Source organism: Nitrosospira sp. Nsp2, from assembly GCF_003050965.1.
In the GTDB taxonomy this organism is placed as follows: Bacteria; Pseudomonadota; Gammaproteobacteria; order Burkholderiales; family Nitrosomonadaceae; genus Nitrosospira.
Map to the genome: position 1 here is coordinate 804,492 of NZ_QAOU01000001.1, position 55,560 is coordinate 860,051.

Below are 55,560 nucleotides of genomic sequence, written 5' to 3' on the forward strand. Positions count from 1 at the left end.
GATCATCATCGACAATGCGTCAGTTGATGACACGCGCAACTATTTGCGCTATCTGGCTCGCAGCAAACCTGCGGTAAAGGTCGTTCTCAATGACGAAAACAGCGGATTCGCGGCTGCAAATAACCAGGGGTTGCGTATGGCCCAGGGAGATTACCTGGTATTGCTCAATAACGATACCGTAGTGCCGAAGGGATGGGTCGAGCCCATGCTGCGTCATCTCGATTTGCCGCATGTCGGGCTGGTCGGCCCGGTTACGAATTCGGTCGGCAACGAAGCGAAAATTGAGGTTGAGTATTCAAGCCTGGATCAGATGGAGGATTTTTCGGATCGCTATACGGCGCAACATCGCGGTCATGTCTTCGATATATCCATGTTGGCCATGTTTTGCATAGCGATGCGTCGCGAAGTATTTGAAAAAATCGGTTTTCTCGATGAAAAATTTGGTGTCGGGATGTTCGAGGACGACGACTATAGCCGCCGCGCCCACAATCTGGGGTACAGAACCGTGTGCGCCGAAGATGCGTTCGTTCATCACTATGGCCAAGCGTCATTCAAGAAGCTTATTGCCAGCGGCAAATATCAGGAATTGTGGGACAGAAACCAGGCCTATTTCGAAAGCAAATGGGGCGCATGGAAGCCGCACCTGCAACGCGGGAGCCATTGATGCTCAAGAAATTATTCAACCGTTTGGGCGGGCACGCCACTTCGGCTTACGAAGACCCGAAGGAAATTACCGCGAACCATTGGTCGGAGAATATGGCGGGCTCGGATGCGTTCTCGCCGCAAGTGTACTGGCTGGCGGTACCGGAGATCCAGAAACGCTTTTGCCAACGGGCCTGCCGCGGAAGTGATTACCCTACATGGGTGGAATACTGTGTCGGCACCTTTCTAAATAGCGATGGCGCGGTATTCAATATGTTGAGTATTGGTTGCGGTAGCGGCGCGCTTGAAAGGGATCTGTTCCGGCTCAACGCCTTTCATCACTGCGATGGGATTGATATTGCACCAGCGGCGATCGAAACCGCGATAAGGGAAGCCGTCGCGATAGGTGCACGATCCATTGATTACCGCGTTGAAGACGTCGAAAAAACAGACCTGCCCGCAGGGCGATACGATGCCGTGTGGTTCAATGGATCACTGCACCACATTCGCGAACTGGAAGTGGTGTGCGAACGGGTACGCCGTTCGCTAAAGCCGACCGGCTGGCTGTTTTTCAATGAATATGTCGGCGCTAATCACTTCGGGTTCGGGCCGCCGCAGGTCGCCGCGATCACGCACGCTTTTGCCCTGATCCCGGAGCGCTATCGCGTGTCGTTTGCCCGTGGTTCGTTTGGCCAGATTCAGCACGTGGTACCGTTGCCTGACCCAATCGAAGTCGTGCGCACCGATCCTTCGGAAGCAGTGCGTTCGCAAGACATATTGAATGTCGTGAACGATTACTTCGACATTAAGACGATCAATCCCTGCGGGGGCTCGCTATTGCAGTTTCTTCTGCATGGCATAGCAGGAAATTTCAGACAGGAAGACCCGCACTCCATGCGCCTACTCCAGATGCTGTTTGACATCGAGGATGGGCTGATCGAATCCGAGGCATTGAAGAGCGACTTTGTCGTGGTCGCTGCTAAACCACTATAAATGCTGAAGGCTGAGCCCGTACGATTTTACAGCGAAGGCTAACGTGCTTTCACTTTCACGTTGTTGCGTTGTCGCGCTGGCGATAATTGCGCGAACGGCGGAAATCATTAAGTTGCCAGCCCCTTATTCCTCGTAAAATTCACCGCATACAGCAATTCGCCGAAAACTCAAAAGCCGGCTGACATGTGGATCAAGGCCGGCAGTGCCGTGCTCGTGCTGGGCGCGAGGCGAGGGCTCGCCGAGCTTCAGCCAGTTTTTAGTTTAACCGCGAAATCCGCGATCCCGATCTTGAAAAGGAACCTGGCCGCGGTATCGAGGGTTTTGAATTGGCGAGTCTCGCGTCGGGAAGTTTCCAACGGATATCCGTCGGCTACGATCATGTAGCCGTTTGTCATGACAGCATAGCTCACCTGGATACGCTTGAGCGCGCCGGCATTCAGCAGAAGTTTAAGTTCTCGCTCGGTCATTTTTTTCTCATTTTTATTATCGTCCAACCAACGTTTCTTTCGCGGCATACGTATACAGAAAATAGTTTGGCGATGGTACGGCCAGGTGCGACCGCGGGGCATTACTGAAAGTCCGCATCCGCGTCGAATAGCTTGCCTTGCTTCACGACTACCAGCAAATCGCCAGGTTTGACTTGAAGAAAATCGCACAGCTTGGACAGTACTTGGCGGTCAAAACTGTTCACCTTGTCGTAGTAATAGCGATCAATGGTGGCACGTGCGATACCCGTCGCCCGACACACGTCGGAGACTTTGAGGCGCTTGGCTCCCAGGATCGTGGAAAGGCGGCAGCTGATCATTACGAAGCAATCATTAATCGATATCGATTAATATAAGCTATGTAAAGATTAATGTCGAGCGAGCAGAGCACGGACGGGGTGAGTCCAACCGGAGTACTGGCTCCCCATCGATTCTGTGTGTTCTGCGAGAGCGGTTTTTCATTCCGCATCCCCCAAAATCAGCCCCTATACGCTCTATGAAAAGTTTCCTGGAAGTATTGATCCCGTTATTTCAGCGCCTTCTGCTTCTTGATCCCATTCCGTGAAAATTAATAAATTATTAAAAGATAGATTTGAAAAATCCAGCTTATTAGCTATGTTGAATGAGACACACGTCGTGCCAGGAATAGTGACACCCGACTCAACCTCTTCCATGTTGATGATTTTGTTACAAGAAATAGAAGAGGCTCAGAAACGGAAACGGGGGGACAGAATAGCGGCGCCGAACAGAAATGGATTTAGAAGCGGCATAGCGTGGTCACGGTGTAATCGAAGATGCTCAACTTATCTGAGGAAAGCTGTCATGCGAAAAGTCCGATACTGTTTGTATTCACTCACTGCAGGCGTGGTGTTATCTACCTCCATCCATGCCTGGGCTGTTCCTTTCAATCAAACCAACCTGGTTAGCAGTGATCTGGTGGCGCACCCAGCGCCAATTGGGGATCCCGATATTAAAAACGCATGGGGTATGTCGTTTGGTCCATCTAACCCATTCTGGATCTCCGGAAACGGTTCTGGAAAATCGGTGATATATAGCGTGGACCCGGTGACCCAGGTTCCCACCCAACAGCCACTGAAGGTAACGATTCCCGGCAATGGCAGTGTGACAGGCCAGGTCTTCAACAGCAATGCGGCATCATTCAATGGTAATCAGTTTCTCTTCGTGAGCGAAGACGGCACGGTTTCCGGCTGGCGGCCAGCGCTGGGCAGCACGGCTGAAGCTATCGCCCCGGCGTCCTCGGCCAACGTTTACAAGGGTGTTGCCCTGGGCAGCGTCGGGGGTAATGATTATATGTACGCGGCGAACTTCAGGGCGGGCACGATCGATGTCCATAAGGGCGTTAACGGAGCTCCGTCCCTACCGGGCTCGTTTAGCGATCCCACTCTCCCTGCGGGATATGCGCCCTTCAACATTCAGAATCTCGACGGCTCGCTCTACGTTGCTTATGCTAAACAGGACGCGGACAAGTCGGATGAGGTCTCCGGGCCGGGAACTGGCTTTGTCGATAAATTCAGCCTGAGTGGCGACTTTATCGGTCGAGTGGCTTCCGGGGGGGCACTGGATGCGCCATGGGGCATGGCGATTGCGCCATCCTCGTTCGGTAACATGGCGGGTGACTTGCTGGTGGGTAATTTCGGCGACGGCCACATCAATGTTTATGACGCCACCACCCACGCATTTCTTGGGCAAGTAACTGGTGCTAACAATAGCCCGCTTGCGGTCGACGGATTATGGGCCATTTCGCCAGGAAATGATGGATCGGCAGGAAGCAGCCATCTGCTGTACTTCACTGCAGGGCCCGACTCAGAGGCTAACGGTCTGTTTGGCGTTCTAACCCCCGTTCCGGAGCCCTCGGAATATGCGATGATGCTGGCTGGTCTTGGGGTATTAGCGCTTCTGATCAGGCGCCGCACTCCCACTCCCAGCTGAAGACCGCGACATATTTCAATCGGCTTCTCATGAAAAACCCGAGCCTCCCCGCCGAGGCTCGGTCCTCATCACTCCAGGCGGTGCTACGGTTCGAATCAAAATGCTTGCCTCTCAAGAGGTGTGGAGGAGCCTCACGCCGGTTGTACGAAATGGCGGGATAAGGTCCGTGTCGATAATAAACGAGTCTGCAACCCGAATGGATCGTTCATTCCGGCGTTAATATTTTGCACAGCTCAACTTCACTCATCGGCGCAAAATCGCCAGCCAACGCGCCATGTTGAGGAGTGTCATCAGGGAAGCGGCAACGTAAGTCCACGCCGCGGCGCTGAGCAGGCGCCGGGCGTGCGGTAGGTCCCCATCTATCAGATAATGCCCTCGCTCCAAATTCGGCAAGGCGCGGGCAAAACTGGCATTCAACTCCATCGGCAAGGTGAGTGCGTGCACAAGCGCGGTGCTTCCCAGGGTCAGAAGGCCGCCGGCAACGAACAGCAATCCTGCCGCCGGAGACCGTGATAACGTCATAATCACAGGAGCCAGCATCAGGATACCCGCGCCCAGCTTCTCCACGGGCGCAACCCATTGGACCAGTCTGGTACGCAAGGCAAGGGGGGCGTAATTATCATGGTCCTGGATCGCATGCCCTACTTCATGCGCCGCGACTGCTACGGCGGTCAAGGAGCGACCGTTGAACTTATCCGGCGTGAGACGGACTTTTTTTGCCAGGGGATCATAATGGTCGCCTGATTCCGTTACCTCCACGCCGATATGTTGCAAATTGGCCTGGTCCAGCAGGTCGCGGGCGAGTTGGGCGCCGGTAAACGAATAGCGATTCGCCGGTTCGCTATACTTTTCCATGGTATGTTTGACCCAATAGGAAGGTCCGACAATCAGGAGAATGACGAAACAGATCAATATCAGATAAAGCATGGCAGGAAATATAGTAAAAAAACAACTGGATCTGGATAGGCCAAATGACGGCTTATCAACGTTGGATCGTCAGGGTTTCAAATAATTTCTTAATTTTAAATTGTGCCAGACTGAATGCGTCAACAATACCATTTAGCGTAGGAGAAAAAGAGGTCTGCACCCGGCCTGTGTAACACGCCCTCGATATTGGAAGTTCATGTTTGTGTTCCCTCAGCGCGACGGGGCGGGCAACGTTGATTTTGTCATCCAGGTACGTTTCTCGGTCAGGCCTATAGATTGCATTGCATTTCTGGTCCTTTGCTCACTTTTCGAATTTTTCGCGCTCTTCTGCTGTATTCATTTTCGTTCATCTTTAACGTCTTGGTTTTCAATTCGTCGAGCAGCTTCCTGCCACCGCCTGGCGCTTCAAGATTTCTTTAGGGCCGTGCCCCATTTCCGTAAGTAAAATCCGATGAGGTTCTTCAATCTTAAGGAGAGTCGAATGAAGACAAAATTACCCTGTCTTGGGTTAGTTGCCGCAACCATTTTATTGGGTGGCGTAAATCAGACTCAGGCCAGCACTTATGCTGTCACTGTACTCAAGAGCCCGCCGGGGGCATTTTATGATTCTCCCAGTTCCCTTAATAACTCAGGACAAGTCGTTGGAGACAGCCTTGTTGCGACTGCGACCGTACACGCAATGCTATGGGAGGCCGGCAAGGTAACCGATCTCGGGACATTCGGCGGAAATTATAGTTACGCCGAGGCCATTAACGATGCGGGAGTAATTGTTGGTTTTAGTGTAACTTCTGCCGGCGTTAACCGCGCCACGCTCTGGAATGGCAGTGCGGGTATTGACCTTGAACCCTCGAACAAACTGGGCGGCTACGCTTCCGATATCAATAACCTGGGGCAGGTTGTGATAAATAGACCTGCTGATGCCGGGTCTACACATGCTGTGCTTTGGACTGACAATACCGTTACAGATCTGCCTGTTTTTCCCGGTAGCAGAATTTATAGTAACGCCAGCGCGATCAATGACGCCGGAGAAATTGTCGGATCCATCACTGACCTTGATTCCCTTCTAACGCGTGCCGTCCTATGGCACGGGAATACCGTCACGGATTTGGGTACGTTGTATGAGAACTTCAATTCAGCCAATGACATCAGCAATACTGGAGAGATTGTCGGGGATAGCGTGGTAGCCAACGGAATACGGCATGCCACCCTTTGGTCCGGGTCCACCATTACCGATCTTGGTGCGCTGACTCCAATCTCGGGCTCCGACAGCGAAAGTGTTGCTAACGCTATCAATGATGCGGGGCAAATCGTTGGCTATAGCATACTGGACGATAATCCGCGCGCAACCGTGCAACATGCGACATTGTGGGACCATGGCGCACTAATAGATCTTAACGATGCCCTCGATCCTGCTTCCGGGAGAACGGGATGGGAAATTGTCAATGCTTCCGATATTAACAATAACGGAGCCATAGTAGCGGATGCATGGCAGCACGGGTTCCAACACGCCATATTGCTGACCCCTGTACCCGAACCGGAAGCTTTCATGCTGCTGCTGGCGGGTCTTGGATTGCTGGGATTCAAGATGCGTCGTCGCACGATGGATTTCCGGGCCAATACGGGTCCGTCAGGCATGAAGGCGGTTTACCTGGGCAGACAGGGTCAAGCTGCAAATTTCTAGCTGATGGTTCAATGAACTAAAGAAATGGGACTCACTTGACCACTGAAGTGAGACCAACCTCAACAGTTCGGTCCCTTCCCCAATTATCGTTTTACTGATTTCGACGAGTCGCTGATCATTTGGCTACAGCGGCACGCTTCCAACGCTCTCCTCTCTACCTGTCGAATCTTACAGGTATTTCATATTGTTGCTTCATCACGCCCCGATTCTGCCGTAGATTAATAGGTGAAACTCGTCATGGGCGGTCGCGCTCGCGCAGAAATCGTCTCGCTGCGCGATGATTCGCGATGGCACTTGCTGCATACCTGCAACATACTTTGCGGGCGCGACCCATAAACCTGGAGACGTCATCGGCAAGGCAATTCATCGTCCGTATAACCGCGGATATGGCTGCGCACCGGGCATGTGCGTGCAATGGGCCGCCGCTGCTTCGCTCTTTGTCTGGCTCACTGAAGGTATCGTCGCTGGCAATGGGATTGGTTGAAGTCGGGGCAATTACCACGCCATGGCTGGTCATGCATTGGTCGCGCATCATCACGCGATTGCTCGATATGCCTGAATTCAACTAAAGATTTTTGTTGGGAGCGAGGTAATGTTAAGAAAAATCGGCAAGCTCGTCCTTGATGAAATGCCCGACGGAATTGTCATCACCACAATTGATGGAGTTGTCATTTACTGGAACAAGGGTGCTGAATCGGTGTTCGGCTATACGGAGGCCGAGGTGCTGCAGCGTCCACTTGACGAGTTGATCGGGACGCCGAATCAGCAGACGTGGAAGATTGAAAACAATCTCAAGGATATTAGGCGGAAGGAGGTCTACGTCCAGGAAGCATTATGCCGGAGAAAAGACGGGGGGCTCATCCATGCGGACATATCGAGCAAAGTCCTGTCGATTGAACAGCAACCAAATGATCTTGTACTGTTCAGCTGCAAGGACATAACTCATCTTAAAGCGTTGCGCGACGCCAAGTTGATCGGTACCAAATTTGGCAACTTGCTGGATTCGACGCCTGACGGGATTGTCATCGTGAACTCGACAGGCCGCATTGTGCTGGTCAACACCCAGGCGGACAAGCTGTTCGGATATCGAACGGGCGAACTAATTGGCCAACCGGTGGAGGCGCTGCTACCGCACCGCTATCGCAGCCTTCACGTTGGTCATCGAGCCAATTACTTCGCCCAGTCCCACACCCGAACAATGGGCGCCGGACTGGACTTGTATGGCCTCCGAAAGGATGGCGTCGAGTTTCCACTCGAGATCAGCCTGAGTCCCATTCAGACAGACGAAGGGATGTTCAGCATGAGCGCGATCCGTGACACCAGCGAGCGGAAAAAAGCGGAACAGAAATTCCGCGATCTGCTGGAGTCGGCGCCGGATGCGATCGTGATCGTCAATGATCAGGGCGAAATCGTATTGGTCAATTCGCAGACCGAAAAGCTTTTTGGTTATCCACGCGAGCAACTTCTTGGCAACAAGATCGAGATGCTCATACCTGCACGTTTCAGAATGCATCATCCCCGTATGCGGAGCAGCTTTGCCGCTGCCCCGCGCCCGCGGCCTATGGGGGCCGGGCTGGAACTGTATGGTTTGCGAAAAGACGGGAGCGAGTTTCCTGTTGAAATCAGTCTCAGTCCGATTCAAACCGAAGAGGGCACGCTGATATCCGGTGCCATCCGGGATATCTCGGAGAGAAACCGTATCAAGGAAATACACACTCAACTCCGGCGCGATCTTTCTGAGCGCGAGATTGCGGAAAAGGCGCTTTTTGAAGAGAAGGAACGCCTGCGGGTCACGCTAAGCTGCATCGGGGATGCCGTCATTACGACTGATGTGGCGGGAAAGGTGACCTATCTCAACCCCGTTGCGGAAGCCATGACAGGCTGGATTTCCCAAGAAGCGTATGGCCTCCCGCTGCCCGAGGTATTTCAGATAGTCAATGCGCTTACAAATGAACCCGTTCCCAACCCGATCGAGAAAGTGCTTCGCGAAAAGGAAAACGTCAGCCTCACGCCCCATACGCTGCTGATACAGCGAGGCGGCAAAACTTTTCCGATTGAAGACTCGGCAGCGCCGATACGTGACCAGCATGGCGAAATCATGGGCGCGGTGCTCGTGTTCCACGATGTCACCCACGCGCAGAAAATGGCGCTGGAGATGACGTATCAGGCCACCCATGATGCGCTGACCGGCCTTATTAACCGGCATGAATTCGAGCGGCGCCTTGAGCACGCATTGCAGACGGGCAAGCAGGACGGGAAGGAGCATACATTGCTTTATCTCGATCTCGATCAGTTCAAGGTGGTCAATGACACCTGCGGCCATACCGCCGGCGACGAACTGTTGAAACAATTGACGGGCGTGCTCCAGGCCAAGCTGCGCAGTAGCGATACGCTGGCGCGTCTGGGCGGCGACGAGTTTGGCGTGCTGCTCGAAAGCTGCCCGACGGCACCCGCCCTTCGGATAGCCGATCTGTTGAGGCAGACAGTGCATGAATTTCGCTTCGTCTGGGACGGCAAGATCTTTCCACTGGGTGCCAGCATCGGGCTGGTGACGTTCAGCGACGGAGAGGAAACCCTTTCCGATGTTATGCGCATGGCTGACGCCGTCTGTTTCCTTGCCAAGGACAACGGGCGCAACCGGGTTCAAGTCTATACCTCCGAAGACAAGGGCCTGGCCAAACGCCGTGGCGAGATGGGATGGGTAGGGCGCATCCAGAAAGCGCTGGAGGAGGATCGGTTTGTGCTCTACACGCAAAAAATACTGCGGCTCTCCGATCATCCCGAGGGTGGCGATCACTATGAAGTGCTCCTGCGCATGAAAGGCGAGGACGGGATGCTGGTGCCGCCGATGGCTTTCATCCCTGCTGCGGAGCGCTATGGGCTGATGCCCCAGCTCGACCGATGGGTGATCGTTACCGCGTTTGCGCAATACGCGGACCGCCACCCGCCCGGCAGCCCGCTTGGCACATGCTCAATTAATCTTTCAGGTACGTCGATTTGCGACGAGAGTTTATATGAGTTCCTGGTCGAGCAATTTGATCTGCATAAGGTTCCACCCGCTGGAATCTGCTTCGAAATTACAGAAACCTCGGCAATCGCGAACCTGATCCAGGCGAACATGCTGATCGGAAAATTGAAGGATCTCGGCTGCCGCCTTTCCCTGGATGACTTCGGCAGCGGAATGTCCTCCTTTACCTACCTCAAGCATTTGCCGGTGGACTACCTAAAAATTGATGGCGGGTTCGTTAAGGACATGGTCACTGACCCGATTGACCGCGCTATGGTCGAGGCCATCAATAATATAGGGCACGTGATGAAAATCGAGACGATTGCGGAGTTTGTGGAGAACGACGCAATTCTTGAGGCGTTGCGAGGAATTGGCGTTGACTACGCGCAAGGGTATGGAATCGAAAGACCGCGCCCGGAGAGTCCGCAACGGCCTGATTCAGAATTGGCCTTCGCCACGAACAGATCTCAGCGCCGGAACTGTTCACAATAATTCATCGTGCTGAAACGTCATTATTGCAATCATCCGGGTCGGCCTGATCCACGGGATGAGCGGTTAGGGCGGCGGCAAGAGGACGACCGAATGGTTATTGCGCTTGCCGGCTTGAAGAAAAAAGATCCCAGGCTGCCATAAACAAAGCGGCGATCACGGGGCCGATGACAAACCCGGTTAGCCCGAAAAGAACCATTCCTCCAAGGGTGGAGATAAGAACCATGTAATCGGGAATTTGAGTGTCAGCGCCGACGAGTATGGGCCGCAGGATATTATCCACCAAGCCTATAACGAATATTCCAAAGACGATAAGAACTGTTCCTTCGAAGATCGCTCCGGTAAGAAGGAAGTAGATTGCGACGGGTCCCCAGACTAACCCCGCCCCAATTGCCGGCAACAGGGAAAGAAAAGCCATTACCGTCCCCCACAACACGGCCCCCGGAATTCCTAGAAACGCGAATATCACGCCTCCCAGGGCGCCCTGCAATGCAGCCACGGCAATGTTGCCCTTTACGGTGGCACGGACAACAGTAGTGAACTTGCTGAACAGGTGCCGCTTGTGTTCCGGGTGTAGCGGGATAGCAAGTCTTATTTTCTCAAATACGATGTTTCCATCTCGCAACAGGAAGAACAGCAGATAGAGCATGACGCCAAAGCTTACGATGAACTCGAATGTATTTTGTCCGATCTTTAGCCCTTCCACGGCGATGAGCTGAGTTTCCTGGGCGGCGCCGTTTGATAACGTATCTTTTGCTTCTGAAAATTTTGCCAATCCGGCGCCATCGAGGAGATTGACGATCCATGGGGGTAGCATGCTGATCGCCTGATGGAAATATGTGCCAAATTTCAGCTCCCCGGAGCTGATTTTCTGATAAAACGCGTGGCCCTCATGCAGGAGCGACGTTGTAATGAATGTCGCGGGGAGGATCACAATGACGAGGCAGAGCAGTAGCGTTGCAAACGCAGCGAGGTTCTCCCGTTTGGGTATCAGGACCAGCAGACGCCGGTAAAACGGCGTAAACATGATGGCCAGCACGCACGCCCAGAACACGGCACCGTAAAACGGTAGCAGTATGGTGCCGAATGCCACGGACACGGCAACTAACAGGAGCAGGAAAGCTTTATGCTGAAGCTCGGTCGAATTCATGAAATCCCGATTAAAATGAGAATATTTCCGGCTGCGCCACTTGCTTGTTTCGGTGCTGAGCTTTCAGAGCCAACCAATCGATCAAATCCAGCGGGCGAGCAGGCGCGCGCCGAATTCTTTCAAGCGCGTGACAATGGAGCGCTGCCGCCAGTGTTCCAGCGTGACAAGATGGGAAGCCTCCATGTCGTTGTCATACATGGCTTTCATCTGCTCGCCGAACTCTTGACTTACAACGATGGCGTTGATCTCCTGGTTATGCGCGAAGCTGAGCCAATCGAGATTACTCGAGCCTATGGTGGACCAGACACCGTCGATAAGCGCTGTCTTGGCATGCAACATGGCATCCTTGCGTTCATAAATTTTTACTCCGGCGCTTAATAATTCGTCGTAGTACGAATGCGAGGCATAAAAAACAAGATTGGAGTCGGTCTCGTCCGGGAGCAGCAGTCGCACGTCGACATTGCGCCGCGCCGCGTTTCGCAAGGCGGCCAGTAAACGCGCGTCAGGCACAAAGTATGCGTTTGTCACATACGCATAGGTTTTCGCGCTATCGATCGCCGATAGGAGCGTCACGTAAATCGGGTTATGCGGCTGATCAGGGGAGCTGCCGATAACCCTGACTATTTCGGTGCCTTTCTTATCGATCCGCGGGAAATAGGAGGCCCAATCGAGAGATTTTCCGTTCTGCTTGAGCCAGGTGGCCGCGAACAGTTTCTGAAACTCCCGGACGACAGGGCCCTCGATACGCATATGTGTATCGCGCCAGGGCTTGGCCCCTTTCTCAGGTGGCTTCGATCTGAACGAGCCGCTGGAATACACGCTGCTGATATTTACCCCCCCTACGAACGCGACCTGGCCGTCCACTACGAGTAGCTTGCGGTGATCGCGTCCCATCTCCCACTTCTTGCGTATCAGCAGAGGATTGAGGGGATTGAACTCCAGCACGTTCCCCCCGGCATCGATGAGAGACCTGAAGAATTCTTCAGGCGTACTTGCAGAACCGACGCTGTCATAAACGAGGTTCACTTGCACCCCTTTCTTTTGCTTCTCCAACAGGGCGTCGGCGAAGCGCTGCCCGACTTCGTCATTCTCGATGCTATAGGTTTCCATGTTGATGTTGCTTTTGGCGTCTCGTATTGCTGCATACATGGATTTGTAAGTAGCGGGTCCGTCAAGCAGCAACGTCACCTTGTTACCAGTCGTGAGAGGGCTTTCGGAGATTTCCTCTACCTGTGCAAGGTGTTTGGTAAAAATGTCTGTTTCTGCGCTCCCGTTTTTACGGGCCAGCACAAGCTCGCTTTGCCGGGCGGAAAGCGCGCCGCGCGTCCCTTCGACGCGCACGGCAGGGCTCGTGTCCTGAGTATTGCGGGGTACTGGCAGCGAACCACAACCGACCAGCAGAAACCCGCAAACAACTGTTACAAACCGTCCTCGCATGATCCGGTCTCCCTCTAGGCAGGAGTGCATCTGATGAGCGAGAAGTCGTTCAACCGCATAAAACGGCGTGGTATTACCATGTAGGCGAGTTTGCGTTGTTCCGCCTTGAACAGAAGCGCGTGGCGGTGTTCGATCGCAATGAAAAAGCCAGGAGCGGAAATCGCGCCAGCGGTTTTTTTCAGATATTTTTTCATCTTTCATCCGTGAGGTCTCTCATGCCCGGCCAGTACGTGAGCAGCGTATAGACCGTAGATGGGCGCAACGTCCCGCAGCATCACGGATTAAGCAAACATTATGCCAGATATAAGAGATATAATTGTCAATGAGTTACAGTCCCCAATCTGATAACCCGGGAATTGTTGTCAAGAATTGCGTCAGTGCTGCTGTAACCGACTGCATCCTCCCGGCGGGTGCGTCGCATGGCGGCGGGCGAAAGCGCGTAAAGCACCCGCGACAGGAATCAAGTTGGGCGGAAGGATCCCGCGTCCCCCAATCCCAACTCAGTTGGTTTCGAACAGTGGTTGCTGTCGAGAGGGGGGACGGTCGAACGGCGGTTGGAAGGGAACCCTTTTCCGGATGCAAGCAGAGGTGCGAAACAGGGTGAACTATAATCGCGGCTGCGCGGCCCCTCTTCGCATGGATGCGATGCTCACAACAGCAAGACCCGCCAGCAGCAGGGCATAGAATTCGGGCTCGGGAACGGAAGATACCGGGGCGTTATACGAACTGCCGAGCGAGGCGCCCTCGACATTCAGCACATCCAATGCCCAATGTGAATCCCTGCCGTTGAAACCAGTGTGAGCCGTGCCTTGGAAGCCATCAGTCAATGACCCCTTGGGAAAGTTGCTGTATTGGGTCAGGGTGGCGGTATAACTGCCAGGGAAAAGAAGGTGCGTAAGGAACGAGTCCCAGGTGTGGCCGCTGACAGGGTCTCTTGCACTTAGCGCACCGCCGTCATCGCTGAAACCGATACGGGCGCCCGTGGAAGCGTCGAAAAGCGTGACCATTGGGTCAAATCCGCCGCGGGCTATGACTGTCCCTTCGGAATTGCTTCCACCCGCGTAGGACCATGTGCGCAACGTAACCTCTCTAGCTGCGCCTGTGACGGCGAAATTAAATTCCTGTACCTCGTTAGCATGGCCGAAATTCCCGATAAAGGCAAAATCGGCAGCGTTTGCGCTTCCACCGATCAAGCTGATCGCAACCAGCGCCTTGTACGTTTTCATGCCCGCCCCCTGAAGAATACATCCACCAAGAAAGCCCCTCACCGCGCATAGTAGATACGCATGCTCATGATATTGCCCGTCACCGGTTGCCACAATAGTAAAGCTGGGCTAGTGCTGGAGTTTTCCCTGGTCATATGTGCTAATAAAACGACACCGGATTTTCTACCCCGTGTTGCTGCTACCACTGCTGCTGGGTTAGTCCGGGGCGTTGAAGTCAGGGTCATAATGCCGATTCTGGCGTGGCTTGCAGTTTATCGCATCGTTATTTCGCCGGCTTGCGCCTTTCCCTATAGATAAAGGATGGAGCGTACGCTTTTAATAATCAACGGGGGGACTGCGGGACGCCGCCCGGCGATCCCCGGGGGATGGTATGAGGAGATGGATTAGAAAATGGGGCAGGGAAATCGATGTAGACAGATCAATTCGTGCTTCACAGGCCCAGGAGAGGGTGTCGGAGCAATTGCGGAATGCGGGCATCCGCCTTTTGCATCCGCCAGCTCAACAAAAAAAGATAGTTGAGGTAGATCAGTCTGGAGAAGAAGCGGGCAGCGGCGCGATGCCCAGGCTGGGCCCCGTTTTCTTCGCCCAGAAAACTCGTGGCTCAGGCCAACCGACCAGGTTTTGCGTATAAATATATGGTTCCAGGGAGTCACCCGAGGCCTCGTAGATTCCGTCACTGATGCGCTGGATGGCTCCGTCTGCGGCTCGGATATAAGGGACTAACCGGTTCATGGTCAGATCTCACGGAAAAGCGATGAGTTAGTATTTTAACGATGAGTTGTGAAAATTCTAGTATTTTTTTGTGAACCAATCGCTCGATTTTGCCGTAACCGACGGGACGCGGCCTGACGGGCGATAAATTTGCCCGGCTTCCGGCGAGGGGCGAGCAGTCTTCTCTGTGAGTTGGCCACCCTGTTGTCATTCTGGAGAGTCGACAATGGAAAGACTTCATTTTGATGAGTGTTTTACCGCTCGTTAGGCGCGGAACCGCACAGACCTTGCGAGCGGCAAAACATAGTGTCTGGATCGCGTATCGAGCCGATTTGCGTGAAAAGGATTACCATCGTGAACCCCCTTCCCAGCTCAGTTCCCAGTTCAGTTTCTGGCTCGGTTTATAGCAGTGGCACCTACGCCAGGATCGGTCCTGCGCCTACCGGGAATAGTGAAGTCAATGCTTTGATATCCGGCACCAAGTGGGGTAGCTCCGGCCTCGGTGGAGGCGGGAAGGTCACGTTCAGTTTCCCGGTTTCCTTTGCTGTGGGCAGCAGCGGGCAGTTCAGTAGCGGAGCGTTTGCGTATGGCGGCGAGCCGGACGACAGCGGCCAGGCTCTTAACGACGCGCAAATCCACGCGGCGCGCGAAACGTTGCAAAAGTGGGCCCGGGTCGCGAACCTCACTGTAACCGAGGTAGCCGATACCCCCGATACCGCGTGGGAATCCGGGGATAACAGTGCGGCGGGCGATATCCGGTTCGCGATGTCGAATTCGCCATCTACAGCTTGGGCCTATTATCCTGGGCAGGATAACAAGCCTTACGGCGGAGATGTGTGGCTCAACAAGAACGACTTTAACAGCCCGGTCGTTGGAGACTACGCGTACTACGCTATCATGCATGAAGTCGGCCACGCCCTGGGGCTGGAGCATCCGCACGAGAATAAGGATAACGACATCATGAGCCTGTCCGTCGATGCGCTCAAGTACACCATCATGAGCTATCGGGATTACGTCGGAGACGAGATTGATGGTGTCGGTCCGAATTTTTTCCCTACCACCCCCATGCTCTACGATGTGCTCGCGTTGCAAATGATATACGGCGCCAACTCCAACTATCGGAACGGGAACGATACCTACAGCTGGGCGGCGGGCGCAAAGGTCTACGAGACGATCTGGGATGGCGGGGGCGTGGATACGCTGAGCGCGGCGAATCAGCCGCGGAATGTTGAGCTCCACCTGACTCCCGGAGTGTACAGCAAGATCGGGGAGGCCATATGGAATGAGCATGCATGGGTGCGGGACAATCTAGCGATTGCCTTCGGCGCCAACATTGAGAACGCAACCGGCAGCAGTTATGACGATACCATTTTCGGCAGCGTCGCGGGCAACATTCTTTCAGGGGGGGCGGGAAACGACACTATGCGCGGGTCCGAGTGGGCGGACCGTAACGTATTTGATAACGATAAGATGTACGGCGGCAGCGGCGGCGACTTCATGACGGGCCATAACGGCAATGATGTGATGAACGGCGGCGAAGGCAATGACTTTGTCATCGGGGACGATGGGAACGACATTCTGTCCGGCGACAGCGGCAATGATATCCTGAACGGCGGGGCAGGGAACGATCTCCTCATCGGGGGCTTGGGGAGCGATACGCTGAACGGTGGGGGAGGGTGGGATGAGGTCTCATACGCGACTGCGACCGCTCCGGTCGGCGCAGACCTTTCCCTGGCGGGTGGCCGCGCAACGGCAGGTGATGGCGTTGACAAGTTAAAGGGCATCGAACAGCTGACCGGTTCTGCCTTTGACGACAGGCTTACTGGCGACGCGCGTGCAAACGCGCTGAATGGCAGGTTGGGCAATGACACGCTGCACGGTGGGGCTGGCAATGACAAGCTTACCGGCGGTGGCGGCGATGACCGGTTTGGATGGACTGCAACCTCCTTCAATAGCGGCGATATTCGTGCCGGCGAGCTGGACACGGTATCGGACTTCAGCAGCGATGATGCACTTGATTTCAGCGGCGCTCTTGAGGCGCTGCTGATAGCGAACGGTGCCCGCCTGAGCACGGCGACATCCGACATCACCTTAACGGAAGTGATGAGCGCATCAACCAACGTTTGTTTGAAGAATGGCCGCGACCTGTACATCGATTTGGACAGCAGTCACAGCATCACGGCAAATGATTACCATGTCCAGTTAACCGGATTGACCGCCAGCCTGAAGTATGACGCGGCAGCGGATATGTTTAACGTCTGATGCGACCGGCAGGTTTGATGCCGCTGACCTAGATCGCGTAATTGCCCCCTTTGACCGATGCGGCAGGTACGCCGCTATTGCTGGCGTAATCGGCGCCATCGCAAGGCAATGGTTCTGGGCTCCTCGTTTGGTTGGACGCGAGCCGCGTAACAGCCGTCGCTAAATCAGGTATATTGCGGGGTTCCATAAAAGCATCCGGCCCGCATTCATGTCCTTCCTCGACCCTGCCGCGATTTTCACCCGTTCATGGTCGCTCTACGATTTGTTGACTGAGCATAACTATATGTTTCATCGCGAGATCTACGCCGGGGTCGATGAGCTTCTGGGGTTACGCGATGATTCACCCTACCGACTGCTGGATCTGGGCTGCGGCAATGCTCGCTATCTGGCGCCCTGCCTGATGCGCATACCGCCAACGTTGTACCGGGGCGTGGATTTGTCCGAGACGGCGCTGGCAGAGGCGCATGAGTACCTGGCGGAACTCCCCGGCGAGGTCGTTTTAACCCAGGGGGATCTTCTGGATGCGGTCGAATCGACCGCGGAAAGCTGGGATGTTCTTTTCACCGGATTTGCGCTTCATCATCTGATGACCGATCAGAAGGCGCGCTTTTTCCGCGCCGCCGGGCGATCCCTGTCGGAGAAGGGCTGGCTGATCCTGGTGGATGTCGTACGCGAGGAAAACCAGGACCGGGAAACCTATCTGGATGGTTATCTGCGATTCATGCACGAGAAATGGACGGAGGTGCCTCGGGACCAACTGGAGGAAGCCTGTACTCATGTGCGTGAACATGATTACCCCGAACCCCTTTCCACCCTGCAGGAAATGGCCCGGCAAGCGGGGTTGAGCCACATGCGACTGATCGGCCGCCACGCACAACATCACACGCTGCTATTCACTCGTTCTGCCACGTCCGCAATGAAAAAGGGTTGACGCCGGGCACTCGCCTCATGTTACACAAACTGGCTCTCTTATTCCCGTTCTGGATGATTCTCTCCGGAGCAATGGCGCTTTGCTGGCCCGAATGGTTCATAGCCCTGAACCAGGGTTCCATCATGGTGCTGGTGCTCGCGTTTGTCATGCTGTGCATGGGGTTGACACTGACTCTTGACGATTTTCGCAGAATTGCCCGCATGCCCCGTGCAGTGGGGATCGGTTTTGCGGCCCAGTACTCGATCATGCCGCTGCTGGGGTGGGGCGTGGCCCATGCCCTGAACCTGCCGCCCCATTTCGCCGTTGGCCTGATACTGGTGGGCTGTTGTCCAGGGGGTACCGCATCGAACCTGGTCACGTACATCGCTGGGGCGGATGTGGCGCTGTCGGTGGTAATGACAGTCTGTTCCACCATGGCTGCGATCATTTTAACGCCGTTGCTCACCCAGTTGCTTGTCGGGGCGATGGTTCCGGTGGATACCTGGATGCTTTTCAAGCAAACCCTGCAGGTGGTGATCATCCCCGTCGTGCTGGGCGTGCTGCTCAACCGGTGGGTTCCCCGAGCGGTTGCGGAGGTAATGCCTGTGGCGCCTCTGTTATCGGTCATCGGCGTCTGTTTCATTTGCGCCGTCGTCTTTGCCGCGAATGCAGAGGCGATACTTGCCTACGGAGGGGAACTGGTCCTCGCTACCGCACTGCTGCATGGGGGCGGCTTCCTGATGGGCTATAGCTTCGCCCAAATGCTGGGTTATCAGGGACAGAGCGCAAGGACGATCTCGATCGAGGTGGGGATGCAAAACTCGGGTCTCGCCATCGTGCTGGCGAAGCAGGCGTTTCCATTGTTGCCGCTGGCGCCCGTGGTTGGCGCGGTTTCGGCGGTCATGCACTCGTTGCTTGGGAGCTTGCTGGCGGTCATATGGCGCACTCGAGTGCCGCGACTGCCGCAGGTGAAGGTGCCGGCGCCGTGACGGATTGACAGCGTCTACGGTGGACGCCCGGCAGCGCGTCAAGACTCTTTCGCGCCTGGTTGTCATCAGTCGCGCTTGGGATGCCTGCTTGCAATGCACGGAGGCTGCGGTAACATGTTTGCCAACGAGAGACTTCGATGGAACTGCGCAGTCATAGCTCGCAGTCATATCTATTGGCAGCAGTGAACAAGTTCGTAAACAGTCGTCCATGACGGATTTTAGTCTTGTGCTCATCATTTCCGCCGCAGTGATTGGCCTGGTGTGGCTTCTCGCCTGGTTTTTCATCAGAGTACTGCAGGGGGAGATAGACATTAGCGTCAACACTGCCTTGCTGATATTGCTGGCGGCCATCCTCGTGGTGCCATTCGCGATGAACTTTTCCGCGCACATGATCGCCAACTCGATGCACAGCGCCGGGGATGCGGAAAACCCGGATGCCGAGCGGAAGAGCCGCTGACCCCGGCTGCGCTAGTTGCTGCAGAGGTCGCGGTAGCAGTCGAGGGGGTGTCATCTCGTTTTATCGCAATAGCTGGAAGAGGACATGCCGAAGGGAGTAAAAGCGAAGGGAGTGAAAGTCTGGCCGCTGCTTACCGGGACAATACGCTATGAAAAAAAGATTTCCACTCACGGCCGGGGTCATGGGGAGTTCATCGACGCGCCCATACTCGCCTATCTGATAGCAACACCCAATGGCAGGATTCTGTACGACGTGGGATGCGATTACCGCAAGGTCTCCAACCCTGGCTTGCAGGCGCAATATTTTTATCCGATGCGCCCGACAGTCGAGCCGCCGAAGATGGGTGACGAGCAGCGTATTCCGCGTTATCTGGCACGCCTGGGACTGTGCTCGTCCGATATAGACGTCGTGTTTGTCGGGCACCTGCATTTCGACCATGTTGGCGGTCTCTGCGAGCTTCCGGACTGCGAAGTGCACGTTCATGCGGATGAGTTGGCTGCCGCGCATACTGGAATGGACGGCAGTGTATTTAAGGATGAGCTGGCGGATGCGACCCGCTGGCACCTCACGACCGGTGAATATACCGTAACAACGGGAATTCGTGCTGTCGCCAGTCCCGGTCATACCGCCGGGCATATGTCGCTATTCATCGAGTTGCAAAAAGGGTCACCTATCATCCTCTGCGGCGATGCGGCGGATCTGAGCGAAAATCTCTCCGAGGAAATAGCCCCAGGATGCTGCTGGCAGGATAACCAGGCGTTGGCACTGACCAGTATACGTAAGCTCAAGTCCCTGGCCGCAAGGGAAAAGGCCGAGCTCTGGCCCAACCACGATATGGCGTTTTACCGGGGCTTACCGCAATTTCCGGCGTGGAGGGATTGAGATTCAGGCGTCCGCCCCTAAGCAGGCCGCGAAACAGGACTTCAGGCCCGGAGCCCAGGGTCCGTAGAAGCTTCAGTCGTTCAAATTCAGCCAATTTTTGCTGTTCGTCTGATCGCTCCCGATCTAACGGCCGGCCCTTCGGATACCGGGGCGGTGACGGGACTGAATGTGCCCGCTCTTTGAGCAATTTGCGGATGTTGATGTAAATTTGAAGGCTGGACGCCGGCAAACCGGGGCTAAACCCGCGAATTTCCTTGTTATCATCCGGGTTTTTCCCTTAGAATCATAGGCAACCTAAGGGAATAAATGGCACCGTTGCTGAACAGATGAATTAATGCGACAGGGTACAGTTCGCTCCACATAATCGGTCAGGTTGCGGAGAAAAAGAAATATTTAACAATTGTGACAATTTGTCAACTATAGTATGGTAAAAGTGTCTAAAAGATAGTTGCAGCAGATAAACGAGACCGATTCTATAATGAAAGCGTGCGTTTTCTAATCTGAGTGTGGAGAGGAGGGTAGCCTAATGCTTAATACCATGGGAGAGCGGCAAAAGCAGTTGCTTAAACTGCTACGAGGAAAAAGGCCCGGCATGAGTGTCGATGAGTTGGCGAAGAGCCTGGAAATCACGCGTAATGCCGTCAGGCAACATCTCGCCTCTCTTGAGGGAGCAGGGCTGGTAACGGCCGGGAAGACCCGTCCATCCGGCGGGGGACGGCCACAGCAACTTTACGTCCTGACCGAGCTTGGTAGAGAAAGTTTTCCGCGCCAGTATTCGTGGCTTGCGCAGTTGGTGGTGGCATCGGTGCAGCAGGAGGAAGGCTCCGAGAACATGGGCAAGCGTTTGAACGACATCGGCGTCGGCGTCGCTCAGCAGATGCGCAGCCAATATCCTAATCTAAAGACGCATGAGGAAAAGGTCGACAAGCTGGCTGAGGTTATGGACCAACTCGGCTACAACGCAAAAAAGACTACCATGCCCGACGGCGAGACGGTGATTGAAGCGGATAACTGCGTGTTTCACAGGATGGCGATAAAAGACCGCGAGATTTGCCATCTGGACAAGGGCATGATGGAGACTTTTACCGATAGCCAGGTCAAGCACGATGAATGCATGGCCGAAGGCGGAGATTTATGTCGATTCAGATTCTCCCCGAAAAAGGAGTAGGTTCTACTCCTTTTTTTTGTCCTCATTTTTTGCCATCATTTGCTGCGATAATTTTGCAGCGGCTATTTTCCTCAGCTTATTTTCCTCCGCTCAGTTCACCTGCTTAAGTGTTCGCCGGCTGTAATAATCGCGATTCCACCAGCACATCAGCCCCCGCTTCACCCACGATGACTCGTGCAGGAATATGTTCTCCAGCGCGCCAACGTGCAACGGCTTTGCGCTTCGATTCTCCACTCACCAGAAATAGAATCTGCCGCGAGCGGTTGAGCCGTGCGGCGCTGAGCGATACCCGCTGAGGCGGCCGTATCGGCGCATTGAATACCGCCAGCGTATCGGGCGAATCTTGTTCCACCCCCCAGTCATTGTGAGGGAAGAGACTCGCGGTGTGCCCATCCTTTCCAAGCCCGAGCAGCGTTAAATCGAAAACACCAACCGGCCGCAACGTGTTTGCATAGGCCTCAGCCGCTATATCCGCGCGCGGCCCATTCGGAATCTCGTGGATTTGCGCGCGAGGAATAGGCACGTGGGCGAGCCACGCTTCTCCGGCCATTCGCGCATTCAGTTCTTCTTCGGTTGGCGGCATGCAACGCTCGTCACCGAAATAGATATGCCAGAGCGACCAATCGGTCGGCGCTTCCCGTAACCGTTGATAAATTGGGCGCGGGGTTTCGCCCCCCGCGAGCACCAGGAGAAAACGGCCGCGTTCCTCGATGGAGCGAGCGGCGCTGTCGAGAATGGCGTCTACGGCGGCGTCCTGGAGCGCCTGGAGATCGTCAAACGCGTGCCAGCGGAATTGTTCGGATTGGGGTGAGTTCATGAGTTTTAATTAACCTTGTTGTGTTATTTCGAGTTAAGCGCCTGGTCCGGTCGGTCGCCCGTACATCCTGCGAAGGCAACCGGCAGCCGCCGGGGAATAATACCGCAAGGCTGGATAACAAGTAAAACTCCCGCAACTCCCAGCGCACATACACCCCGTGCTGGCAGCTCAGTTCACTCTCAGTTAGCAATATGCCAGCCATGTCGCAGCAAAGTCGGTCGGGTGGCAGCAGTTCGGAGAGTCAGGATGAAGCAGGCTAATTGATGGGTCGAGGATGCACGCGAAGCCTGGGGGATTTATGGCAGGCTTGAGCTCCAGAGACCGGATGAGAAACGTTGCAAGCAGGTATTAACGTCGACGCTTTCCGTTAGCTTATCAGGCGTCGCGAGCGAGAGGAGGGGGTCTTGGAATTTAGTGCCGGCGGGCGCAGCGAGGCCGTGATACATCGCCGTGTTGCCTTAGTTATCGCCGGGACGCATTAGCAGTGTTGAGTTTGGATTCCGTATCGGAGTTTTCCTTGAGTCGGGACGCAATTCTACGATGGGTATCTGCTTTTTTGGCATCTGCCTCCGCGGCCTGCTCGTACTTGCGTATCAATGCCGATGCGTGTGATTGAAGATCCTGCGCTTTTTTACCGTAAAGATAGCTCTTGTTTTCGTATTGCTCCAGTAACAGCTTGTGCTCCTCAGCCTTTGCCCGCAGCTCCGCAGCGGAATCCTCGTAATACTTGGCTACGGTCTCATGATTCTTGCTGGCCGCAGCTTCAAATTGTGTCGGTGAAACTATTGCATGGCTGTTTTGCGCGAGGTCAATACGTTTGGCGGCATGAGCACCCAAGTCCTCCGCACCTGCAACCGGGAGTGGACCTGCAATCACCAAGCCCAGCATGAATAATATCTTAAGAGTTCCAGGATTTTGTCGCGCTTTATTCATAAGGAGGTGCCCTTCGCCATATTCTGGTGCACGTGAAATGGGATGTGAGCGCAAAATGGCAGGGGGCTAGCCATCTGTTGACTGTTTGCTAACTAGGGTTTGCGGAGCTGATTATCTGCTACTAAGGCGGCTACAGGCAATGCTGTATCCCGCCTTAGACAGTATGAAACAAATCGGGTTCAAATGCCAGTTATCTGACGCTCAACCGCTGTCCTGAAGGGTTTTGTTCCTCAAGTTGCAAGGCCATCTGGTGATGCAACTCAGCTTCTTTCATGCTGGCTTGTGCTTCTTTTTCGTACTTGCGCGCCAAGGCCTCGGTATGGGCTTGCAGATCCTGAGCCTGCCTGCCATAGAGATAGCTATGGTTTTCGTACTCATTCAACAACTCTTTCTGTTCCCGCTGTTTTGCCTGCATCTCCTTGGCTACTTCCTGATAGTACTTTGCAACTACCTCATGCTCATGCGCTGTTGACGCATTTTGAAGGGCGGAGTTAACGTCAAAGGAGAACGCAGGTGAGCTCAGCGCGGCTAACAGGCCGAGCAAAGATATACTGGTAACAATTTTTCCGGCTTTCATGATCACACCTCTCTGACTTTGGTTTCTCTGACGGAATTGCTGCATGTCTGTTCTTTCTGTCTTTTCGAGCTACCATGGTGTGAAGAATACACAAATATCCACACTTTGTCAACTTACTTATGTATAAAGTATGGATAGGGGCCGTCCCCGATATCGCTGTAACACAGGCGTGAGGTTTATTTTCAGGCGAAAAAATAGGAGGATCAGCCGAGGCTGCCCCCTATCTTCCCGTGTCGTTGTTTGATCGTTTGACTGTATTGCTGAGCTGGCTTGCTTACCCGTTACTGCGGCAGACTGTTGTCACGAGGAGGCTCATTCGCAACATTAAAAGCCTTTGCGCCGGGTTCACCGGAGCTGTCGCCGAGCTGGGCAGCCATCTGCCGATGCACCGCCGCCTCTTTGCTGCTGGACTGTGCTGCTTTCTCGTATTTACGCAGTGCCGCGCTGGCTCGGGACTTCATATCTTCGGCATTCCTGCCATAGAGGTAGCCCTTGCTCTCATACTCTTCAAGCAACGATTGCTGTTCCGATGCCTTTACCTGCGCCTCTTTGGCCGCATCTTCATAATAATTTGCCACCGCCTCATGATCGCTTCTGGTTTTGGCGCTCTTAACGGCTGCGTCGATATCGAAATTTTCCGCTGCGCCTGCAAGCGGGCTCGCCGCAGCAAAAACGGCAAGCAGGGAAAAAGTAGCGACAATTCTGGGGAGGTTCATATCAAGCCTCGCGGACAGTGATCGAACAGGAACGGGAAACCTGCGCCCTGGCGTTTATGGAAAGGGTTTGGAATCGATTACCACAGAGCGTAAAGAATATCGGAAGGAGGGTATTTCGTCAAGTTACGCATGTCTAAAGTATCTTATTGACGGGAAACACGTCCCCAATAAGTCCTATTCTGACGATTCCAACAGTAACTACCGGTCGTTCAAAATTAGGGAAAGTCAGGGAATGCCCTGTTCTTTTCTGATCGAAGGGCCCTTTTGGTCGACGGGGTCTACGGATTTGCAAAAGCCATGGCGAAATTCCAACGTACTGAGCTTGCAATTGCCAACTGTTTAACTAAAGCAAGAATGTACGGAGAATTTAACAGCAGATGCACGCAAGACCGCCGGATATTGCCGATTATTAATAAGGAGAATGGATCATGAACGCTGGCGTGCAGGAAGCGAAAGACGGAATATCACCAAATGTCGAGCCGGGAAGAGCGACGGGTGGGTTGAAAAAAACAAGCGCTGCCCTGATTTTTCTCTGCATTTATGCCACTCATACCAATGCCGCAGGTACTTTCAGCATAGAGCCGCGCATAGATGACTTCAATACCATTGGTTTTCATGAGGGCCAAGTCTTTACTGTTCCTTCGGCAGACGCCACGGTGGATATCAGCCCGGGCGTGAGTGGGATCTTGTCGTATACCTGGACTAACACCACTGGAAAGCTCGAGTTTCTTGACGTAACAGCACATTTTCAGACCAATACAGCACGGCAGGTCTAGTAGGGATTGGTCCAGCGGATTTGATTAGTGTTCCCCTCCCATCGGATCCCGTGGGTGGACCGGAGATAAGCCATACTGAAACTGCCGCCTTTAACCAAACATTTGGCCCGCCCTTCTCATTTGGCGTCGGGACCCACTCCATAGGCGTGACCATTTTTATGCAGCCAACTGCAACACCTAATGAAGCTTTCGCTATTCAACCCTCCTTTTCATTTGCTGTTCAGGTGGTTCCAGAACCAGAAACCTACGCGATGTTTTTAGCAGGTCTCGGGCTTATAGGGTGGAGAATGCGGCGATCAAAAAAGTACCAAACTACACCGATATAATAATCTGCCGCCCGTTTTGCTGTTATGTCCAACTTATTCCTTCTTCATCTCATGGCCGCCGAACTGGTTCCGCAGGGCGGATAGAAGCTTGTTGGAGAACGATTCCTGATCGCGCGACTGCAACCGTTGCAACAGCGCCAGCGTGATGACCGGTGCGGCGACATTAAGGTCGATCGCCTCGGCAACGGTCCAGCGGCCCTCGCCCGAGTCCGACACATAGGGGGCGATGCCGTCGAGATCTGGATTTTTCGCCAGCGCGGCCGCGGTCAGGTCAAGCAGCCACGATTGCACCACGCTGCCGTCGCGCCAGATTTCGGCCACCTGGTGCAGGTCCAGATTGAATTCTGTTTTATGGCGCATGATCGCGAAGCCTTCGCCATAAGCCTGCATCATGCCGTACTCGATGCCGTTGTGAACCATCTTGGTGAAGTGGCCCGCGCCACTCGGGCCAACGTGGCCCCAGCCTTTGTCCGCGGCCGGAGCGAGGGTTTCGAAGATCGGGCGCAGCCGTGCAACGACCGGCTCATCGCCACCCACCATGATGCTATAGCCGTTCTGCAGGCCCCAGATGCCGCCGCTGGTACCGGTGTCCACATAATGGATGCGGCTAGACCTAAGCATCTGCGCACGGCGTTGCGTATCCTTGTAGTTCGAATTGCCGCCGTCGATAATGACATCGTCGGGTTCGAGCAGTGGCAGCAACGCGGCTATGTTCTCGTCCACCGGCGTGCCCGCGGGAATCATCAGCCAGATGATGCGTGGAGGTTTGAGCGAACTGACGAGCTCTTCAAACGATGTCGCTGGCAAGACATTTATTTCCTCCAGCTGTTTCACCGCCTCCGGGTGGCGGGCGAAACCGGCGACGCGGTGACCTCCGCGTATCAACCGTTGTGCCATCGGGCCGCCCATGCGCCCCAGGCCGATCATTCCAAGCTCCATCGTTTTCTCCCTGTGAATGTGATGGACAGATGCTGTCCGTTCAAGCTGCGATACTCTGGCGCTTGCCGTTCAGCGCAGCCAGCAACTTGTCATACGAGGCGGCAAAAGCGGCCACGCCGTCCTCCTGAAGTTGTCGGGTAACGGCGTCCAGGTCAATGCCCAGTTCGCGCAGCTTCGCCACATCCGCATCGGCCTGCTCGATCCCTTCCTGGAGCGTTGGGCGCACGCGGCCGTGATCGCGAAACGCTGCCATCGTTTTCGGCGGAAGCGTATTGACGGTGTCTGGGCCGATCAGTTGTTCAACGTACATCACGTCGGAATAAGCGGGATTTTTCGTGCCGGTGCTGCCCCAAAGCGGGCGTTGTACAGGCGCACCCTGAGCACGCAGTCCGGCGAAAGGCTCGCCATAGAATGTTTCCCGGAAGCGCTGATAAGCAAGCCTGGCGTTGGCGATGGCGATCTTTCCCCTCAGGCTCAGCGCCTCGGTAGTGCCTATTTTATCCAGCAACGGGTCTACCGCGCTATCCACGCGGCTGACAAAAAACGATGCAACCGAAACCGGCCACGGCGCAGCCGAATCCGGCTTCGTATCGGCGCGGTGGCCGAGCCCGCGAATGTAGGCTTGCGAGACATCGGCATAATTCTGCAGCGAAAACATCAGGGTCACATTGATATTGATACCCGCGGCGATGCACTGGGTAATCGCGGGAATGCCCGCCGGGGTTGCGGGAATCTTGATCATCAGATTGGGGCGCTGCACGGCATTCCATAGCCGGTGCACGTCCGCCACGGTTGCTTCCATATCGTTGGCGAGATGCGGCGAAACTTCAAGGCTGACATAGCCGTCGCCGCCCTGCGTCGCGTCGTAGACCGGCCGCAGCACATCCGCCGCCATGCGAATGTCCTCGAACGCAAGCGCTTCAAATAAATCCTTGTCGCTTAGTTGCCGATTCGACCGTAGCAGCTGGCGCATTGCGTGGTCATAGCTTTGGCCGTGGGCCATCGCCTGCTCGAAAATCGTGGGATTGCTGGTTACGCCGCGCAGCTTGTCTTCATTCACCATGCGTTGCAATTCGCCGCTATTGATGAGATCGCGGCTGATCGAGTCCAGCCAGATGGACTGGCCGAGTTGTAATAACGGTTCAAAAGGATTCATGTCTTTCCTCCTTGGCAACGCCGCTTCATTCACGGATGGGAGGGCAATATCGGTAGCGGGGCGCCGCGGTTCAAACTGCCGCCAGCTGCCCGCCAACTGCCCTTTCGGTATTTCGACAACTGTAACAATCGGTTTGATCCGCTAGCTGTGCAGTATCGTCTCCGAGGTCTTTCTGAAGTAAAGCATAATCATGGGACAATGCAAGCGCTCAAGCATTCACCGCCTGTTCGTTTTATTCGGTCCAACTAAAAATTGTCCTTCCATTCGCGGATAGCGGCGAATACGTCGACGCGGTCGGTCAATGCCCTCCCGGCATGTCGACTCGCGGCCTGAATGACTTCAGGCTGATTACAGCGCAGGAACGGGTTGGTGGCTTTTTCCAGCCCAATGGTCGAGGGCAGGGTAGGGGCATTAAGCTTCCGCAGGTTTTCGACGGTTTTTTCGCGTTTTATCAGGGTCTGGTTGCCAGGCTCCACCACGCGGGCAAAGCGAATGTTGTCGAGCGTGTATTCGTGGCCGCAATAGACCTGTGTTTCATTGGGCAGGTCGGAGAGTTTTTCCAAAGACTGAACCATTTGTTGCGGCGTGCCCTCAAATAATCGTCCACAGCCACAGGCAAACAGGGTGTCACCACAAAATAGCAGGTTTGCGCCATAATAGGCGATATGCCCGGCGGTATGGCCGGGAATATCCAGCACACTGAGGGTAATAGAAAATTCCGGAAGGTATACGTTGCCTTCTTCGTTTTCTTTTTCGTCGCATTCCCTGAGGCGATGGGTGAGTGTTGAAATCGGCTCTCTGGTGGGCCCGTAGACCGGCACGTTAAACTCTTGCAGCAGCGCGGCATTGCCTCCCACATGGTCATTATGGTGGTGCGTGTTGAGAATCGCGATGAGCTTTAGCTTCTCGCGGCTCAGGTAATCCAGCACGGGTGCGGCGTCGCCGGGATCAACCACGGCAGCGTCGGAATGGTCCCGGATCACCCAGATATAATTGTCCTTGAAAGCGCGGAGCGGGAGGATGTGGGGAACGGCCATAATCAAGGGTAACTAGCGAGTGAGCGGATCAAAATCGGATTGGACAGAGTCAAACCCGGCATATTGATTACGATGTCAAATGTAATGACAATTCGCGGCTGCCCGAAATTCAACGCGAGCGAATCGAGCGAATATAGCCGCGTATGGATGGATTTCCAAACTGCCGTCATCCCTGCACCATTACTATATGCCAACGAATAACAAACTGGAATGGTTTGGAACCTGTTTGGGCCAGTATTTGCTGGAGAGGGAACAAAATCATTTTGACAGGGCCGTAGCCGATGTTTTCGGTTACCACGCCGTGCAGATCGGTTTTCCACAGTACGATTTCCTGCGCGCCAACCGCATGCCGCTCCAGTTCGGCATATCGACGGAAGAGGGAGGCGCAGTGCGTGCGGCTCCGGATTTTCTACCGATCGAATCGAATAGCATCGATCTGGTGCTGTTGCCTCATATACTCGAGTTCAGTGCCAATCCGCACCAGATCCTGCGCGAGGTGCAACGGGTGTTGGTGCCGGAAGGGCATGCAATCGTTTGCGGCTTCAACCCCCGCAGTCTTTGGGGCGTACGGGGGCTTTTCGGTTCAATGAACGATGACTATCCCTGGCGAGGCAATTTCATCGCGCGGCCGAGGCTCAAGGATTGGCTGACATTGCTGGATTTTGAGATTACCGAAGACCGCTTATGCTGCTACGTGCCCCCATTCAGCCAGGAGAAGTGGCTGAAGCGATTCGGATTCATGGAAGGGGTCGGCGATCGGTGGTGGCAGTCTTCCGGCGGCGTATATTTTCTGACGGCGGTCAAGCGCGTGCACGGCATGCGCGTTATAAAGCCCGAGTGGAAGGAAGTTCGCGCACGAAGAAGGGCGATGGCGCCGGTCGCGCAAAAGCTCACGGGCAACGCGACGGGGAAAGAACCCCGCAGGGCTGCGCGCAGCAAGACTGAGGCGCGCGTCAAGGAGTGAAAGCGCCGCGCACGGCAGTAGTGGACATATTTACCGACGGGGCCTGCAAAGGGAACCCGGGAGTGGGCGGCTGGGGCGCGCTGCTGCGATATAACGGACGTACGCGCGAGTTATGCGGCGGCGAAAAACTGACGACCAACAACCGCATGGAGCTGCTCGCGGTCATTCGCGCGCTGGAAGCGCTAACAAAGCCCTGCGAGGTTCGGGTCCACACCGACTCCACGTATGTCCAGAAGGGCATCAGCGAATGGATCCATTCGTGGAAAAAGCGCGATTGGCGCACAGCGGACAAAAAACCGGTCAAAAACGACGACCTGTGGAAAGAACTGGATCGCCTGACACAACGGCACAAAATAGAATGGCTTTGGGTGCGCGGTCATTCCGGCCACGACGGCAACGAACAGGCCGACAGACTGGCTAATCAGGGCGTTCAGTCGGTGCTTGAGAACGCAGCTCTCACCGCCTCCCCAACCCCGGACCGATTTGTTGCGGAGAATTTGGCGGGTAAGACGACGAACAAGACGTCAAGGATCGAAGAGGCGGACCCGCCGAACGCGGGACAGCAGGAAAGAGGAAACCAATAAGATGCGCCAGATTTTTATCGACACGGAAACAACCGGCCTTGAACCCAAGCTCGGTCATCGTATTATCGAAATCGCCGCAGTGGAGATGAAGAGCCGCAGGCTGACGGGCCGCCGCTTTCATTATTATCTGAATCCCGAGCGGGAGATCGAGGAGGGTGCACTGCAGGTCCATGGATTAACCACGGAATTTCTTCAGGACAAGCACAAGTTTGGCGATATTGTGCACGAGCTGATCGAGTTTCTCGATGGTGCTGAGCTGATCATGCACAACGCGCCCTTCGACGTCGCCTTCCTTGACCATGAACTGGGCCTCGCGGCGTTGCCTCAGCTGTGCGAATGCTGCCATTCAGTGACGGACACGCTGAAAATCGCGAAAGAGCTGTATCCGGGGAAGAGGAACAACCTGGATGCGCTCTGTGAACGGTATGAGGTGGATAATTCACGGCGTGCCTTACACGGCGCGCTGCTGGATGCCGAGTTGCTGGCGGAGGTCTACCTCGGCATGACGCGCGGACAGGAAAGCCTGCTGATGGAACTGGAGGCTGAGCCCACGCTCGACCTTGCCGCGAATCTGCATGAGTTGCACTTGATCGTGCTGCCGCCGACACCGGACGAACTCGAGGCTCACACCCGGCAACTGGAGATGATTGAAAAAGAAAGCAAGGGAAAGTGCTTGTGGAGGCGACTGGAATCCGAAGCTGCCGACGCCGCCGAGGAAGTTGCCAAGGACGTTGCCGCGGGCTTGGTTAAAGTGGAGTTGAAGTTCGCGTAGTTGCTTGGCCTGCCAATTCCTCTAACCCTGAACCTGGGTTCCGCGTAGCGCGGGGAAGGCGACGAGGGGAACCCTAGCTTCCCCGAAAGTGCTGCGGGCTGACAGGACAAGCCGTGATAACCCATCCGTCGGGGATACGCATCACCTCAAGTAACGCAGTCGTACCTGTTTTTACGGCAACCGCTGGACAGTTCGATTAAAACAGCTCGAACTGCCCCCCGGCGTCTCGCGCCTTGCCCGATTTTTTCTTTCCCGCGCCCTCGCCCGTGTTCCGTTCAAGCGCTGGGGTGATTGAAGGTCGCTGGAAAAGGGAGGTATCCAGTCCTTTAAAACGGCCAGAACGTATACCCAAGCCGAGACGCGCCACGGTTTTCTCGAAGCGCTGCCGGATCAGGTCCGCCCAGATTCCTTGGCCGTGCATGCGCTTGCCGAAGCTTGAGTCATAGTCCTTGCCCCCGTGGATGTCGCGCACCCGGTTCATCACCCGCGCCGCCCTATCCGGAAAATGGGCTTCAAGCCATTGCCGGAATAGCGGACTGACTTCCCAAGGCAGGCGCAGCGTGACGTAGCCCGCATTAATGGCGCCGGCTTCCGCTGCCGCCACCAATATGCGTTCGAGGTCAGGCTCTGTCACGAAAGGGATGACTGGCGCGATGCTGACCCCAACCGGAATGCCCGCGTCGGTCAAGGTGCGGATCGTGCGCAGGCGGCGCATGGGCGCGGTCGCGCGGGGTTCCAGAGTGCGCGCCACCTCCGCGTCGAGGGTGGTCAACGTCACCGCTGCCATCGCGAGCCGTCGCGATGCCATTTCCGCCAGTAAGTCGATGTCGCGCTCGATAAGGGAAGATTTCGTGATCAGCGCCACCGGGTGCTGGCACTCGCGCAGCACCTCCAGCACCCGGCGGGTCAGCCGCAACTCGCGTTCGCACGGTTGATATGCATCGGTATTGACGCCGAGCGCGATGGGCTCCGGTACATGGGAGGCTTTCGACAATTCCTGCCTCAGCAAGTCCGGAGCATTTATCTTGGCGAAAATTTTGCTCTCGAAATCCAGCCCCGGGGAGAGCCCGAGATAACTGTGGGTGGGGCGCGCGAAACAGTAAATGCAGCCATGCTCGCAGCCGCGATAAGGATTGAGCGAAATGCTGAACGGAACATCAGGGGACTTGTTGCGGCTGAGGATGCTCTTGGCCTGCTCCTCGATGATTTGCGTCTTCCACGCCGCTGCCCCGTCCGGTCCGGGTACCGGGTCCATTTCTGCGGCGGGCTGGGCGCCGGCCTGAGCGCCGACTGCTGCGCTTCGCTCGCAATCGCCGAGGCTTTCGCCGGTCCAGCCATCGTCGATATCCTCGCGTATCAGAGTCTCGTAACGCCCTTGCAAGTTCGATACCGCGCCGCGTCCCTTTTTTGCTTTCAGTGGGGCTTGCATGAATGGCGGTTCAGCGTCGCGGTATGGCTCGTCTGAATCGCGTGGATCGGATATCGACATGATATGTATCTTACAGGTGCGAGATTGGGCTGAATCTTACGGCGGTTGCTGGCTGTTCGCCTAGGGCCGCTTGTAGCTGGTAGCTTGCAGGGTGTAGCTGGAATACGCCAATTCGAGTCTTACGCCGCAATTTTGGTTCAAAATGGAATGTGTGTCTCAATTTCAGCACGGTAGGTAAGAGCGTAACTTCGCAGGGTGTTTATCTGTTTCGCGCGGTATGTGATGATACGTCCTGGCCACGATGAAAAGTTAAGGTGAGGGACGAGTTATGAAACCGACGATATTCGCTATATTTCTGCTCAGCTGGTGCCTGGCGGGCGTCGCCACCGCGCAGACCGCGCCGAACATTGAACGCAAAGTGGATCCGCGCATCGCACAGCTGGAGATGGCGCTGAACCTGGTGAACCAGGAACAGCAGTCGGTATACCAGCAATTTCAGATGCTGCAGGAGATGCGTCGGAGTGAAGTACAGAATATAAACCCGCTCGTTATGCAGGACATGGGGGGTGTAAAGGACATGCCCCCAATAAGTTATGACGAAAGTGTACGGGTGCAGCGCGAACGGAAGGATCGCATCCAGCAACACGCACGCGAACTCGACCGCCTGTATGCGCGCTATTCTGAATTAGGTGAACAGAAGAACGCGATACTGGAACAGCTCAGGGAGATCGCAAAAGAGACAGTGCGGTGACAGGGTTGTTCGATCACAGGCCGCTCCAGTTGACTATTGACCGTTGCATACCTGCGTCATATCCGCTGTGGGCTGTGGAATGCGAAACAACTTCATCATCTTCCGCGGGCCAGCTTTACTGACGTGAGCTGAGGTGAGGTGCCCAGCTTGCAGCGGCTTCTCAGATGATGCCTGCAAATTTAAGGATGGCGAGGACAATAACAATCAAGCCGACCAGATAGATTACGTTGTTCATGGCATTCTCCGTTAGAAATTGAACCGGCTAAGTTTATAAAAACTGACTCTACGCACTCACTTTAGCTCTACATGCGGTTGAGTTCCGTACGCCAAGGCACACATGGAACAGGCTGGACAGTAAATCCTTGGAGGAAATGTTCATTGAGTTGCGGCTGCTTTGTTTTGCTCCTATTTGCGAACTCACGCAGCGGGTTTTGCTCTAGGGCTTGAGAAGCTGTCGGAGGGATATCGGAGCGATATGGTTGTGAAGAGACAAATCGTACGAAGCGTACAGTGGGAGAAGCATGGCGATGAGCAGAATTAACGCCGCCAACGTCAAACTGAAACGGGCTTATGATCCGCCGGAGGCCGCGGACGGCACGCGGATACTGGTGGACAGGCTCTGGCCACGTGGAGTCAAAAAGACCGAGGCAGCGATCGAGCAATGGGCAAAAGATCTTGCGCCCAGCGCAGCTTTACGAAAGTGGTTCGGCCATGACCCCGGCCGTTGGGAAGAGTTTTGTGAGCGCTATGCGGCAGAGGTGAGCCAGCACCCCGACCAATTGAAGCAACTGCGGGTGTTGGCGCGCGAGGATTCCATTACGCTGGTTTATTCCGCCCACGATGAGCTGCACAATAATGCCGTTGCGCTACGGCGTCTTATTCTGGGGTAGAACAAATGCTGTTCAAGCTTGCAGTGGATGCAAGCTCGGCGCGGTTTTAGGACGCCGCCCCGGGGACTAGGGCTGCGCCGGCTCGCGTTTCATGATACTCATCACTTTCAGGTAAGTGATCAGTTCTTCCGTAACCTGTTCCGCGTTGGCGATGCCTCGCGGAAGACCTGGCATCCGTGCGTTGTAGCGGATGCTTTGCGGGCTCAAGATCCAGCGCCGCAGATATTCCGGCTTGATGTACTCCACAACGCTGGTCGGATAGTTGAGTTCCGGCGCCTTGCCCCCGCCTTCGCCATTGATGGTGTGGCAGGAGACGCAGTATTGCCGAAAGTGCGTGTACCCGCGTTTCACCTCCTCCGAGGCATTGGCCGGGGGCAAAATATTCGGGAATGGCGCGTCCGGTCTGAGCGTGATGCGCATCACCTGGTAAGGGAAATCGGAATCGCCGGACGCCAGAAGGTCCTTCGAATTCAGGTTATCCCACACCAGGTAGAGCGGCCCGAGTTGTACCACTTCGTTGTTCTGCACCGGGTTCGTCGTGGTAAAGGGGGCATTGTCCGGGCTCGCAAAGGCGAAGTAGGCGGGATGGGCGAGGAATTTCTCCACCGGGATGCTTGGCTGGAACCCGTCGATGGAAGTGAACACAATCTCCCGCGCCTGCTCCCACTCCTTGCCGAAGACGTGATCCAGCACAGGCCGGGCTGGAAGTGCCTGATAGATCCGTTCCCTGTTTTCGTGCGGTTCAAAAATCTTTAGTGAAACCGCTGGCGCGATGCCGCGCATGGTCTCGAGGGAAAGGACCTTCACCACTTTATCTCCCCGTTTGAATTCGATCGTTGCCGGGTCGTTTGACGCCGCGCCAGCATGGAAGGCAAAGGCGAGCAGGCCGCCAAGCATGAACAGGAAATACAGAGAGACTTTCAAGGTTTTCACTCTTCGTTATGGAGAGAATGTAGGCGGACGGTATAGCCGCTAATAGCGGCTGACAATAAGCGAACAAAACGTCTGGCCGGCTTCGTGAAGCGCGACACTCGGGATTATATCCAAGAAACTAATCAGGGAAACATGGTTTGTAAGCACGCCGATATGCGAACGATGCCGAGGGTTGGGGTGAGTTTCCGCCCGCTGACTGTAATCTTCGGACATTGCCCATACATGCCACGAAACCGCGGCCCGTCCCTATTACACCATTACACACTCGCCTCTAATGTACTTTAACGCACGGATGAGATAAACGAAAAGGAAAATCATGTATTCCCCATCGGGACAATTATTGCTTGTTTTCGTCTTCCTGTTTGCACATCAGTTTACAGCGACACGCTTTCAAGCTGCGCTTCCGGCCCGATTTCCGTGTTGCCCGGATCGCGATCGGGAGGGCTCACTTTTACCAATATTCTTAGGAGAACAGGTATGAAACCAGAAGACGACGCCATTGCCTCACGACGCCAGTTTGTTGGCGGAGTGACTGCCGGCCTTGCCACGGCATTCATCCCCCCCGCCTTTGGGCAGCAAGGGCGCCAGGAAAGCGGCGCCGCCGGTTCGCGGCAAGGCGCCAGCCAGTTCCTTAAACAGGATCCGAGGACGCAGTATCCAGCTCCCCCCTTCCCCCAGCAGAAGCAGGAGCCGCCCGGCCTTGTGGGAAAGATGACACCGCGGCCTGATCATGGCGAAACAAGCTACAAGGGCTCGGGCCGGCTGGTGGGTAGAAAGGCACTCGTGACCGGCGGCGATTCCGGCATTGGCCGCGCCGCTGTCATCGCCTTTGCGCGTGAGGGCGCCGATGTCGCGATCAACTATCTCCCTGTTGAGGAGCCCGACGCTCGGGAGGTTGTGGAACTGATCCGGGCGGAAGGGCGTAAGGCGGTCGCGATCCCCGGCGACATCCGGGACGAAAATTTCTGCTCCAAGCTTGTTGCCGAAGCCGTACGGGATCTGGACGGACTGGATATCCTTGTCAACAATGCGGCCATGCAGGCCGCGCAGCCCTCCATCGTCAATCTCACGACCGAGCAGTTCGACTCGATATTCAAATGCAACGTTTATGCGATGTTCTGGATCACCAGGGCCGCCATGCCGCACTTGAAGCCAGGCGCAACCATTATCAACACCAGTTCAATCGAGGCTTACACTCCATCCGACGCGTTTATCGATTATGCGCAGACGAAGGCGTGCAGCGTTGCTTTCACAAAATCGCTGGCGAAGCAGGTGGCCAAGCAGGGCATACGGGTCAACGCCGTGGCGCCGGGACCATTCTGGACCCCGATGCAAACGACAGGATGGGCAGATCTTAGCAGGTTCGGCAACGATGTTCCGCTCGGCCGGCCCGGCCAACCAGCGGAACTGGGTCCCCTGTATGTCTTTCTTGCGTCGCAGGAGTCAAGCTACGCGACCGGACAAGTGTACGGTGCCTCGGGCGGGGAAGGACACCCCTAGCGCCATGAGGGACATTGTCACAGGCGGATGGGGTCTGCCCGGCGCACCTGTCGATGAGTATGAATATCTCAATCTCAGGCGGCCTATTGGAGCGAAGCAGCGGGTATCAACCAAGCGGGGCAGGTGGCGGGACGATCTCTCGCGGATGCGGACACTGAACATGCTTTTATCACCGGCCCTGACGGGATGGGCATGAGAGACGTTGGCGCTTTTAGGCGGAGCCTACAGCTTTGCTTATGGCATCAACAATGCCGTCAGATGGTGAGAGGTTCCTCCATTTCCGATGGCGCTATACACGCGTTCATTACCGGGCCCAAATGGGCGGACATCAGGTGGGAAGGGCGAAAAGTGTCAGATATGTTTGTCAGGTTCCGATGTACTTCAGGATGACATATCGGGAAATGAGTTTGCCTATGCGCTCCTTTTAGTGAAACAGCCGCAGCAGAATTGGAGCTAAACCATTTCCAGCCGTTGGTGTACTCATTTGGTCGATTTGCCTGTTTCCATAAACGAGGTCCTTGATGTTGATGCAGTAATTGTCACCCATATTCATCGGGATCACTGGGACGAGGCAGCGATAAATCCGGCGCCCAAGGCGCTTAATATTGCGCATTCTTCTCTTTCACCACAAACTCCTCAAATTGATCTAATGGAAGAGGTGGGCTGAACAGGTAGCCCTGATAAGCAGTGCATCCATGGGTAGCGAGAAAGTCCTTTTGTGCTACGGTTTCCACCCCCTCGGCGATTACCGCCAACCCCATGCTTTTTGCCAAGAGCAGAATGGCGCGGACGATTGTTGCGTCGTTATTATCAGTGAGCACGTCCCTTACAAATGACTGATCGATTTTTACCCAATCCATTGGCAGGCGTTTCAGATAGTAGAGCGAGGAATAACCGACACCAAAGTCATCCAGGGCGAAGCCCACACCCTTGGCCTTGAGTGCAGCCATCTTCTCAATGGTGTCGTCCATGTTGTGGACCAGTATGCTTTCCGTAAGCTCAAGCTTGAGTCTTTGCGGATCGGCGCCGGTTCGATCGAGCGTCGAAACTACCTGCTCGACAAAGTCTGGCTGACAGAACTGGCGAGGGCTTATATTCACCGCCAGATTAAGCCCAGCTGCCTCCGGTCGCTCCGACCAGATTGCAAGCTGGGTACACGCGGTTTCCAGCACCCAGGCACCCAAAGGAAGAATGAGGCGGGTTTCCTCCGTTTGAGGAATGAATTCGTGTGGAGGCAAAAGGCCGCGTCGAGGGTGCTGCCACCGTATCAGCGCTTCGGCACCCGTGATCCCGCAATCATCTACCTGCGGCTGGTAGTGAAGAACAAACTCGTTTCTCTCCCAGCTTTTGTGCAAATCCGACTCCAGAGCAGCGCGGGCATTCATTGCCGCTTGCATATCCGGATCGAAAAAACACATTGCATTGCGGCCTGATGCTTTTGCCTGATACATCGCCAGATCCGCTTGCTTGAGCAACTCGTCTGTTGTGTGTGACTGATCGTTAAATACTGCGACCCCTATGCTCGCGGTGGTGTGGTGTTTATGGGCACCTAGACTGAATGGTTGATTGAACGTACAGTGAATCCTTTCGCAGATGACTTTTACCTGAGCAACGGCTGCGTCATAATCTTCGCTAAAGTCTGTTACCAGTATTATTACAAACTCGTCGCCCCCCAAGCGGGCGACAGTGTCCCCTTCGCGCACACAGGAGATCAGGCGGGGAGCAAGCTGCCGAAGCAACAGGTCACCGGAATCATGGCCGAACGTATCATTGAGCAATTTAAAATTATCGAGGTCGATGAACAGTAACGCACCCGTGCGGTGGTTACGGGCCCTTGCTGCGAGTGCCTGCCGCAACCGGTCCAGCAAGAGTTGCCTGTTGGGCAACCCCGTCAACGAATCGTAGAATGCCAAGTATTGGATTTTGTTCTCAGCGCTCTTGCGTTGCGTAATATCTGTGTTGATTGCAAAGACCGACTGTGGCTGTCCCTCCTCATTTCTGACCAACGTCCAATGTGCTTCAACAAACAATATGCCTCCGTCCTTGCGCCGCTGCGCGATCTCGCCTCTCCATTCCCCAGAGTTCAACAATAGGCTGGTTGCTTCCTTGAAGGCCAGGATGTCCTCATACAACATCTCTATCGATTTGCCCGATACCTCTTCGGAAGTCCATCCATAGAGCCGCTCAGCACCCTCGTTCCAAAACTGAATGCGATGATCGATGCCATGCACAATAATCGCGTCGGTTGCCTTGTCGAGCAAGGAAGCCTGCTGGTGGATGCGAGCACCGGCTTCCTGGCGGGCATGTTCAGACTGCTTGCGCTCGCTAATGTCGTTGAAATAAACTGCCAGGCCTTCTTCTGACGGATAGGCGTGCACCTCGAACCAGCCCTCCAGAGGCGCGTAGAAGGTTTCAAATTTCACTGTGGTGTTTTCCGCGAGCGCCCGATGGTATTCACGATCAAAGATTGTTCCTATCGCCTCCTTAAATTCCTTCCAGAGCACTTTCCCCAGAAGATCGCCACGGGGGCGCCGTAACAGATTTTCCGCTTCCCTATTCACATAGGTGAAGCGCCATTCCCGATCCACTGTGTAAAAAGCCTCGGTAATACTTTCCAAAATCCTCTCTGTGCGAAGTTTCGCATTTGAAAGTTCGAGCGTTGTCGCCTGCTGTTCCCTTATGGCCAGCAGCAGTTTTTTATTTAAACGTTCTAGTGCTACAGCTTTTTCTTTTTTCACTGACAGAAGTTGGTTGTGAACGAGTTCCCGCGTGGCTGGCGTGCTGAAGGTCGCGTCAGGCATGAACAATATAATTGCATTGCACCCCTGATTTTAGTTCAGAGCAACTGTGGTGGTTGGAGCGCCAGCCAAAAACGGCACGGTATAACGTTTAGTGGCCTTCTTTGGTTTTCTTCGGACTATCTGTTGGTGGGCGGTACTGGGATCGAACCAGTGGCTTCCACCGTGTGAAGGTGGCACTCTACCGCTGAGTTAACCGCCCCGTTGCGTTAGTTATCGTAATTAATTGATAACCGCTGAGGAGGCGCAATTAGATCATAAATGGCGGATTACGGTCAACGCGTGGGCTGTTCGCAATATCACTTTCGCTGACCCTTGTTATTCGTTCGGCTTTTCGGCATCCCTGCCGACAAGTAGTGACTTCAGCCCCAGGTAACGCGGGGGCTCTTCCGGGATTGGCTCAGGGCTGATCCTCGTCAGTTCCGCTTCCAGTTGCGCGACGCGCCGTTCCAGCGTGTCTTTCTCCGCCTCCAGTCTGCTGATATGGCGTCGCAGGCGCGCACTTGTCCACATGCTCTTTACCATGCTGGGCCAGGAGAGCAGCACCGCGATAACCGCACCTATGCCTGTCGCAATTAGCAGCACCATGGCCAGCGAGCTGTCGAAGCTCCAAAGGCCTAACGTTACTGTTGCCGTTGAATTGTTCTGCAGAGCGAACGCCACGGCGGCAATGGCGAGGGCAATGCCGAGAATTAACAATAGCTGCATGGCTGTCTCCTGCTGTCAATTGTCCACGAAAGACGCGTAGTCGGGAAGATGGAATAGTATGCACCCGGTAACAATTGCTGGAAAGGAAACGGGATAATAAGGGCGGGGAACGGCAGGGTGGTGAGCAGGAGCAAGTACGTAGGGCCCACGCGCTTGGGCAGTTATTAAGAAACCCCCCCGGGTCTCCCGGGTTACGCGATGGTTTCAATCGTGTTCTCACTTCCAAATGATGCGAATGACCCGGCATGATACGGCCGGGTCGCGTAAAATAGCGCGTTCTGTAGATTCAAATCTTACCCAACCGTAAGCCTATTCTCTCCACACCCACTTCCATGATCCGTACCCGCTTCGCTCCCAGCCCAACCGGCTACCTCCACATAGGCGGCGCCCGAACCGCTCTGTTTTCGTGGGCTTATGCCCGAAGGCACGGCGGCAAATTCGTTTTGCGAATAGAAGATACGGATCTTGAACGCTCGACGGCGGAATCAACCCAGGCAATACTGGACGGGATGGCATGGCTGGGGCTGGATTACGACGAGGGGCCGTTTTATCAGATGCAGAGGCTGGCGCGCTACCATGAGGTGGCTGAGCAGCTCCTTCGCTCCGGCAAGGCGTATTACTGCTATTGCACAAAGGAAGAGCTGGATGCCATGCGCGAGCAGCAGCGCTCGGCCGGGCTGAAGCCCCGGTACGATGGGCGCTGGCGTGATTCGACACAGACGCCGCCGCCCGGTGTCAAGCCGGTGGTGCGCCTGAAAAATCCACAGGACGGCGTCGTTGTCTTCAATGATCTGGTCAAGGGCCAGATTGCCGTTGCCAACGGCGAACTGGACGATCTGGTGCTGCTGCGCGGCGATGGCGTGCCGACTTACAACTTCGGCGTGGTGATCGACGATCTGGACATGAATATTACTCACGTGATCCGGGGCGACGATCATGTCAACAACACTCCGCGCCAGATCAATATTCTTAAAGCACTAGGCGCGTCATTGCCGCAGTATGCGCATGTGCCGATGATTCTGGGCGCGGATGGTGAGCGGCTGTCCAAGCGGCATGGGGCTGTTTCCGTGATGCAATACCGCGAGGATGGCTACCTGCCCGAGGCGCTGGTCAATTATCTGGCGCGGCTGGGCTGGTCGCATGGAGACGAGGAAATTTTCAGCCGGGAACAGCTGGTCGAGTGGTTCGACCTTTCAGCCATCAACCGTTCGCCTGCGAAGTTCAATCCCGAGAAACTGCAATGGCTCAACCAGCAGTATCTTAAAGGTGCCGACGATGGGCGGTTGGCAGCGCTGGTGCGGCCTTTTCTCGAGGCGGATGGTTGCGACCCTGCCGCTGCGCCGGGGCTGCCGAATTTGGCGAGCGTGGCGAATCTGCTCAAAGAGCGTGTCACCACCGTGGCTGAGCTGGCCGACGCGGCGGTATATTTCTACCGTTCGCTGGACCCTTCACCCGAACTTAAGGCGCAGCATTTCACTGCCGAGGCGAAGCCGGGCATTTCCAACCTGCGGCAGAAGCTCGCGGTTGTCGAATGGGAAAGCCACGCCATACATGACGCCATCAAGAGCTGCGCCACGGCGCACGGCATGAAACTGCCCAAGGTCGCCATGCCACTGCGGGTGATGGTGACGGGCGAGACGCAGACGCCCTCGATCAATGCGGTGCTGGAGCTGCTCGGCAGGGAGGAAACGCTCAAGCGCATGGATGAGCAGCTGGAAAACTTTCCCAACGAACGCGAGTAGGGCGTTAATGCCGTCGTGCTGCTTTACATTGACTGCAACAGGACGGCTCAGTATAATTCGCGTTCATTTTGCCGGGGGTATAGCTCAGCTGGGAGAGCGCTTGCATGGCATGCAAGAGGTCAGCGGTTCGATCCCGCTTACCTCCACCAGCAATCTGGCAAGTAACAGACTGAAGACGGTCAAAAGTCCCTCAGTCCCCATCGTCTAGTGGCCTAGGACATCACCCTTTCACGGTGAGTACAGGGGTTCGAATCCCCTTGGGGACGCCACTAATTCCTCTGTTAGAAGCTTAATTTTGTAATGAATACAATAGGCTAACTCGGAAAGGTCGAGCGTGATCCGCTCGATAAGACCGCGCAGAAGATCCTTCAACGCATCACGCTCAAGCTCCGACAAATTGTCGGCAATCTCCGCAAGCATGTCCTTCACGTCCGATTCCCTAATCTGGCTCATAGCCTTAGACTGCCTTCGCGCTATTTCCAGAGCGGCAAGCTAATTGTTAAGCGTATCACGCTGATTTGCGAATTCTTCAATTTTATTGATAAGAGTTTCGGCGGCAGTAGTTTCCGATAGCACATCCGATAAGCGACTGATCTTTGCGTCAAGGCGTTTTAGTTCCGATCGTAGTGTTTCCCCTTCTGCATCATCATCAGTTAGCCTTGCTGATTTCCTTGCGCTCGCAGTCACAGACTTGATAAATGCCTCGGATTGCAGATTGGCACAGACATGAGCCAGCACTTCCGAGTCAGTTCGCTTGGCTTTGATGCTGCGTTTACCGTGAATAGACACGGTTATGCGTGACATTGGAATAGCCGGCTTAGAATTAACCCGCCGCCGAGCGGGTTTTTTTATGGATGTTTAGGGAGGATGGAGCCAGAAATAAGCTCAGCCTTAGTTAGGCTGTGGATTGCTGGTAACGTGGCGCGATGCCTATGCTGAGACCGATCTTTTTTTCCCAAAAAACTTTTGGCTCTGGCCAACCGACGAGTTCTTCTTCGTGCGCATATCGGTTTATGTCGTTATCGGGGCATGAAAACGGATCAGGTGCATCGGCTGCGCAGTGGGGGCATTTATAAACCATAGCAGGTAATCGCTCGATTTGTCCTTCAGCGGTTCGCGAATATAGAACGTAGCTAAGCATGACCCTTTCGGCGCGCAGTAGACGCACAGTTTGTGAAACCTTTGAAGCTTCTCATATTTACTTCAGAGGGAAAAGTGTTCGATTCCGGTACCCGCTGACGCGGATGCTTGACTATCAATCTACCGGCGCCAAACCCATTGTTGGACCTGTTTCTTCCGCCCATAAGACTTTGGCTTCGGGCCATCCGACAAGCGCTTCTTCATGGACGTAAGGATGGTCCAGGAAGCCGGGCAACTGATGTGCGATTTCATGATGTCGCCAGATTGTGCCGTCCTCGGTCCGGACGTATATAGCAAAGCGGGGCATTGGCATACCTTTCTTGCGTATTTATATCGAATAATTATAGAAAGCCTATAAATGTTTGCAGTTATTTTTGGCGGGTGCACTATTAGTTATTGGTTTCGGTGGCCGCTAGATAGTTAAAGACTGGAAGGACGGCGCGGAGATCGCGCTGGTCCGGTCCCAGAAAAAGGACGTCGACGCGCGTAATTCGATCCTGAGTGCGGCAAATGATCGCTGGGCTACGGACATCGAGGGGGTGCGTAAGGGTGTCGAGTCAATTTCAATCGCCGTAGCCGAACGCGAGAAAGCGGCGCTAGCCGCAATGCTCACTGCCAAGCGTGCCAACCGGCGAATCGGACACGCGGACTCGGCTCGCTCGCTCAGCTTTCTTGCTATCTCGCTTTGCGAGAATTGCCTCTGCCTCCGCTTCCGTGATTATTGCTGGATGCGTATCCCTCTGGATATCCAATCCTCCCTTGGCCGTCTGCGACCCTGAGACCGGTCTTCCTTTCCGCGGTGCACGTTCCAACCGTGTGCCCAGCGACAACTTCTCCGCAATAGCGCCAGCGAGGAGCAAAGACGGTGTAGGGGCAGGACGCCAATCTGGAGCAGGTTAGGACAGGGTCGCCGTTCCATTACAAGCTACTAGGGATTCAAGAGCACACGGCCCCGTACCTGTAAGGTGGAAGAAGCCGCTAATCGTAGCAGGTGGGGGTTTGGGATGCGGCGTAATGCTGCCCATTCCTCCCTGGAAATTTTCGGCACAAGTTGAGGAAATGCAAGTTCGGATGCCGGGACAAACGTAACACCTCTTCTCTCTGGTGTACCTTAGTCCAATAGGCTGAGCTATCAAAATGAGTAAGATATAGGGGTGATTAGTGCTGTTTGGGTTTTAGTAGTAATAGTATAAAAACCAAGAGGGACACATGAAGAAACAAAGCTTTTTAACTTCCGTTGCAGCGATGTCAGTTCGGAAACTCTACGTTGCGGTGCTGGTTTGTGCCACCTCTATCACGGCCCCCGCCGCAGAAGCTATCCCTATCCTGCACGAGGCTGGCGGCAATTTCTCCAATAAATGGGTTTCGCCGACCGTCGTTGCCAGCGGCACGACCGGCGTTACGGGCACGGGCGCACCCGAGTGGATGGGCGGCGATCGACTCGACATCTTCAAGTTCTCCGGCCTGGTGCCGGGCGCAACATCCATCGTTTTTGATTTCTCACTGACCGGACCCTATAGCCCTGGCGCCTATGAAAACGGCGGCGGCGCCATCTACTACAGCTATGCGCCGTTTTCCGGCTCCTACTATGTCGATCAGGGCGATGGAAAGGTTCGTGGCAGCCAGGATCTTCTCGCCGGCTATTTTGACGTTACCTACAACCCGTGGAACGCCGCCAACGCGTCGAATCGCGGCACTTCAAGCTTCACGCTGAACCTTGCTAAGGAATTCGCAGGCGATCTCTTCCTGGCGCTGGACTTCACCTACGGCCGAGTCAGCTACAATATCAATTCGCCTTCCTGGGCCACGTATGGCGACACCGACCCCAGTTCCTTGGCGGTCCCCGTGCCGCTCCCCGCGACGGGCTGGCTGTTGCTCGCCGGTCTCGTCGGCCTCGCCGCGAACCGCCGCAAGCTCATCTGACCGCGTCGATCTGATACTCTACCTCTTCAAAGAGGGGAGCCTATTGCGGAAATTTCGCGGAAATTAGCATTACCTTGCTACGCACATTGGCGTTCCACGCGGAATTGACTGCTCTTCTTTAGCCTCCACAGCGCCAAAACCAGCGGCGAAAGCCGCTGGTACCCTAGTTGACGTTGTTTCTACGGCTGCCCAGCCTAATATTTCCTAACCCAGCCTACCCATGTTCCAGGGTTTGCTGGGTTAGCGCTTCCATGAAGTCAACCATTTCCTTTCATGTAGTTGCAAAATTTCGGCTTTTTGGCACCGCCGCAAGTGTGATCAGCAGATTCATAACTATACTGGAAAATAGAAAACACGCTGATCACCCTTGTCGTGATCTTTGGCGGAGGATCTGATAAACGTTCACTGCTGGCATGTCCGACCTCGGCACACTCGGTGGGAACCGTAGCGAGGCTTACGGGATCAACGACGCAGGGCAGGTGGTAGGGCGATCCGCGACGACTGACAACGGGCAGGAGCATGCCTTCATCATCGGGCCCAGATGGCGTAGGCATGACCGATCTTAATTCACTGTTAAAACACAGCGGAGGAAAGAACATGGCAAATGCGCAGACTGAAATCTACGGTAACGACCCGACCGGCGTCGCGAAAGTAGACATGAAGTTCGAGATCGTCGTCATCCCTGTCTCGGATGTCGACCGCGCGAAGGAGTTCTACGGGAGGCTCGGGTGGCGGCTCGACGCCAATTTCGTCAGCGGTAAAGACTACCGCGCGATCCAATTTACGCCGCCTGGCTCCGGATGCTCGATCATTTTCGGCAAGAACGTCACCGCCGCGGCACCCGGCTCCGCTCAGGGTCTGTACCTGATCGTCTCCGATATCGCGGCCGCGCGCGCCGAGCTGCTCGGTCGCGGCGTGGAGATCAGTGACGTGTTCCACGACGCCGACGGCGCATACGCTGGCACGGACGAGCCGTACCTGTTTGGTCGGCTCCGGGTCAGGGGTCCGGATCCCGATCATCGCAGCTACCGCTCGTTCGCCTCGTTCTGCGATCCGGACGGCAACGGCTGGTTGTTCCAGGAGGTCACGACGCGGCTGCCTGGTCGCGTCGACCCCGCGACGACGACCTTCGCGTCGGCGAACGATCTGGCGAGCGCGCTGCGGCGTGCGGCGGCCGCGCACGGACAGCACGAAGCGCGGACGGGGCAAGCCGACAAGAACTGGCCGGACTGGTACGCGGAGTACATGGTGCGCGAGCAGTCCGGCAAAGAGCTGCCTCAGTGAACGACTACGACATGATCGTCGTCAGCGGCGGTGCTCCGGCGACCACTGCATTGATGCGCTGGCCTAAGTTGGCCTGCGATCTTCCTTAAAGGAGGTGACTCGTGTCGCGGCATTTCGATGCAATTATCATCGGGACCGGCCAGGCAGGCCCGTCTCTGGCGGCGCGGTTTAACGGCGCGGGAATGACTGTCGCCATTATTGAACGCAGCAAGTTTGGCGGCACATGTGTGAATACGGGATGTATCCCGACAAAGACCCTCGTCGCGAGCGCGTACGCGGCGCATGTTGCTCGCCGCGGCGCCGAGTATGGTTTTGACGGCGATGGCGATGTGCGAGTTGATATGAAACGCGTCAAAGCGCGAAAGGATGAAGTTTCCGGACGGTCGAGCAAGGCCGTCGAGGAATGGTTGCGAGGACTGAAGAATTGCACGGTCATCCAAGGCCATGCCCACTTTCAGTCGTCCCGCACGGTCGTCGTCAACGATGAGGTGCTGCAAGCCGACAAAGTTTTCATCAACGTCGGCGGGCGCGCCTTTGTTCCCGCGATGCCGGGAATTCATGAGGCACCGTTTCTCACGAACTCTTCAATGATGGATATCGACTTCTTGCCGGAGCATCTTGTCATCGTTGGCGGAAGTTACGTTGGGTTGGAATTCGCTCAGATGTATCGCCGTTTCGGGAGCCAAGTCACGATAGTAGAGAAGGGACCGCGCCTGCTTGGACGTGAAGACGAAGATGTTTCGGACGCCGTGCGTGAAATCCTGGAGATGGAGGAGATACGGATCCGGACGAATGCGAAATGTATATCACTGGCGAAGCGTGACAGTCGTATCGCCGTTGGTATGGAATGCGACGAAGGTCCGCCGGAAGTAGTAGGCACTCACGTTCTTCTAGCGGTGGGACGTACTCCCAACACGAACGACCTGGGTCTAGACCGGGCCGGCGTTGCGACCGACCAACGCGGTTACATCATCGTTGACGATCAACTGCAAACAAACGTGCCCGGCATCTGGGCCCTGGGCGACTGCAACGGCCGCGGCGCCTTTACACATACTTCCTATAACGACTATGAGATCGTCGCCGATAATCTCCTCGACTCAAACCATCGCCGCGTGTCAGACCGGATCCAGGCGTACGCTTTGTTTACAGATCCACCGTTAGGACGATGCGGCATGACGGACGCCGAAATAGGGAAGTCCAGGCGCCCTGTACTTGCTACGAAACTTCCGATGAGCGGAGTGAGTCGCGCCGTTGAGAAAGGTGAGACACAAGGTTTCATCAAAATCTCTGTTGATGCGGAAACAAAACATATTTTGGGTGCTGCGATTCTTGGCACCGGAGGCGATGAAGTAATTCACGTTTTGCTGGACGTCATGTATGCGAAGGCGCCGTATACGGTAGTGCAGCGCGCAATGCACATTCATCCGACAGTTGCGGAATATCTCCCCACCGCCTTGTCCAAACTGGAACCCGTTGCGTGAGCAACGTTGGAGGACAGTATGATCCCCTCTATAGCTTCGGACGTGTTCCTCGGCGGGTGATCGGCGAGACGCGCTCGGGTTCGCTTGCGTCCCACCAAGAGGACCCCACTTGCCATCGGCGACTTATGGTTGAGACGATTGCTGGAATATCTAAATGCGGTCAACGACGCAGATCACATTCTTGCCGAATTTGGCCCTGAAGGGACTGAATTCGGGGTCGGGTCTAAAGGTTTCTCGGATGCGAAGGATCGTGTTAACCCGATCAACCTCAAACTCCTGCCACCCAGACGTGGATAGCGTTCTAGAGTCATCTTTGATCTGCACTCCAGCCACGAGAATTCTTCCCGCTGATTCGTAGATAATGTAAGGTTCAAACGTCCGAAAGTGGCCCTCGTTTTTGTAGTGAAGTCGAACTCTTGTTTTGCTACGGATGGCCTCGCATAGCGTGGTTTCCAAGTCTGTTCTACGCGGAGCTGGGCCTGTCCGATTTTTTGATTTTATTGTTTCAAACATATCCATTTCCTACGGAATATTGTGAAGAAATATTAACCCAGCAATGCGAAAATAAATAACATTTGACGCAATAGAGAATTCGTGTTAGGTCATAGTTGAGTCCGCCTTTTGGCGGTTTTTTTATTTGAGGAAGCCCGTGGCAACGAGTTTGACGGGCAGTGGGATGAAGATGCGTCAGGCTATGTCGACTTTATTGGCGCGTTTGGACACTGTCGTCCAGCGCAAGGCGTTCGGAACTGTTGATCAAGGCAGGCAATTCCTCTTTAGCCAGTCGCTGCATTTTGAGCGTGCGCTTAAGAATTTTGTTAGTTCTTTTTTCCAGCCATTTATCGAATTCTTTTGCCTTGTATCCCAACGCATCAATACCTTTTGGTTTTTTCATCCGCATTTCCTATATAAAAATCCTATATAGACTGCAAAAAAACGGGTACCTAGGAGGCCGTCCACTCAGCGGAAACCTCGATGAGTAGTCAGCAGGCATGTCGCGGCTCTGATGTTCGCAAATTTCTTAATCGAATAATGTACGCAAACAAACTGAAGCACGACATTTTCCTTCTTGCGAGGTATGACCATTTCGCAATCTGTACTAGTCTTCTAGCAGGTCTCCCTTAAAAAGTTGTGAAATGCGCTGGCGTTTGCAATGGATCCCGTAATCAGAGAACTAAATTCATTTGCCGTTTACATTAGTTATTTATGCGGCGTAAGGACCGCCACCGGGGTGCTGTCATGGGCAGGTCATTTATGCCAATCAATCATGAACAGGTATTGAGATGTTGCACGCCGCGCAATTCGTCGCTGTTTTTTGCTGTACCGTTTTTGCCGGTGCCGCGCTCTACATCAGTCTTGTTGAGCACCCGGCACGGATGGACTGCGATACAAAGACTGCCGTTACGGTTTGGGCGCCCAGCTATAAACGGGCAACAATGATGCAAGCTCCACTGGCTATCTTGAGTTTCAGCGCCGGGGTGTCCGCTTGGTTGCTCGATGGCGGCATCATGTGGTTTATTGGGGCAGTTCTTATTGGCTTGGTCGTGCCATTCACATTTCTTGTAATCATGCCCATGAACCATCAGCTTCTAATTCCCGGACGTGACCTCGCGTCGGATGAAACCCGAGCGCTGCTCGAAAAGCGGGGAAAACTCCACGCTGTGCGTACCGGGCTGGGTTTGTTGGCGTCTGGAATCTACATTATTGAGCTACTTAAAGCCTAACTCGCGCATGAACTCGAACGAAGCATTACTTGCGCGGTTAACCGGACCGGGCTTTTCCAGTGCTGCCGGCAACTCTGTTCATCCTCGTTCGCGGGACAAAATCCCGTATTTCTAGACCTTCGCAGAACTTAACGAGCGGCACGCTGCGCCTACTCCTCCCAACAAAGCAGATCAGAGTGGGCCAGCGGCTTTGATGGATACTTTTACAGTAGCGAAGTTATCCCATCCCCCGTATCGCAAGCGCTATTACAGCCGTTGCGATGCAGCCGAGTATCCGAACGGGTGGCTGACAACAAGTTGCCCCTTTACATCTGGTCTTGCAGCTAAGAGCAACATGACTGCCATAATGGGAATTGTGGCGTGATCGGATGCGGCAACGTACTGAATGTCGGGGAATGTGTCAGAACCATTATCCGTGGCGCTGCGCGGTGGCACGATCGGGCCTGCGCGAGTTGTGGGGAGCGGCCGTTCTGGATCGTCTAAGTATTTATGGAAAACCACATGGGATTAATACATCCGGAGACGATAAAGGGTGAGGAAAAGTGGAACGCAAAGCTGAACGATGCTCAAGTCAGGAAGATATACGCAGATCGCAGAACCAATCGATTGCCGATGAATCAGGGGGTTGGTCATACCATCATTGGTTTAGTGAAACAACATGGATCTGGCGTCATGTCGACTCATATCCAGAGGAATCCACATATTATGTGTGCGCCAAAAATCCCAAAGGCTGACCCGTTAATCGGAGAAGCAGCTAAACAGGATGCCGATATTGCAGCCTCAATGCGGGATATTGCAAAGGACCAACTCGCTTGGGAAAAAGAAAGGGCGATCAAGCAAGACCCGCTCGTCGAGAACATCGTCAGCTTTATCGCGGAATAACGGAGGTCGAATGATTGTAAAAATCGTGCCGTCAATTGACCAGATCGTTTTCGATGTTCGGGCTGCGCTCGGCTGCTTTGAAACCTTGGGGCATGACCCCGAATTGGCATGCGAGATAGCCAGTATGCATCTGAACCAGCTCCTTGCATATTTAGAGGCGGTCAACGGTGCAAATAACCTTCATGCCGAATTTGGGCTGGAAGGAACTGAATGCTCCATGATACTCAAAGGCTTCCTGGATGAGGATAACCGAGTTAAGCAGCCCAACCTGGAAATTGCGGAGGTTCTTCCCTTCCGTCCGGTTTGAATCATCTTTGGTCTGCATTCCGTGAACCAGTATCTCCCCGCTTTGCACACAGTACACAGTGTAAGGTTCAAACGTTCGAAAGCGGGTTTCGTTTCTGTAGTGGAGGCGAACTCTCTTTTTGCTGCGGATGGCCTGGCATAAGGCGATTTCCAGGTCTGTTCTACGTAATGCTGGGCCTGCGTCCTTTTCTGGTCTTGGCGGCTCAAACATGTTCATTCCAGTTGAACGTTGGGAATGAATGTTAACGCAATAATGGAGAAAAAAATAACGGTTGACGCGGTAGCGATCTGATCTAGGCTGACATAAAGCCCGCCTTTTGGCGGCTTTTTCATTTTAAAGGAAGCGCATGGCATTCACTGAGTTTGATGGGCAACTGGACGACGATGAGCCCATGTGTATTATGCATTGCGGTATGGCATCGATGAGAAACCGGCAACAGGTGATCCGGTCGTCATCGCCCGGGACGCAAACGGGACCTTGATTCAGGACGGCTACCGATGAAAAATCCATGGTTTTGCAGAGCGCAGCCACGGCCGCGGGCCGCGATGAATCCGTTGAACTCAGGCCGGTCCAGGATGCGATGGTGGAGTGTGAGGCGGCGGGACCAGAGCCGATAATATCTTCTCCAGGAATTCCATCATCTCAGCAATCTTTTTTTATTGGGAATGAGAATCATAATCGTCTCATAGGAGAAGGGTCAGCAATTGATACCGCACCGCCTTTAACAAATCGGATTACTGAAAATGGAAACACTTTACGACGCGAGCGTATATCCAGACCCAGTTCTGAAAACGATATGGGGCGCAGGAAATCTTGGGGTGGCGATCGCCAATTGGTGGATGCTGGGATGGCCGGAGAGAGTCTCGAAACTGCTGACCCAGCGGATATACGAGGACGAGTTTCAGCGCCAACTCTCCCAGATGGAGGAGATATTGGCCAGAACAGCGGATATGGGTTATTTCTCCCCAGTGGAGGTGGTCATAATGTCAGGCTACAGTCTGGAGCCACCAAATTTGTAGAGGGCATCCCTGTCACCAAAGCAGAAATCCCGCTATCCCGGAATCACTTCGAGCTCGAAGGCGTCCGCCCCCTCGTTGAATCCCTCATCAAGCGGCGTGCTGCTGCCAAGCAGGGCGGTAAAGACCTCTCCAATGCCAAAGACCACGCCAGGGAACGGATGGATGGCAAGCGCGAGCGTTCCGTGGACCGAGAACAAGTGGTTGCGCCTGCAAGCCAAGGCGATGGAGAAGGCAGATTCTGGGGCTGCAAATATCCTCGGCAGATTGTCGATGCTACCAGGGCGGGGAAAGATTCAAAAGGGACGGGGAGGGCACTTGCGGATAGGTGCAACCCGCATCCGCTGTGACTCGACAACAACCCGCATACGCTGCCAATCCTGAAAAGAGGTCCAGTCAGGACGGACCCAACGCTCGCGGCCGACGCGATTCCGATTTATCAGACGATAAACGGAAACGCCGCCAGATGATGACCCGGTAGCATTCTCCAAACAGGCCACCTTTCCCGGGTGGCTTTTCTGTTTCTGAGTACCACAGATTGGTTCGGGGATGAGCTGAAGCCTATTCTCAAGCAAGTGGCTACGTTGCGCCGGGTCGACTGATGGCCGGGTTTAACCAGCGCGTGAAGGAATTGAAACAGGAGAGTGTCCGGTAGTCCACGCGACCGAAAGAAGCATCCCGCCTCATACGAGCGTAAGGAATACCTGGATCGCCGCTTCTAGGGCGATCGCAATAAACGTGAGGAATGATGATGAAGACGGTGGCGAGTCGCGAGGACCATACCGCAATTATGGCGGGTGGGGGGTCTATCAATCGTGCATTTAACGAGCGCCTAGACAGCAATAGCAGACCCATTTTGCTTTTGAAAGCTATGGGTCCTCCTTCCCGGCGTTACCCATTCGGACTATTGCTATTGATTGACTCCCCTGCTTATCGTGGTCGTCTGTTTGGCTGTTCCATAAGCGACATTATGTAGCGGGCAATATGGGCGTGCCCTCGGTTAGTCGTTTTGGTATTTCCGTTATGGCGATTGCCATACTTCTTATATCTGGGCAGACAAGTGCAGCTAGTTATAAGTTTACCGACTTGCGTCCAGGGACGGCCTCCTTCATCTCGGATGATTTTCAGCTTTAAAACGACGGACCGGAACGAAGCCGACAGACTCGCTCGTATTGATCCGTTAAGCTCGAACAAGAGTTTCAGCGCACCGGAATTATGGCGGGACTGAAAACCGATTACATGTTATAAACCTTAACTATTCCTCCTGTATTTATAATAAGACAGTTTCGGCTTCCACACTTACGCTGGAAGGATTCTGAACAAACGAGGTGATTGTGAAAATCCTGCAAGCAGCTGCAAAGAGAATGGGTATTGTAGTGGGCATACTCTCAATCCAAGCTTTTTGGTTATTAGGAACGAACGCATTCGCACAGTCAGCACCGAATGTACCTGTGCCCAATGAGAAAACAAACCCAGTTAACGTTCACGGTGCAGTGAATATTGGCGTGACTCCGTACCAGGTCGAGCAAACTATTGCCGATTCCGCAACCTGTGCGCCTCAATGCACTTTACGTTATCCGGAAGTACCACAGGGACAGCGGTTGGTTATTACGCATGTTTCTGCCCAGTTAAGTCCCGCAATATCCGTGATCATTCTGGAGGGAGGTAACGGGACACTATTTGTGACGAAGCCTTACAGAGCTGCCAGTAACTTGAATGCTCAAACCACCTTTTACTACGAAGCCGGGCAAACTCCTTCTGCACGGATGTATGTCCCCGACACTAGCGATGATGGTATCGGTCATACCAGTTTGATCGTAACTCTCATTGGACACTTAATTCCGTTACAGTGAGGTGCACCTCGCTTCGGCTGATGCGGCCAACGGCGCCTCGGCGCCACACTGGCCCATGTATGCCCGATGATTGGACCGCAAGAAGCTGTAGATTCCTCATGCTGAGGGCGTTATTTTCCTGCATGTGATAGCTCGAACCGGGGCCGTCTGCGGTACGGTCCACGCTAAAGCCGTTATCAAGCATCACCTCCAGGAACGATAAGTCCGTTACGGTCTTCGCATATTTGCCTTGCGGCCAGATGTAACACTTGGCACCCCCCATCCCGAAGTTAGGCCGTTGTCCATAAGATAATCCCTGCACGCAGTAACGTCCGCTAACCGCTCATCATTTGTTGTCCCCGCGGTAACAGGTTGCCTGTTCAGAGGACGGGGCTTGCTTGGCTTTCTTATTCCTTTCGACCATTGCGAGTTCCTTTAGCCGTTGGGATCCGCCGCCGGCCTTAACGAAGACTTTCATAGTAGCGAAGTTATTCCCATCCCAACTACGGCAAGTGCCATTACACACGTTGCGATCCAGCCGAGTACCCGAAGACGGGTGCTGACAACAAACTGTCCCATCACGTCAGGCCTTGCGGCTAGAAGCATCATGACTGCCATAATTGGAACGGCTATTACGCCGTTGATGACAGCGCTCCAAAAAAGAGCTTTGATAGGATCTATAGAGGTAAAGTTGAGGGCGACGCCCAATAGCGTGGCAACGATCAAGATCAGGTAGAAACCCTGGGCGTCCAGAGGTGCGCGACCCAGGCCAATATTCCATCTGAAAGATTCCGCCACTGCATAGGCAGCCGATCCTGCCAGAACCGGAACGGCAAGCATTCCGGTGCCTATGATCCCTGCCGAGAACAGCAAGAATGCATATTCCCCGGCTATTGGGCGCAACGCTTCCGCAGCCTGCTCAGAGCTTTGAATGTCGGTAATGCCGTGCAGGTGCAGGGTCACTGTGGCGGTCAGCATGATAAAAAAAGCAATCAGGTTGGAAAAACCCATGCCGATATACGTATCAATCTTGATACGCCGCAGGTGAGCGCTTGCTTGATGCGGGGCTTCTTTTAGCGGCTCGTCACCGTCTACAGCACGTTGTTCCTCGACTTCCTGAGAAGCTTGCCAAAAAAAAAGATACGGACTGATGGTGGTGCCGAAGACGGCAACCACTGCTACTACATACTCGGTTTTAAATGATATGAATGGCATGACGGTCTGCCTGAGCACCTCACCCCATGGCACTTGTACGATAAACACTGTCGCAACATAGGCGAAAAGGGATAGCGTCAGCATCTTCAAAATCGGTGCATACCGCGGAAAGGGAATAAAGACCTGCAGTACCAGCGAGAGAACACCAAATACGACCGCATATAAATGCGGCGATCCACCGATGAGCAATTTAAGCGCCGCGGCCATTGCCCCAATATCGGCTGCGATATTGATCGTGTTGGCAACCAGGAGCAACGAAATAATGCTTCGAAGCAGCCACGGGGGGTAATGTGTCCTAATATTGGCAGCAAGACCGTAACCGGTTACCCGTCCAATGCGGGCGCTGACCACCTGGATACCCACCATCAGGGGGAATGTAAAAAATGTGGTCCACAACATCGCATAGCCAAAGCCCGCCCCTACTTGCGAATATGTTGCAATGCCGCTCGGATCATCATCCGCGGCACCGGTAATGAGTCCGGGACCGAGTTTTTTCCAAAAGGGAGTTTTTAGCAAAGCGCTTTTTTCTTCTTCGTCCACGCCGCCCATTTTTCGATTATCTTCAGGGGCTTGAAGCGTGTATGTTGCGGGCGCAACGAAATATTTTCAGTACGATAACACACGTTTTGCCATGGATAGTTTCGCGCTGTAACCTCCCGTCGAATTGGAAATAGGGGGAGCGTGAGGGCACGAGCTATTCAACGCGTACGCGGCATGTAAAGCCCATGGGGCAGGGCTATTTGGGAGCTTCAATTTATCCCGCCTGCCATCTTTATTGCTTCTTCAAAGATGAGAGGCGCGTTGCCAGAAATTCTATTGCTCTAACGCTGTTTCGATTGCTTTGTAAGGCTTGTCATTCGAAAACAATCATGCTGAGTTCTTTGGGAGGTTGAGGACTCGGGAGCGTGCGGCCGGCAATCTGTGCATACTACGCCGCACTACGTGGAGCTATAGTCAGTGTGTAGGAGGAAACGGGAGCCACACCGACACAAGGCCCCGATTTAGCAGCCCAGAATACCTTGTGCTCCGGCCAGCCCACGAG

56 protein-coding genes, 3 tRNA genes and 1 pseudogene (1 of these 60 cut by a window edge) are annotated in these 55,560 nt (G+C 54.6%); 34 read left to right on the top strand and 26 right to left on the bottom strand.

The window, feature by feature from the left end:
* Positions 1 to 664, top strand: the end of a protein-coding gene (locus C8R31_RS03630) for a glycosyltransferase (RefSeq protein ID WP_181320386.1). Its footprint begins 1,535 nt before the window's first position; the window shows 664 of its 2,199 coding nt (coding positions 1,536–2,199); the start codon falls outside the window, past its left edge; it ends in the stop codon at positions 662 to 664.
* Complete coding sequence (locus tag C8R31_RS03635; RefSeq protein ID WP_107692666.1) at positions 664 to 1,635, top strand: bifunctional 2-polyprenyl-6-hydroxyphenol methylase/3-demethylubiquinol 3-O-methyltransferase UbiG; 972 nt, start codon at positions 664 to 666, stop codon at positions 1,633 to 1,635. The genes C8R31_RS03630 and C8R31_RS03635 overlap by 1 nt, the downstream gene beginning before the upstream one ends.
* A gap of 245 nt (positions 1,636 to 1,880) precedes the next feature.
* Here the strand turns inward: C8R31_RS03635 and C8R31_RS03640 are convergent, their stop codons facing one another.
* Together C8R31_RS03640 and C8R31_RS03645 are read right to left on the bottom strand one after the other, a co-directional pair.
* On the bottom strand, positions 1,881 to 2,102 hold the full coding sequence (locus C8R31_RS03640) for a plasmid replication protein RepB (protein WP_146164542.1): 222 nt from the start codon (positions 2,100 to 2,102) through the stop codon (positions 1,881 to 1,883).
* A gap of 101 nt (positions 2,103 to 2,203) precedes the next feature.
* Positions 2,204 to 2,440, bottom strand: coding sequence for a helix-turn-helix transcriptional regulator (locus C8R31_RS03645; RefSeq protein ID WP_107692668.1), 237 nt, complete (start codon positions 2,438 to 2,440; stop codon positions 2,204 to 2,206).
* Between the two features lie 502 nt (positions 2,441 to 2,942).
* On the opposite strand from C8R31_RS03645, the gene C8R31_RS03650 reads away from it, so the two are divergent.
* Entirely contained in the window at positions 2,943 to 4,070 is a 1,128-nt protein-coding gene (locus C8R31_RS03650) for a TIGR03118 family protein (RefSeq protein WP_107692669.1), read from the top strand.
* A 243-nt stretch (positions 4,071 to 4,313) separates the two neighbouring features.
* Here the strand turns inward: C8R31_RS03650 and C8R31_RS03655 are convergent, their stop codons facing one another.
* A complete protein-coding gene (locus tag C8R31_RS03655) occupies positions 4,314 to 4,997 on the bottom strand; it encodes a zinc metallopeptidase (RefSeq protein WP_107692670.1) in 684 nt (227 codons plus the stop codon).
* Positions 4,998 to 5,478: 481 nt separating this feature from the next.
* On the opposite strand from C8R31_RS03655, the gene C8R31_RS03660 reads away from it, so the two are divergent.
* From C8R31_RS03660 to C8R31_RS03670, 3 genes are all read left to right on the top strand, one after another.
* Complete coding sequence (locus C8R31_RS03660; protein ID WP_181320388.1) at positions 5,479 to 6,678, top strand: PEP-CTERM sorting domain-containing protein; 1,200 nt, start codon at positions 5,479 to 5,481, stop codon at positions 6,676 to 6,678.
* A 287-nt stretch (positions 6,679 to 6,965) separates the two neighbouring features.
* Positions 6,966 to 7,247: a hypothetical protein gene (locus tag C8R31_RS03665; RefSeq protein ID WP_107692672.1), complete on the top strand. Its 282-nt coding sequence runs from the start codon at positions 6,966 to 6,968 to the stop codon at positions 7,245 to 7,247.
* A gap of 23 nt (positions 7,248 to 7,270) precedes the next feature.
* A complete protein-coding gene (locus tag C8R31_RS03670) occupies positions 7,271 to 10,177 on the top strand; it encodes a PAS domain S-box protein (protein ID WP_107692673.1) in 2,907 nt (968 codons plus the stop codon).
* A gap of 94 nt (positions 10,178 to 10,271) precedes the next feature.
* Here the strand turns inward: C8R31_RS03670 and C8R31_RS03675 are convergent, their stop codons facing one another.
* The 5 genes from C8R31_RS03675 to C8R31_RS03695 all read right to left on the bottom strand — a co-directional run bounded on the left by C8R31_RS03675 (position 10,272) and on the right by C8R31_RS03695 (position 14,719).
* Positions 10,272 to 11,324, bottom strand: coding sequence for an AI-2E family transporter (locus C8R31_RS03675; protein ID WP_107692674.1), 1,053 nt, complete (start codon positions 11,322 to 11,324; stop codon positions 10,272 to 10,274).
* A gap of 81 nt (positions 11,325 to 11,405) precedes the next feature.
* Positions 11,406 to 12,761 (bottom strand): cardiolipin synthase, encoded by a 1,356-nt coding sequence (cls, locus tag C8R31_RS03680; RefSeq protein WP_181320390.1) that lies wholly within the window; start codon positions 12,759 to 12,761, stop codon positions 11,406 to 11,408.
* Positions 12,762 to 12,775: 14 nt separating this feature from the next.
* A complete protein-coding gene (locus C8R31_RS03685) occupies positions 12,776 to 12,955 on the bottom strand; it encodes a hypothetical protein (RefSeq protein ID WP_107692676.1) in 180 nt (59 codons plus the stop codon).
* Positions 12,956 to 13,366: 411 nt separating this feature from the next.
* Complete coding sequence (locus C8R31_RS03690; RefSeq protein WP_146164543.1) at positions 13,367 to 13,987, bottom strand: DVUA0089 family protein; 621 nt, start codon at positions 13,985 to 13,987, stop codon at positions 13,367 to 13,369.
* A gap of 525 nt (positions 13,988 to 14,512) precedes the next feature.
* A complete protein-coding gene (locus C8R31_RS03695; RefSeq protein ID WP_107692678.1) occupies positions 14,513 to 14,719 on the bottom strand; it encodes a hypothetical protein in 207 nt (68 codons plus the stop codon).
* A gap of 333 nt (positions 14,720 to 15,052) precedes the next feature.
* Between C8R31_RS03695 and C8R31_RS03700 the strand changes: the two genes are divergently transcribed.
* From C8R31_RS03700 to C8R31_RS03725, 6 genes are all read left to right on the top strand, one after another.
* Positions 15,053 to 16,960, top strand: coding sequence for a M10 family metallopeptidase (locus C8R31_RS03700; protein WP_146164544.1), 1,908 nt, complete (start codon positions 15,053 to 15,055; stop codon positions 16,958 to 16,960).
* Between the two features lie 208 nt (positions 16,961 to 17,168).
* Positions 17,169 to 17,891 carry a class I SAM-dependent methyltransferase gene (locus C8R31_RS03705; protein WP_107692680.1) on the top strand — a complete coding sequence of 241 codons (723 nt, stop codon included), beginning with the start codon at positions 17,169 to 17,171 and terminating at the stop codon, positions 17,889 to 17,891.
* 53 nt (positions 17,892 to 17,944) lie between these two features.
* Entirely contained in the window at positions 17,945 to 18,859 is a 915-nt protein-coding gene (locus C8R31_RS03710; protein WP_258192535.1) for a bile acid:sodium symporter family protein, read from the top strand.
* Between the two features lie 208 nt (positions 18,860 to 19,067).
* Complete coding sequence (locus tag C8R31_RS03715; protein WP_107692682.1) at positions 19,068 to 19,316, top strand: hypothetical protein; 249 nt, start codon at positions 19,068 to 19,070, stop codon at positions 19,314 to 19,316.
* A gap of 84 nt (positions 19,317 to 19,400) precedes the next feature.
* Positions 19,401 to 20,198 carry an N-acyl homoserine lactonase family protein gene (locus C8R31_RS03720; RefSeq protein WP_107692683.1) on the top strand — a complete coding sequence of 266 codons (798 nt, stop codon included), beginning with the start codon at positions 19,401 to 19,403 and terminating at the stop codon, positions 20,196 to 20,198.
* Positions 20,199 to 20,724: 526 nt separating this feature from the next.
* Positions 20,725 to 21,366, top strand: a complete 642-nt coding sequence (locus C8R31_RS03725; protein ID WP_107692684.1) for a metalloregulator ArsR/SmtB family transcription factor — start codon at positions 20,725 to 20,727, stop codon at positions 21,364 to 21,366.
* 103 nt (positions 21,367 to 21,469) lie between these two features.
* Here the strand turns inward: C8R31_RS03725 and pgl are convergent, their stop codons facing one another.
* The 4 genes from pgl to C8R31_RS03745 all read right to left on the bottom strand — a co-directional run bounded on the left by pgl (position 21,470) and on the right by C8R31_RS03745 (position 24,409).
* Positions 21,470 to 22,183, bottom strand: coding sequence for a 6-phosphogluconolactonase (gene pgl / locus C8R31_RS03730; protein ID WP_107692685.1), 714 nt, complete (start codon positions 22,181 to 22,183; stop codon positions 21,470 to 21,472).
* Positions 22,184 to 22,645: 462 nt separating this feature from the next.
* Entirely contained in the window at positions 22,646 to 23,116 is a 471-nt protein-coding gene (locus C8R31_RS03735; protein WP_107692686.1) for a hypothetical protein, read from the bottom strand.
* Positions 23,117 to 23,306: 190 nt separating this feature from the next.
* The gene (locus C8R31_RS03740; protein WP_107692830.1) at positions 23,307 to 23,693 is read right to left on the bottom strand and encodes a hypothetical protein; all 387 of its coding nucleotides are present in this window, start codon (positions 23,691 to 23,693) and stop codon (positions 23,307 to 23,309) included.
* 281 nt (positions 23,694 to 23,974) lie between these two features.
* Positions 23,975 to 24,409, bottom strand: coding sequence for a hypothetical protein (locus tag C8R31_RS03745; RefSeq protein ID WP_181320392.1), 435 nt, complete (start codon positions 24,407 to 24,409; stop codon positions 23,975 to 23,977).
* A 428-nt stretch (positions 24,410 to 24,837) separates the two neighbouring features.
* On the opposite strand from C8R31_RS03745, the gene C8R31_RS03750 reads away from it, so the two are divergent.
* The gene (locus tag C8R31_RS03750; protein WP_107692687.1) at positions 24,838 to 25,185 is read left to right on the top strand and encodes a hypothetical protein; all 348 of its coding nucleotides are present in this window, start codon (positions 24,838 to 24,840) and stop codon (positions 25,183 to 25,185) included.
* Between the two features lie 158 nt (positions 25,186 to 25,343).
* Complete coding sequence (locus tag C8R31_RS03755; RefSeq protein ID WP_107692831.1) at positions 25,344 to 25,511, top strand: PEP-CTERM sorting domain-containing protein; 168 nt, start codon at positions 25,344 to 25,346, stop codon at positions 25,509 to 25,511.
* Positions 25,512 to 25,544: 33 nt separating this feature from the next.
* Here the strand turns inward: C8R31_RS03755 and gnd are convergent, their stop codons facing one another.
* From gnd to gloB, 3 genes are all read right to left on the bottom strand, one after another.
* Positions 25,545 to 26,450, bottom strand: a complete 906-nt coding sequence (gene gnd / locus C8R31_RS03760; RefSeq protein WP_107692688.1) for a phosphogluconate dehydrogenase (NAD(+)-dependent, decarboxylating) — start codon at positions 26,448 to 26,450, stop codon at positions 25,545 to 25,547.
* A 40-nt stretch (positions 26,451 to 26,490) separates the two neighbouring features.
* Complete coding sequence (gene tal, locus C8R31_RS03765; protein ID WP_107692689.1) at positions 26,491 to 27,606, bottom strand: transaldolase; 1,116 nt, start codon at positions 27,604 to 27,606, stop codon at positions 26,491 to 26,493.
* A gap of 245 nt (positions 27,607 to 27,851) precedes the next feature.
* On the bottom strand, positions 27,852 to 28,643 hold the full coding sequence (gene gloB, locus C8R31_RS03770) for a hydroxyacylglutathione hydrolase (RefSeq protein WP_107692690.1): 792 nt from the start codon (positions 28,641 to 28,643) through the stop codon (positions 27,852 to 27,854).
* Positions 28,644 to 28,830: 187 nt separating this feature from the next.
* Here gloB and C8R31_RS03775 point away from each other — a divergent pair, with 187 nt between their 5' ends.
* The 3 genes and pseudogenes from C8R31_RS03775 to dnaQ all read left to right on the top strand — a co-directional run bounded on the left by C8R31_RS03775 (position 28,831) and on the right by dnaQ (position 30,963).
* On the top strand, positions 28,831 to 29,607 hold the full coding sequence (locus tag C8R31_RS03775) for a class I SAM-dependent methyltransferase (protein ID WP_107692691.1): 777 nt from the start codon (positions 28,831 to 28,833) through the stop codon (positions 29,605 to 29,607).
* A 20-nt stretch (positions 29,608 to 29,627) separates the two neighbouring features.
* Positions 29,628 to 30,062: pseudogene (rnhA, locus tag C8R31_RS03780) on the top strand (ribonuclease HI); the annotation flags it as partial.
* A 130-nt stretch (positions 30,063 to 30,192) separates the two neighbouring features.
* Positions 30,193 to 30,963 carry a DNA polymerase III subunit epsilon gene (gene dnaQ, locus C8R31_RS03785; protein ID WP_107692692.1) on the top strand — a complete coding sequence of 257 codons (771 nt, stop codon included), beginning with the start codon at positions 30,193 to 30,195 and terminating at the stop codon, positions 30,961 to 30,963.
* A 196-nt stretch (positions 30,964 to 31,159) separates the two neighbouring features.
* On the opposite strand, the gene C8R31_RS03790 is transcribed toward dnaQ, so the two are convergent.
* The gene (locus C8R31_RS03790) at positions 31,160 to 32,452 is read right to left on the bottom strand and encodes a PA0069 family radical SAM protein (protein WP_219907435.1); all 1,293 of its coding nucleotides are present in this window, start codon (positions 32,450 to 32,452) and stop codon (positions 31,160 to 31,162) included.
* 268 nt (positions 32,453 to 32,720) lie between these two features.
* Between C8R31_RS03790 and C8R31_RS03795 the strand changes: the two genes are divergently transcribed.
* Entirely contained in the window at positions 32,721 to 33,143 is a 423-nt protein-coding gene (locus C8R31_RS03795) for a hypothetical protein (protein ID WP_107692693.1), read from the top strand.
* 527 nt (positions 33,144 to 33,670) lie between these two features.
* Complete coding sequence (locus C8R31_RS03800; RefSeq protein ID WP_107692833.1) at positions 33,671 to 34,033, top strand: DUF488 domain-containing protein; 363 nt, start codon at positions 33,671 to 33,673, stop codon at positions 34,031 to 34,033.
* A 66-nt stretch (positions 34,034 to 34,099) separates the two neighbouring features.
* Here C8R31_RS03800 and C8R31_RS03805 read toward each other — a convergent pair whose 3' ends face one another.
* Positions 34,100 to 34,957: a c-type cytochrome gene (locus C8R31_RS03805; RefSeq protein WP_258192520.1), complete on the bottom strand. Its 858-nt coding sequence runs from the start codon at positions 34,955 to 34,957 to the stop codon at positions 34,100 to 34,102.
* A gap of 486 nt (positions 34,958 to 35,443) precedes the next feature.
* On the opposite strand from C8R31_RS03805, the gene C8R31_RS03810 reads away from it, so the two are divergent.
* The 3 genes from C8R31_RS03810 to C8R31_RS16720 are packed head-to-tail and all read left to right on the top strand — an operon-like array spanning position 35,444 to position 36,856.
* Entirely contained in the window at positions 35,444 to 36,466 is a 1,023-nt protein-coding gene (locus C8R31_RS03810) for an SDR family oxidoreductase (RefSeq protein WP_107692695.1), read from the top strand.
* Positions 36,467 to 36,470: 4 nt separating this feature from the next.
* Positions 36,471 to 36,662, top strand: coding sequence for a hypothetical protein (locus C8R31_RS15975; protein WP_181320429.1), 192 nt, complete (start codon positions 36,471 to 36,473; stop codon positions 36,660 to 36,662).
* Positions 36,590 to 36,856 (top strand): hypothetical protein, encoded by a 267-nt coding sequence (locus C8R31_RS16720; RefSeq protein WP_181320394.1) that lies wholly within the window; start codon positions 36,590 to 36,592, stop codon positions 36,854 to 36,856. Before C8R31_RS15975 ends, C8R31_RS16720 begins: the two co-directional genes overlap by 73 nt.
* A gap of 209 nt (positions 36,857 to 37,065) precedes the next feature.
* Here the strand turns inward: C8R31_RS16720 and C8R31_RS03825 are convergent, their stop codons facing one another.
* From C8R31_RS03825 to C8R31_RS03835, 3 genes are all read right to left on the bottom strand, one after another.
* On the bottom strand, positions 37,066 to 39,267 hold the full coding sequence (locus C8R31_RS03825) for a bifunctional diguanylate cyclase/phosphodiesterase (protein WP_258192521.1): 2,202 nt from the start codon (positions 39,265 to 39,267) through the stop codon (positions 37,066 to 37,068).
* A gap of 124 nt (positions 39,268 to 39,391) precedes the next feature.
* Positions 39,392 to 39,466 (bottom strand) — tRNA-Val (locus C8R31_RS03830).
* Between the two features lie 116 nt (positions 39,467 to 39,582).
* Entirely contained in the window at positions 39,583 to 39,972 is a 390-nt protein-coding gene (locus C8R31_RS03835; RefSeq protein ID WP_107692698.1) for a LapA family protein, read from the bottom strand.
* Between the two features lie 332 nt (positions 39,973 to 40,304).
* Between C8R31_RS03835 and gltX the strand changes: the two genes are divergently transcribed.
* From gltX to C8R31_RS03850, 3 genes are all read left to right on the top strand, one after another.
* Complete coding sequence (gene gltX, locus C8R31_RS03840) at positions 40,305 to 41,714, top strand: glutamate--tRNA ligase (protein ID WP_107692699.1); 1,410 nt, start codon at positions 40,305 to 40,307, stop codon at positions 41,712 to 41,714.
* A 73-nt stretch (positions 41,715 to 41,787) separates the two neighbouring features.
* Positions 41,788 to 41,863 (top strand) — tRNA-Ala (locus tag C8R31_RS03845).
* 44 nt (positions 41,864 to 41,907) lie between these two features.
* Positions 41,908 to 41,983: transfer RNA gene (locus C8R31_RS03850), tRNA-Glu, on the top strand.
* Positions 41,984 to 42,206: 223 nt separating this feature from the next.
* On the opposite strand, the gene C8R31_RS03855 is transcribed toward C8R31_RS03850, so the two are convergent.
* Positions 42,207 to 42,518, bottom strand: coding sequence for a hypothetical protein (locus tag C8R31_RS03855; protein ID WP_107692700.1), 312 nt, complete (start codon positions 42,516 to 42,518; stop codon positions 42,207 to 42,209).
* A 451-nt stretch (positions 42,519 to 42,969) separates the two neighbouring features.
* Positions 42,970 to 43,161 carry a hypothetical protein gene (locus C8R31_RS03860; RefSeq protein WP_146164545.1) on the bottom strand — a complete coding sequence of 64 codons (192 nt, stop codon included), beginning with the start codon at positions 43,159 to 43,161 and terminating at the stop codon, positions 42,970 to 42,972.
* 902 nt (positions 43,162 to 44,063) lie between these two features.
* Here C8R31_RS03860 and C8R31_RS03865 point away from each other — a divergent pair.
* The 4 genes from C8R31_RS03865 (at position 44,064) to C8R31_RS03880 (ending at position 47,542) form a co-directional block, all read left to right on the top strand.
* Entirely contained in the window at positions 44,064 to 44,777 is a 714-nt protein-coding gene (locus C8R31_RS03865) for a VPLPA-CTERM sorting domain-containing protein (protein ID WP_107692702.1), read from the top strand.
* A 413-nt stretch (positions 44,778 to 45,190) separates the two neighbouring features.
* Positions 45,191 to 45,343: a hypothetical protein gene (locus C8R31_RS16435; RefSeq protein ID WP_107692703.1), complete on the top strand. Its 153-nt coding sequence runs from the start codon at positions 45,191 to 45,193 to the stop codon at positions 45,341 to 45,343.
* The gene (locus C8R31_RS03875) at positions 45,330 to 46,061 is read left to right on the top strand and encodes a VOC family protein (protein WP_258192522.1); all 732 of its coding nucleotides are present in this window, start codon (positions 45,330 to 45,332) and stop codon (positions 46,059 to 46,061) included. Before C8R31_RS16435 ends, C8R31_RS03875 begins: the two co-directional genes overlap by 14 nt.
* A gap of 101 nt (positions 46,062 to 46,162) precedes the next feature.
* The gene (locus C8R31_RS03880) at positions 46,163 to 47,542 is read left to right on the top strand and encodes an FAD-containing oxidoreductase (RefSeq protein WP_107692704.1); all 1,380 of its coding nucleotides are present in this window, start codon (positions 46,163 to 46,165) and stop codon (positions 47,540 to 47,542) included.
* A 150-nt stretch (positions 47,543 to 47,692) separates the two neighbouring features.
* On the opposite strand, the gene C8R31_RS16725 is transcribed toward C8R31_RS03880, so the two are convergent.
* Together C8R31_RS16725 and C8R31_RS03890 are read right to left on the bottom strand one after the other, a co-directional pair.
* The gene (locus tag C8R31_RS16725; RefSeq protein WP_107692705.1) at positions 47,693 to 48,061 is read right to left on the bottom strand and encodes a WYL domain-containing protein; all 369 of its coding nucleotides are present in this window, start codon (positions 48,059 to 48,061) and stop codon (positions 47,693 to 47,695) included.
* 184 nt (positions 48,062 to 48,245) lie between these two features.
* The gene (locus C8R31_RS03890) at positions 48,246 to 48,437 is read right to left on the bottom strand and encodes a hypothetical protein (RefSeq protein WP_107692706.1); all 192 of its coding nucleotides are present in this window, start codon (positions 48,435 to 48,437) and stop codon (positions 48,246 to 48,248) included.
* A 481-nt stretch (positions 48,438 to 48,918) separates the two neighbouring features.
* On the opposite strand from C8R31_RS03890, the gene C8R31_RS03895 reads away from it, so the two are divergent.
* The 4 genes from C8R31_RS03895 (at position 48,919) to C8R31_RS03910 (ending at position 51,474) form a co-directional block, all read left to right on the top strand.
* The gene (locus tag C8R31_RS03895; protein WP_308811260.1) at positions 48,919 to 49,266 is read left to right on the top strand and encodes a DUF1772 domain-containing protein; all 348 of its coding nucleotides are present in this window, start codon (positions 48,919 to 48,921) and stop codon (positions 49,264 to 49,266) included.
* A 501-nt stretch (positions 49,267 to 49,767) separates the two neighbouring features.
* Positions 49,768 to 50,148, top strand: coding sequence for a hypothetical protein (locus tag C8R31_RS03900; RefSeq protein WP_107692708.1), 381 nt, complete (start codon positions 49,768 to 49,770; stop codon positions 50,146 to 50,148).
* 10 nt (positions 50,149 to 50,158) lie between these two features.
* Positions 50,159 to 50,455, top strand: coding sequence for a hypothetical protein (locus C8R31_RS16440; protein WP_107692709.1), 297 nt, complete (start codon positions 50,159 to 50,161; stop codon positions 50,453 to 50,455).
* 743 nt (positions 50,456 to 51,198) lie between these two features.
* A complete protein-coding gene (locus tag C8R31_RS03910; RefSeq protein WP_107692710.1) occupies positions 51,199 to 51,474 on the top strand; it encodes a hypothetical protein in 276 nt (91 codons plus the stop codon).
* A gap of 32 nt (positions 51,475 to 51,506) precedes the next feature.
* Here C8R31_RS03910 and C8R31_RS15980 read toward each other — a convergent pair whose 3' ends face one another.
* Positions 51,507 to 51,671: a hypothetical protein gene (locus C8R31_RS15980; RefSeq protein WP_181320398.1), complete on the bottom strand. Its 165-nt coding sequence runs from the start codon at positions 51,669 to 51,671 to the stop codon at positions 51,507 to 51,509.
* A 1,134-nt stretch (positions 51,672 to 52,805) separates the two neighbouring features.
* Between C8R31_RS15980 and C8R31_RS15800 the strand changes: the two genes are divergently transcribed.
* Entirely contained in the window at positions 52,806 to 53,324 is a 519-nt protein-coding gene (locus tag C8R31_RS15800; protein WP_146164546.1) for a hypothetical protein, read from the top strand.
* 453 nt (positions 53,325 to 53,777) lie between these two features.
* On the opposite strand, the gene C8R31_RS03920 is transcribed toward C8R31_RS15800, so the two are convergent.
* The gene (locus C8R31_RS03920) at positions 53,778 to 55,058 is read right to left on the bottom strand and encodes an NRAMP family divalent metal transporter (RefSeq protein WP_258192523.1); all 1,281 of its coding nucleotides are present in this window, start codon (positions 55,056 to 55,058) and stop codon (positions 53,778 to 53,780) included.
* Between the last annotated feature and the right edge of the window lie 502 nt (positions 55,059 to 55,560).

What these genes read in the sequence shown, in the direction of transcription:
- C8R31_RS16435 (WP_107692703.1), top strand. Translation starts at nt 45,191, where the DNA reads ATGTCCGACCTCGGCACACTCGGTGGGAACCGTAGCGAGGCTTACGGG.
- C8R31_RS03875 (WP_258192522.1), top strand. Translation starts at nt 45,330, where the DNA reads ATGACCGATCTTAATTCACTGTTAAAACACAGCGGAGGAAAGAACATG.
- C8R31_RS03675 (WP_107692674.1), bottom strand. Translation starts at nt 11,324, where the DNA reads ATGAATTCGACCGAGCTTCAGCATAAAGCTTTCCTGCTCCTGTTAGTT.
- C8R31_RS03900 (WP_107692708.1), top strand. Translation starts at nt 49,768, where the DNA reads ATGGGATTAATACATCCGGAGACGATAAAGGGTGAGGAAAAGTGGAAC.
- C8R31_RS03710 (WP_258192535.1), top strand. Translation starts at nt 17,945, where the DNA reads ATGATTCTCTCCGGAGCAATGGCGCTTTGCTGGCCCGAATGGTTCATA.
- C8R31_RS03635 (WP_107692666.1), top strand. Translation starts at nt 664, where the DNA reads ATGCTCAAGAAATTATTCAACCGTTTGGGCGGGCACGCCACTTCGGCT.
- C8R31_RS03755 (WP_107692831.1), top strand. Translation starts at nt 25,344, where the DNA reads ATGCAGCCAACTGCAACACCTAATGAAGCTTTCGCTATTCAACCCTCC.
- C8R31_RS03670 (WP_107692673.1), top strand. Translation starts at nt 7,271, where the DNA reads ATGTTAAGAAAAATCGGCAAGCTCGTCCTTGATGAAATGCCCGACGGA.
- gltX (WP_107692699.1), top strand. Translation starts at nt 40,305, where the DNA reads ATGATCCGTACCCGCTTCGCTCCCAGCCCAACCGGCTACCTCCACATA.
- C8R31_RS03650 (WP_107692669.1), top strand. Translation starts at nt 2,943, where the DNA reads ATGCGAAAAGTCCGATACTGTTTGTATTCACTCACTGCAGGCGTGGTG.
- C8R31_RS16440 (WP_107692709.1), top strand. Translation starts at nt 50,159, where the DNA reads ATGATTGTAAAAATCGTGCCGTCAATTGACCAGATCGTTTTCGATGTT.
- C8R31_RS03750 (WP_107692687.1), top strand. Translation starts at nt 24,838, where the DNA reads ATGAACGCTGGCGTGCAGGAAGCGAAAGACGGAATATCACCAAATGTC.
- C8R31_RS03800 (WP_107692833.1), top strand. Translation starts at nt 33,671, where the DNA reads ATGAGCAGAATTAACGCCGCCAACGTCAAACTGAAACGGGCTTATGAT.
- C8R31_RS15975 (WP_181320429.1), top strand. Translation starts at nt 36,471, where the DNA reads ATGAGGGACATTGTCACAGGCGGATGGGGTCTGCCCGGCGCACCTGTC.
- C8R31_RS03685 (WP_107692676.1), bottom strand. Translation starts at nt 12,955, where the DNA reads ATGAAAAAATATCTGAAAAAAACCGCTGGCGCGATTTCCGCTCCTGGC.
- C8R31_RS03645 (WP_107692668.1), bottom strand. Translation starts at nt 2,440, where the DNA reads ATGATCAGCTGCCGCCTTTCCACGATCCTGGGAGCCAAGCGCCTCAAA.
- C8R31_RS03660 (WP_181320388.1), top strand. Translation starts at nt 5,479, where the DNA reads ATGAAGACAAAATTACCCTGTCTTGGGTTAGTTGCCGCAACCATTTTA.
- C8R31_RS03720 (WP_107692683.1), top strand. Translation starts at nt 19,401, where the DNA reads ATGCCGAAGGGAGTAAAAGCGAAGGGAGTGAAAGTCTGGCCGCTGCTT.
- C8R31_RS03725 (WP_107692684.1), top strand. Translation starts at nt 20,725, where the DNA reads ATGCTTAATACCATGGGAGAGCGGCAAAAGCAGTTGCTTAAACTGCTA.
- C8R31_RS03895 (WP_308811260.1), top strand. Translation starts at nt 48,919, where the DNA reads ATGGACTGCGATACAAAGACTGCCGTTACGGTTTGGGCGCCCAGCTAT.
- C8R31_RS03705 (WP_107692680.1), top strand. Translation starts at nt 17,169, where the DNA reads ATGTCCTTCCTCGACCCTGCCGCGATTTTCACCCGTTCATGGTCGCTC.
- C8R31_RS03825 (WP_258192521.1), bottom strand. Translation starts at nt 39,267, where the DNA reads ATGCCTGACGCGACCTTCAGCACGCCAGCCACGCGGGAACTCGTTCAC.
- C8R31_RS16725 (WP_107692705.1), bottom strand. Translation starts at nt 48,061, where the DNA reads ATGGATATGTTTGAAACAATAAAATCAAAAAATCGGACAGGCCCAGCT.
- C8R31_RS03860 (WP_146164545.1), bottom strand. Translation starts at nt 43,161, where the DNA reads ATGCCCCGCTTTGCTATATACGTCCGGACCGAGGACGGCACAATCTGG.
- C8R31_RS03865 (WP_107692702.1), top strand. Translation starts at nt 44,064, where the DNA reads ATGAAGAAACAAAGCTTTTTAACTTCCGTTGCAGCGATGTCAGTTCGG.
- C8R31_RS03910 (WP_107692710.1), top strand. Translation starts at nt 51,199, where the DNA reads ATGGAAACACTTTACGACGCGAGCGTATATCCAGACCCAGTTCTGAAA.
- C8R31_RS03790 (WP_219907435.1), bottom strand. Translation starts at nt 32,452, where the DNA reads ATGTCGATATCCGATCCACGCGATTCAGACGAGCCATACCGCGACGCT.
- C8R31_RS03795 (WP_107692693.1), top strand. Translation starts at nt 32,721, where the DNA reads ATGAAACCGACGATATTCGCTATATTTCTGCTCAGCTGGTGCCTGGCG.
- C8R31_RS03735 (WP_107692686.1), bottom strand. Translation starts at nt 23,116, where the DNA reads ATGAATAAAGCGCGACAAAATCCTGGAACTCTTAAGATATTATTCATG.
- pgl (WP_107692685.1), bottom strand. Translation starts at nt 22,183, where the DNA reads ATGAACTCACCCCAATCCGAACAATTCCGCTGGCACGCGTTTGACGAT.
- C8R31_RS03695 (WP_107692678.1), bottom strand. Translation starts at nt 14,719, where the DNA reads ATGAACCGGTTAGTCCCTTATATCCGAGCCGCAGACGGAGCCATCCAG.
- cls (WP_181320390.1), bottom strand. Translation starts at nt 12,761, where the DNA reads ATGCGAGGACGGTTTGTAACAGTTGTTTGCGGGTTTCTGCTGGTCGGT.
- tal (WP_107692689.1), bottom strand. Translation starts at nt 27,606, where the DNA reads ATGAATCCTTTTGAACCGTTATTACAACTCGGCCAGTCCATCTGGCTG.
- C8R31_RS03740 (WP_107692830.1), bottom strand. Translation starts at nt 23,693, where the DNA reads ATGAAAGCCGGAAAAATTGTTACCAGTATATCTTTGCTCGGCCTGTTA.
- C8R31_RS03775 (WP_107692691.1), top strand. Translation starts at nt 28,831, where the DNA reads ATGCCAACGAATAACAAACTGGAATGGTTTGGAACCTGTTTGGGCCAG.
- C8R31_RS03715 (WP_107692682.1), top strand. Translation starts at nt 19,068, where the DNA reads ATGACGGATTTTAGTCTTGTGCTCATCATTTCCGCCGCAGTGATTGGC.
- C8R31_RS03690 (WP_146164543.1), bottom strand. Translation starts at nt 13,987, where the DNA reads ATGAAAACGTACAAGGCGCTGGTTGCGATCAGCTTGATCGGTGGAAGC.
- C8R31_RS03855 (WP_107692700.1), bottom strand. Translation starts at nt 42,518, where the DNA reads ATGTCACGCATAACCGTGTCTATTCACGGTAAACGCAGCATCAAAGCC.
- C8R31_RS03665 (WP_107692672.1), top strand. Translation starts at nt 6,966, where the DNA reads ATGGCACTTGCTGCATACCTGCAACATACTTTGCGGGCGCGACCCATA.
- dnaQ (WP_107692692.1), top strand. Translation starts at nt 30,193, where the DNA reads ATGCGCCAGATTTTTATCGACACGGAAACAACCGGCCTTGAACCCAAG.
- C8R31_RS03890 (WP_107692706.1), bottom strand. Translation starts at nt 48,437, where the DNA reads ATGAAAAAACCAAAAGGTATTGATGCGTTGGGATACAAGGCAAAAGAA.
- gnd (WP_107692688.1), bottom strand. Translation starts at nt 26,450, where the DNA reads ATGGAGCTTGGAATGATCGGCCTGGGGCGCATGGGCGGCCCGATGGCA.
- C8R31_RS03745 (WP_181320392.1), bottom strand. Translation starts at nt 24,409, where the DNA reads ATGAACCTCCCCAGAATTGTCGCTACTTTTTCCCTGCTTGCCGTTTTT.
- C8R31_RS03655 (WP_107692670.1), bottom strand. Translation starts at nt 4,997, where the DNA reads ATGCTTTATCTGATATTGATCTGTTTCGTCATTCTCCTGATTGTCGGA.
- C8R31_RS03810 (WP_107692695.1), top strand. Translation starts at nt 35,444, where the DNA reads ATGAAACCAGAAGACGACGCCATTGCCTCACGACGCCAGTTTGTTGGC.
- gloB (WP_107692690.1), bottom strand. Translation starts at nt 28,643, where the DNA reads ATGGCCGTTCCCCACATCCTCCCGCTCCGCGCTTTCAAGGACAATTAT.
- C8R31_RS03640 (WP_146164542.1), bottom strand. Translation starts at nt 2,102, where the DNA reads ATGACCGAGCGAGAACTTAAACTTCTGCTGAATGCCGGCGCGCTCAAG.
- C8R31_RS03835 (WP_107692698.1), bottom strand. Translation starts at nt 39,972, where the DNA reads ATGCAGCTATTGTTAATTCTCGGCATTGCCCTCGCCATTGCCGCCGTG.